Raw genomic sequence first — 57,281 nt, forward strand, 5'->3', positions numbered from 1 at the left:
GGGGCCGACATCGAGGATCATCTCGTCGGCTTCCACCTCGTGCACGTTCACGGTGCGCGTCGGCGGGTTGGCGCGGAATTCCTTGGCCACCACGACGTCGTAGGGCAGGTGGACGGTGCAGTTGGCCTTGTCGGCCGCGTCCATGATTGCGTTGGCGGTGCCGGTGAGATCATGCTCGCAGAGCGACTTGCCCACGTCCACGCCGCGTGTCGCCAAGAAGGTGTTGGCCATGCCGCCGCCGATGATCAGGTGATCGACCTTGGTGACGAGGTGCTTGAGCACGTCGAGCTTGGTCGAGACCTTCGCACCGCCGACCACCGCCGCGACGGGATGCTCGGGATTGCCCAGCGCCTTCTCCAGCGCCTTGAGCTCCGCTTCCATCGAGCGGCCGGCATAGGCCGGCAGCTTGTGGGCGAGGCCCTCGGTCGAGGCATGGGCGCGGTGGGCGGCGGAAAAGGCGTCGTTGACGTAGAGGTCGCCGAGGCCGGCGAAGCGATCGACCACGTCGGACTCGTTCTTCTCCTCGCCGCCGAAGAAGCGGGTATTCTCCAGCACCGCGATGTCGCCCGGCTGGAGGGCGGCGACGGCCTCCTTGTCGTCCTCCCAATCGACGAACTTCACGTCGCGGCCGAGCACGTCGGCGAAGGACTTCACAACCTTCTTCAGGGAGAATTCCTCGGACGGCTGGCCCTTGGGGCGCCCGAAATGGGCTAGGACCAGCACGATCGCGCCCTTGTCGGACAGCTCGGCGACGGTCGGCGCGGCGGCGCGCAGGCGGGTGTCGTCGGTGACGGTGTCGCCGTCCATCGGCACGTTCAGATCCTCGCGGACGAGGACGCGCTTGCCCCGGATGTCACCGATATCGTCGAGCGTCTTGAAAGCCGTCATGAGCGGTTCCTTATCAGTCCGGCTCCCACCCAACCGTTCGTGCTGAGGAGCCGCTGAGCGCAGTCGAAGCGGCGTCTCGAAGCACCTGCGCATGCCCTTCGAGACGGGCCTTCGCCTTCGCTCAGGCCCTCCTCAGGGCGAACGGGGGGAGGCCAAATACATTTGCGGCGGGGTTCGAGGCCCCGCCGCTTGTCAGTTCAGAGCGTCTTGCCGATCGCGCCGGCCGTGTCGACCATGCGGTTCGAGAAGCCCCATTCGTTGTCGTACCAGCTCAGCACGCGGACCAGCTTGCCTTCAAGCACTGCCGTCTCGAGGCTGTCGACGGTCGACGACGCGGCCGCGCCGTTGAGATCGATCGAAACCAGAGGCTCGTCGGTGTAATCGAGCACGCCCTTCAGCGCGCCTTCGGCGGCCGCCTTCAGGATGGCGTTCACCTCCTCCTTCGTGGTGTCGCGCTTCGGCGTGAAGGTCAGGTCGATCATCGAGACGTTGGGGGTCGGCACGCGGATCGCCGAACCGTCCAGCTTGCCCTTCAGCTCGGGCAGCACCTCGCCTACCGCGCGGGCGGCGCCGGTGGTGGTCGGGATCATCGACATGCCGGCGGCACGCGCACGGCGCGGATCCGAATGGACCTGGTCGAGGATCTTCTGGTCGTTGGTGTAGGCGTGGACGGTGGTCATCAGGCCGCGCTCGATGCCGACCGCATCGTTCAGCACCTTGGCGACCGGCGCCAGGCAGTTGGTGGTGCACGACGCGTTCGAGATGATCGTCATGTCGCCGGTGATCTTGTCGTGGTTCACGCCGAACACGACGGTCAGGTCCACGCCCTTGGCGGGCGCCGAGATCAGCACCTTCTTGGCGCCGGCGGCGATATGCTTCTGCGCGCTCTCGCGATCGGTGAAGAAACCGGTGCACTCCAGCGCGATGTCGACGCCGTTGGCGGCGTGCGGCAGGTTCGCCGGATCGCGCTCGGCCGAGACGTGGATGCGCTTGCCGTCGATGATCAGATCGTTGCCGTCGACTTCCACTGTGCCCTTCCAGGTGCCGTGGACCGAATCGCGCTTGAACAGGCGGGCATTGTCGGCGGGCTTGCCGAGATCGTTGATCGAGACGAGCTCCAGCCCGCAATCGGGGCGCTCCAGGATCGCGCGCGCGACCAACCGGCCGATCCGGCCGAAGCCGTTGATCGCAACTTTCACCGCCATTCTCGTATCTCCCTCGGGCAAATCATCGGACACGCCGGATACGCAGGATCGACCGCCGGCGGCCCCTTAAGGAACGGGTCGGGCGGCGCGAGTCCGCCCGGTCGCGGCCCATCTGGCGTGCGGCCGGGCGAACGTCAACCGCGCCCGGCCGCCGTTGCGTCGTTGCGGGACCGTGCTATGCCGGGGCATGAGCATGGAAAGCGAGCATTTCCAACGGGCCTTGGGCCGTCTTGAAGCCGCCGTCGAGCGCGTGGAGCGCGCTACCGGCAATGTCTCCACCGGATCGGACGACGCCAGACTGGCAGCGTTGGAAAGCCGGCACCGCAAGCTGCGAGACGGAGCGACCGAGGCGCTGGCCCGGCTCGATAGGCTGATCGGGGGGCAGAACTGATGGCGCAGGTCGAGATCGAGATCAGCGGTCGAAAGTACGAACTGGCCTGCCGCGACGGCGAGGAGGAGCGGCTGCGCCTGCTCGGCCGGCTGGTCGATGCCAAGGCGGCGGACGTCGCGCGAGCGATCGGCAAGGCGAGCGAGGCACGCGAACTGTTGCTCACCGCTTTGCTGCTCGCCGACGAGCTGGACGAAGCGCGTGGCGCCGCCGCCCGCGCCCGCATCGACGACGCCCAGCGCGTCGCCGCGATGGACCGCTGCGCCGAAAAGCTCGAAAGCCTCGCCGCGCGTCTTGAGAAGCCGGGCGCGAGCGCCTAGATTGGCTGATGGTGGGCACTGCCCGATACGAGCTTTTGCGAACATCCCTGAGGCGATTCACATCCTAAGGGGGTCGTCCCTGGTCTGGCTCCGGCCTGTGCTACATGGCTCCCACCTGACGTAAAAGGCGTCAGAGGATATTCCAGCAAACGGTCATGGCGGTCCCACCACCCCTCCCTGACAAAGCGGTGCTACGGCGCGAGCTGCGCGCGAAACGGTTGGCGTTCGCAGGCGAGCCGCAAGCGATCGACCGGCTGCTGGCGCCGCTGCTGGCGCGTGAGGGGCCGATCGCCGGCTATATGGCGCATCGCGGCGAGCCGGACGTGCTGCCCTTCCTGTTGCGCGCCTTCCATCTCCGGCACACCGTCGCGCTACCCCGCCCGGGCAGCGAGACGTTGGACTTCATCCGCTGGCATCCCGACATCGTGATGCGACCCGGCCTCGCGGGGATTTCCGAGCCGGTCGGCGGCGAGCCGATCGTGCCGAGGATCGTGCTGGCGCCGCTGGTCGGCTTCGATCGCGCCGGCCGCCGGCTCGGCCAGGGGGGCGGCTATTATGACCGCTGGTTCGCCGGCCACCCGGACGCTATGCGGATCGGCATCGCCTGGAGCGTTCAGGAGGTCGCGGCGCTCGCGCCCGAAGCCTGGGACATGCCGCTCCACGCCATCGTGACCGAGAAGGAGTGGATCGCCCCGTGACGCCCCCGCCCGAGCACTTCCAGCCGAACTGGCGCCGCACCGCTGGCGCCTTCCTGATCCTCGCCCTGATCCTCGTCTGGGCGAGCCTCGTCGTTCAGCTGGCGGGGCCGGTCGGGCGGCTTCCGGCGCTGGTGCAGGCGGTCTTCTACATCGTCGCCGGCATCGGCTGGATCTGGATCCTGCCGATGCGCCGCATCCTGCTGTGGAGCGAGACCGGCCGCTGGCGCCGCTGAGCTTCAACCGCGGTAGCCACCACCGTCATGATGATGGTGGTGATCGCTCGGATAGCCCGGATGATCGTGGCCGCCGCGATGATCCCAGCAGCCGGACACGCCGACGCCGGTGGCGATCAGCACAAAAGCAAGCAACGCTCTACGCATGGAAACACACTCCTTCGCTGGCGGCCCAACGGGCCAGGCGAAGGAAGTGTCCCTTGCGGATCGGAATGGCCCCCATCGGGACCATGGCGCGAGTGACGGGACTTGAACCCGCGACCTCCGGCGTGACAGGCCGGCGCTCTAACCAACTGAGCTACACCCGCGTATTTGGTGCCCCGCGCGGCCTCGGCCGCCGCGGTGGAGGGGCCTCTAAGGGGCTGTCACAACCCTGTCAAGCGAGCGGAGGCGGCTCGCCCGAATCTTTTCGCGCGTCCCCGCCCAGCGTGCCGCGCTCGAACAGGAAACCGGCGATATCCGGCCGCCCGGCGGTATCCAGCACGGTGTGGACGATGATCAGCAGCGGCGTCGCCAGCACCGCGCCCACCGTACCCCACACCCATGCCCAGAAGCTGAGCGAGACGAGGATCAGCAGCGGGGAGAGCGTCAGCTTGCGCCCCACGATCATCGGCGTGACGACGTTCGCCTCCACCAGATGCAGCCCGAGGAAGATCAGCGGCGGTGCCGCGGCATACCAGGGATCGGCGAAGGTCATGAGGCCGCCCAGCGCCAGCAGCAGGACGCAGCCGACCGGCCCGACATAGGGGACGTAGTTGAGCAGGGCGACGAGCCCGCCCCACATCAGCGGCGTCGGCAGGCCGACATAATAGACCGCCGCCGCGACGATGCAGCCGAGGATCACGTTGATGGTGGTGATCGTGGCGATGTAGCTGGAGGTGCGATCCACCACCTCCTGGATCACGCGCGCCAGCGTCATCGCGCTGTCGAAGGTGGAGCGGCTGGTGATCGTGTGGCGCCGTGCCCGCGTCCAGCCCGAGAGGAAGAAGAAGATCACCAGCATCGCGAAGAAGAACTGCACGATCACGAACGGCGCCGAGGTGGTGAGCAGCGACAGCAGCGAATTGGGCGTGTCCAGCGTCACCGTGCGCGTATGCGACTTCGAGATCATGATCGTGTTGGCGAGCTCGCCGACCGACTTGTTGAGCTGCGCATAGACATCGACCAGCGGGCGCACGGTGGTGCGGATCATGCCGATCCGCTTGGGCAGGATCGCCGCCCAGTTGGACGCCGGCACTACCACCGAGGCGATCGCCATGTTGGCGACGCCGATGAAGAACAATACGCACAGGAAGGCGGCCGCCGCCGAGGGCAGGCCGCGCCGCTCCAGCCACTCCAGCAGCGGCACCAGCGCGATCGCGACGACCAGCGCGGCGGTGAGCGGCAGGAAGAACTCGGCGCCGGCTCTCAGCGCGAACGGCAGGGCCAGCACCAGCCCGATGCCGAGGATCAGCGCGGTCGCGGCCAGCAGCCGGTCGCGATGGTAGCCGCCGGTGACGACGGCCGCCCATTGCGATTCGGTGTGCCGCTCCACCGCGCTGCCGATCTTCTCGGCCGCCTCGTCCATCACCGTGTCGTCGGATCGCTGCGTCATCTGCCCTCCGCAGGAAAGCTTAGCAGCAACAGCCTCAGGCGGGGAAGACGACCGTGGTCGCGCCGTTCAGCAGCACGCGATCCTCGCAGAAGGCGCGCACCGCGCGGGCCAGCACCCGCCGCTCGATGTCGCGGCCCTTGCGGACGAGGTCGTCGGGCGTGTCGCGATGGCTGACGCGCTCGACGTCCTGCTCGATGATCGGCCCTTCGTCGAGATCGGCGGTGACGTAGTGCGCGGTCGCACCGATCACCTTCACCCCACGCGCATGCGCCTGGTGATAGGGCTTGGCGCCCTTGAAGCCTGGCAGGAAGCTGTGGTGGATGTTGATGCATCGGCCAGCGAGCCAGCCCGCGAACCCATCCGACAGGATCTGCATATAGCGCGCGAGGACGACGAGATCGGCGCCCGTTGCCTCCACGATCGCGCGGATCCGCGCTTCCTGCCGCTCCTTCTCGCCTGGGTCGGTCGGCAGATGGTGGAACGGGATTTCGCCGAAATCGAGATGCGCATAGGTTGCGCGGGGGTGGTTGGAGACGATACCGACCGGATCGATCGCCAGTTCGTCCGTCCGCCAGCGATAGAGCAGGTCGGCAAGGCAGTGATCGAATTTGGAAACGAGCAGCAGCACGCGCTTCCGCTCGTTCGTCGGCCGCAGCGCCCAATCCAGCCCATGCGCGCGCGCGGTCGCCTCGAAGCCGGCGCGCAGCGCGTCGATCCCCTGCCCGCCGACCAGCGCGAATTCCACGCGCATGAAGAAGCGGCCGGTCAGCACGTCGTCGAACTGCTGGGCTTCCAGGATGTTGGCGCCGTGGCTGGCGAGCGCGCTCGCCACCCCGGCGACGATGCCCGGATGATCCTCGCACGAAAGCGTCAGAATATGGCTGTCGGTCAAATTCGCCTCCCCGGAACCGCGCCGATAGCGTGAAGCGGCCGATCCGGAAAGCGCCTCGCCTCGCCCCGTCGATCAGTGTCAGCAAGGATAGCGATTAGACATGGCCGTCACGGGCGCGCAATCAACCAAGGCGACAATACTCCAAACCAAAGCAGCAGGAGAGATGTGATGAACGTCGAAGCCAAATGCCCGGTCGGCAACCACATGGGCGGCAATGCCGTCCTGTTCGAGATGACCAACCGGATCTGGTGGCCGAACCAGCTCGATATCTCCGTGCTGCACCTCAATCCGCCGGCCGGCGACCCGATGGAGCCGAATTACGATTACGCCGCTGAGTTCAAGACGCTCGACCTCGCGGCGGTGAAGGCGGACCTCACCGCGCTGATGACCGACTCGCAGGAATGGTGGCCCGCCGATTTCGGCCACTACGGCCCGCTCTTCATCCGCATGGCGTGGCACGCAGCGGGCACCTACCGCATCGGCGACGGGCGCGGCGGCGCGGGTTCGGGTCAGCAGCGCTTCGCCCCGCTCAATTCCTGGCCGGACAACGCCAATCTCGACAAGGCCCGCCACCTGCTGTGGCCGATCAAGCAGAAATACGGACGCAAGCTGAGCTGGGCGGACCTGCTGGTGCTTGCCGGCAACGTCGCGCTGGAATCGATGGGCTTCAAGACGGCCGGCTTCGGCGGCGGCCGCGTCGACGTGTGGGAGCCCGAGCGCGACACCGACTGGGGCCGCGAGCGCGAATGGCTGGGCGACGAGCGCTACACCGGCGAGCGCGACCTCGCCCACCCGCTGGCCGCCGTCCAGATGGGCCTGATCTACGTTAATCCGGAAGGGCCGAACGGCAATCCCGATCCGCTCAAGGCAGCGCACGACATCCGCGAGACCTTCGCGCGCATGGCGATGAACGACGAGGAGACGGTCGCGCTGATCGCCGGCGGCCACACCTTCGGCAAGACCCATGGCGCCGCCGACCCGAACGAGCATGTCGGCCCGGAGCCGGAGGGTGCGGGCATCGAGGAGCAGGGCCTCGGCTGGCGCAACAGCTACGGCAGCGGCAATGCCGGCGACACGATCACCTCGGGCCTCGAAGTCACCTGGACGCAGGAGCCGACCAAGTGGGGCAACCTCTTCTTCAAGAACCTGTTCGAGCATGAGTGGGAATTGACCAAGAGCCCGGCCGGCGCAAACCAGTGGGTGGCGAAAGATAGCCAGGCGGACATCCCAGACGCGCACGATGCCTCCAAGAAGCATCGTCCTACGATGCTCACCACCGATCTCGCGCTGCGCTTCGATCCGGAATATGAGAAGATTTCGCGCCGTTTCCATGAAGATAACGACGCTTTTGCCCACGCCTTCGCGGAAGCCTGGTACAAGCTGACGCACCGCGACAGCGGCAACCATGCCCGCCTGCTCGGCCCGGAAGTGCCGGCCGAGCCGCGCATCTGGCAAGACCCGCTGCCGGCCGCCGGCGCGCCGCTCTCCGATGCGGACGCACAGGCGCTCAAGACGAAGATCCTCGAGTCCGGCCTCACCGTCCCGCAACTGGTGAAGACGGCGTGGGCCTCGGCCTCGACATGGCGCCAGACCGACAAGCGCGGCGGCGCCAACGGCGCGCGCATCGCGCTCGCCCCGCAGAAGGACTGGGCGGTCAACGAGCCTGCCGAGCTCGCCACCGTGCTGGCGAAGCTGAACGAACTGCGCGGTTCGGTCAGCCTTGCCGACGCGATCGTGCTGGGCGGCAACGCCGCGGTCGAGGCGGCAGCGAAGAAGGCCGGCCATGACGTGACGGTGCCCTTCACGCCGGGCCGCGTCGACGCCACCGCCGAGCAGACCGACGCGGACTCGTTCGAGCCGCTGGAGCCCAAGATCGACGGTTTCCGCAACTATGCCGGCGAGGCATCTCCTTACTCTCCGGAGGAACTGCTGGTCGATCGCGCGCATCTGCTCGGCCTCTCGGCTCCGGAGATGACGGTGCTGCTCGGCGGCCTGCGCGTGCTGGGTGCCAACCACGGCGACAGCCAGCTCGGTGTCTTCACCGACAGGAAGGGCACGCTTTCCAACGACTTCTTCAAGAATCTTCTGAAGTCGGGTTTCGAGGGCAAATGGGAGCCTTCGGACGAGGACGGCGTCTTCGTGGCGAAGAACCGCAAGACCGGCGCGGCGGGGCTGACCGGCACCCGCGTCGACCTGATCTTCGGATCGAACTCGCAGCTGCGCGCGCTGTCCGAGGCCTATGCGACCGAGGATGCGGGCCAAGCCTTCGCCAGCGCCTTCGCCAAGGCGTGGGGCAAGGTGATGGAAGCGGATCGGTTCTGATAGTCTTCTGATCGACGTCCGATGCGGGCCTCCGGCGCGATGTGCGTCGGAGGCCCGTTTCGTTTCAGGCCTTCCCGAAACCGCCGCCGCCGGGCGTGTCGATCACGAAGACGTCGCCCACGCCCATCTCCACGCTCTGCGTCGATCCGATCTCCTCGATCGATCCGTCGGCACGCCGGACGCTGTTGCGACCCAATCGTCCGGCCTCTCCCCCCTGCAACCCGAATGGCGGCACGCGGCGGCGGTTGGAGAGGATCGTCGCGGTCATCGGCTCTCGGAAGCGGATGCGGCGGTGGACGCCGTCTCCGCCACGATGCCGCCCCGCCCCGCCCGATCCGCGCCGCACCTCGAACGCCTCCAGCAGCACCGGATAGCGCCATTCCAGCACCTCCGGATCGGTGATGCGGCTGTTGGTCATGTGGGTGTGCACCGCCGAGGTGCCGTCGAAGCCCGGCCCGGCGCCCGCGCCGCCGCAGATCGTCTCGTAATATTGGTGGCGATCGTTGCCGAAGGTGAAGTTGTTCATTGTCCCCTGCGCGGCGGCGAGCATTCCGGTCGCGCCGTAGAGAGCGTCCGTAATCACCTGACTCGTCTCGACATTGCCGGCGACCACCGCCGAGGGATAAGCGGGCCGCAGCATCGATCCTTCCGGAATGACGAGGTCGATCGGCTCCAGGCAGCCGTCGTTCATCGGGATCGCCTCGTCGACCAGGGTGCGCATCACGTAGAGCGCAGCGGCGCGGCAGATCGAGGGCGGCGCGTTGAAGTTCGTCGGCTGCGCCGCGCTGCTGCCGGTGAAGTCGATGCGGGCACGCCGCGCGGCACGGTCGATCGCGATCGCCACCTCGACATGCGATCCGTCGTCCAGCTCGTAGCGGAAACGGCCGTCGTCCAGCCTGTCGAGCACCCGGCGCACCGCCTCGGCCGCATTGTCCTGCACATGACGCATATAGGCCTTCACCACATCGAGCCCGAAATACGCGACCATCCTGCCGATCTCGCCGGCGCCGCGCGCGCAGGCGGCGATCTGGGCGCGGATATCTCCGACGTTGCGATCCGGGTTGCGCGCCGGATATGGGCCGGCGGCCAGCGCGGCGCGGAACTCAGCCTCGCGGAAGCGGCCCTCCTCGACGATCAGGAAGCCGTCGAACAGCACCCCCTCTTCGTCGAGCGAGCGGCTGTCCGGCGGCATCGATCCCGGTGTGCGTCCGCCGATATCGGCATGGTGCCCACGCGCCGCGACGAAGAAGCTGCAGGCTCCGCCTTCGTCGAACACCGGCATCACCAGCGTCAGGTCGGGCAGGTGCGTGCCGCCATTATAGGGGTTGTTGATGACGTAGGCGTCACCCGGCCGCAGCCCCCGCCCGGAGGCCAAGGCGGCATCTCGCGCCGCCCGCACGCTGTCGCCCATCGATCCCAGATGCACCGGCATGTGCGGCGCATTGGCGACGAGCGCGCCGCCGCCGTCGAACAGCGCGCAGGAGAAATCGAGCCGTTCCTTGATATTGACCGAAAAAGCGGTGTTCTGGAGCGCCTGCCCCATCTGTTCGGCGATCGCCATGAACAGGTTGTTGAATATCTCCAGCCGCACCGGATCGAGCGCGGTGCGTCCGTCCGCCTCGCCCTGCCGTTTTTCGACGCGCGTCAGCACGATGTCGCCATTGGCGCGTCGCGTGCCCTGCCAGCCCGGCTCGATCACGGTTGTGGCGGTGCTGTCGTGGATGATGGCTGGGCCGGCGAGCGGCGCATCGACGGCGAGTGCGCGCCGTTCGAGGATATGAGTTTCACGCGGTTCACCGCCCATGAAGGTGCTCACCGCGCGCGGTGCGGCGCCTGAAACCTCCGTCCCGAAGCTGGCGGACGAGCGGATCGCCGGAATCACCAGCTCGACCGAAACGGATTCGACCACCAGCGGCACGTCGGGCGTGACGAAGGTGAAGCGCTGGCGATAGAGCGCCTCGAATTGGGCGCGCACGGCACGCGCATCGGCCTCCGCGACCTCGATCGCGGTGTCGCTGCCGCGATAGCGCACGGACAGGCGCCGTTCGAAATGCACCCGTTCGACGTCGAAGCCGTCCACCTCGACATCGGCACGGCATTCCTCCTGAAGCCGATCCATCTCGGCCGCCGCCGCGGCGAGGGCGTCGGCATCCAGCGCCGCCTCGATCGCGCGATGACGCAGGATGCGCTGGTCGGCGAGACCGATGCCATAGGCCGAGAGCACCCCGGCGAGCGGGTGGGCCATGACGTGTCCGATGCCCAGCGCGTCCGCCACCAGGCAGGCATGCTGCCCCGCCGCGCCGCCGAAGCAGGCCAGCACGTAATCGGTGACGTCATGGCCCTGCGCGACGGATATCTTCTTGATCGCATTGGCCATGTTGTCGATGGCGATGGCGAGGAAGCCCTCGGCCAATACTTCGGGTGTCGTCGCGGGCAGACCGACGGCCTCCACCTCGGCCGCCAGCTCGGCGAATTTCCGTTGTACCACCCCTGCGTCGATCGGCTGGTCGCCGTCCGGCCCGAACAGCGCCGGAAAGCAATCGGGCTGCAGCTTGCCGAGCATCACGTTGCAGTCTGTGATCGTCAGTGGCCCGCCGCGCCGGTAGCAGGCCGGCCCCGGGTCCGCGCCCGCCGATTCCGGGCCGACGCGCAACCGTGTGCCGTCGAAACGGCAGATCGATCCTCCCCCTGCGGCGATCGTATCGATGGCCATCATTGGCACGCGCAACCGCACGCCCGCCACCACCGTTTCCAGCGTCCGTTCGAGCGTGCCGGCATAATGCGAGACGTCGGTGGAGGTGCCGCCCATGTCGAAGCCGACGACCTTGCCGAACCCCGCCGCCCTGGCGGTCTCGACCATGCCGACGATGCCGCCGGCCGGGCCGGAGAGGATCGCGTCGCGCCCGCGGAAATTGCCGGCGCCGATCAGCCCGCCATTGGATTGCATGAAGGCGAGCGGCACGCTCTCCCCCAGCGCGTCCGCCACCCGCGCCACGTAGCGGCCGAGGATCGGCGAGAGATAGGCGTCGACCAGCGTCGTATCGCCCCGGCTCACGACCTTCATCAGCGGGCTCACACGGCCGCTCACGGAGATCTGGGTGAAGCCGATCTCTCCGGCGATGGCGGCGATCGCCTCCTCGTGATCGGGGAAGCGGTAGCCGTGCATCAGCACGATCGCGACGGCGCGACAGCCATCGGCGAAGGCGGCTTCCAGATCGGCGCGCACCCGCTCCGTATCGAGCGGCGTCAGCACCGTGCCCAGCGCGTCCACACGCTCATGCGCCTCGATCACGCAGCGCTCCAGCCGGTCGGGCAGCACGATGTGGCGATCGAACAGGCGCGGGCGGTTCTGGTAGCCGATGCGCAGCAGATCGCGGAAACCCTCGGTCACCACCAGCGCCACCGCCTCACCCCGCCGTTCGAGCAGGGCGTTGGTGGCGACGGTGGTGCCCATCTTCACGCTCGCGATACGATCGCCGGGAATCGCGTCGCCCGGCGCGAGGCCCAGCAGGTCGCGGATACCCTGGATCGCGGCGTCGTCATAACGCTCCGGATGCGCGGAGAGCAGCTTGCGCGTCACCACCCGGCCCCCGGGCGTCAATGCGACGATGTCGGTGAAAGTGCCGCCGCGATCAATCCAGAAATGCCAGCCGCCGCCGTTCGTCGCCATGATGTCCTTCCGCCACACACGCCGAGTTGCCCCCGGACCGGTTCCGGCTATGCTCGCCCGCGAGCCAAGGGACAATCGGATGGGCGCAGAAGCCGGTGGAGACGAGCCTTCGGATGCCGTGAACCACGGGCGGCTCGGCGTCGGCATGTGCATCGCGCTCGTAATCGGCAACATGGTCGGATCGGGTGTGTTCCTGCTGCCCGGCCCGCTCGCCCCGCTGGGCTGGAACTCGGTCTATGGCTGGCTGCTGACCATCGGCGGGAGCCTCTGCGTCGCCTATGTGCTGGCGCGGCTGGCGCGCGACATGGCGGGGGGCTGCGGACCGGTCACCTACGCGCACGCCGCCTTCGGGCCAGCGGCGGGCTTCACGATCGGCTGGAGCTACTGGATCTCGGTGTGGGTCGCCAACGCCACGCTGGCGGTGGGCGCCGTCAGCAACCTCTCGATCCTCTTCCCGCGCCTGGCTTCGGCGCCCGGACTCCCGGCGGTCGCGGCGGTGGTGCCGATCTGGGTGCTCACGCTGATCAACTGCCTGGGCGTGCGGCGCGCCGGCGGCGTCCAGTCGATCACGACGATCCTGAAGCTGGTGCCGCTGGCCGGCGCGATCCTCGTCGGCGCCTGGCTGCTGCTGAGCGGCAGGGCGACCCTGCCGGCGGCGAGCGTGCAACCGGTAACGACGGGCGCGATCGGCATGGCCGCGACGCTCACCCTCTTTCCGCTGCTCGGCTTCGAGAGCGCGCTGGTAGCGGGCGACCGGATCGAAAACCCCAAGCGCACGATCCCGCGCGCCACCCTCTACGGCACGGCGATCACCGGACTGATCTACCTGTTCGCCTGCTCGGCGGTGACATTGCTGCTCCCTGAGAAGGCGGTGACGCAGTCCAATGCGCCGTTCGCGCTGTTCTTCGGCACCTTCGTCCACCCCGCGCTGGCGCCGGTGATCGCGCTGTTCGTGGTGATCGCGGCGCTCGGCGCGCTCAACGGCTATGTGCTGCTGCAGGGCGAGCTGCTGCTGAGCCTCGCCCGCGAGCGCATGCTGCCCGCCTGGTTCGATCGCGAGAACCGCTTCGGCACGCCGCAGCGCGCGCATATCGTCTCCAGCACACTCGCCAGCGCGGTGGTGCTCGCCAATTATACGCGGGGCTTGGCCGACTTGTTCGAGTTCATGGTGCTCGTCACCACATCGGTGTCGATCATCTTCTATCTGGCTGGGATGCTGGCGAGCTTCCGGCTGCTGCGCGTGGGCCGGATCGCGCCCTCGCGCGGATTCGAGGCGATCGCCGTGGTCGGCTTCGTCTATTCGGCCTGGACCTTCTATGGCGCCGGGATCGAGGCGAGCGTCTGGAGCCTCGCGATGACGGCCGCCGGGCTGCCGATCTACCTGTTCATGCGCCTATCGCGAAGCGCGGCCGTGCCGGAATTGCAGCCCGGAGGCTGACCTCAGCGCGCCACGCGCTCCGCCGCGCGCTCGGCGCGGGCGATGCCGAAGCCGATCGAGACCCAGTGCGAAGCGCGCGATCCAGCAGCGGCGCCGCCCGCCAGCTGCCAGTGGGACAAAGCCTCCTCCACGGTGAGGCCGCGCGCCGTGGCGCTGTCGATTGCCTGCCTGATCACGCCGGTGTCCATGGACCGCATCAACGCCATTGCGGCCTAAGGACTCATCACCCGAAATGGTGAAACCGCGCTTCACCAACTGGACATGAGTCTAGAAATGCGGGGAAATCTTCCGCGCCGCGTTCGTTCACCTCCTGCACTGACGGGAGAAAGACGATGGCCGACGAAACCCAACTGAAGCGCGACCTGTGGAAGCGCATGGAAAGCAGCCCTTTCCTGATGGTCGGGCTGACCGAGACGGGCGAGCATAGCGAACCGCTCACCGCCCAGCTCGACAAGGATCAGGTCGACACGCTCTGGTTCTTCGTCGGCAAGGACAACCGGCTGGCCAAGGGCGGCAAGGCGATGGCGCAGTTCGTCTCCAAGGGGCACGATTATTTCGCTTGCCTCTCCGGCACGGCGCGCATCCACAACGATTTCGCGATGATCGACAAGCTCTGGTCCCGCCAGGTGGAAAGCTGGTCTCCGGGCGGCAAGGACGATCCCAACCTCGCGCTGCTGCGCTTCGACATCGACAGCGCCGAGCTGTGGGAAGCCGATATGTCGATCAGCGGCAAGGTGAAGATGCTGTTCGGCGCGAAGATCGACCCCAGCGAGGAAGGTAACCACGCGCGCGTATCGACCACGGCGGGCGGTTAATCCTCCGACGGCGGCGGAATTTCGGCGGGGTCGCGAGTCAGGCCCCGCCAGCTCCACCAGGCCAGTGTGGCCATGCCGTAGAAGGTCAGCATGAAGATCGCCTGGAGAAACAGGCCGAGCACGATGCTTGCCGGCGTCACGACGAGCTCGCCGCCGCTGGCGCTGACATCGCGGTCCGCCACGACGGTGGCCGCCAGGCCGATCACCACCGCAGCGGCGGCCAGCCACGAGGCACCCTTCCAGCGGAAGCGGGGGCCGGCGGCTCCGAGATAGATCGCGATGAAGGCTGCCAGCAGGCCGAGCATGGCCGTTCTATCCCCCGAGATACCCCAACGGCGTCTTAATGCGCTCAACGCGCGCTCCCGCCTTGTGTTGCGCTGCGACACCCAAGAAATCATCCATCTTGGCAATCGCCCGGCCGCGTGTCAGCTTGACCTCATGGGGACGGACGAAAACATCGAGAACGCCGAGCGGGAACCGCATTCGATTCCCGAAAACGCGATCGAGATGATGGTCGCGACGCAGCAGGTGCACGTCCAGCTCAGCCAGATGGCGGACCAGAAGGCCTCGATCCTGATGGCGGCGACGTTCGCGATCTTCACCTTCGCGGTCGGCCAGTCCAACTACGAAAGTCCGTCTTTCTATCCGCTGCTGGTGCTGGGCGGTTTCTCCTTCGCCGCCGCGCTGCTCGCGGCGATCGCGATCCTGCCGGCGATCAGCTCGAAGAGCACGGGGCCGGTCAACCTGCTCTTCTTCGGCTCGTTCAAGCGCTTCACCGAAGAACAGTATATCGATCGCATCATCGAGGTGCTCCAGCATGACGAGAGCATCTACCGGACGATGGCACGCGACATCTATCAAAACGGCACGGTGCTGTTTAAGCGCAAATATTACTGGCTTGGCTATGCCTACCGCGTGTTCCTGGTGGGCCTGACCGCCAGCCTGCTGACCTTTCTGATCCAGGTGATCCGCCACTAGCCGACGCCGCCTCGAACAGGTACAAGCCAGCATATTCCGTCGCTTAACCCGGCTCCCGTTCGCGAGCCTCCCGTCGTTTGGCGTATCCATCCAACACCATCTGGCCGCGCAAACGGGGTTTCGGCGGATATGCGGGGGTTACGGATCGCAGTGATGGCGATGGCGGTTTGCGTGGCCGGCCCGGTGCTGGCCGCGCCGCCGCCCGTGCGGCCGAGCATGGCCGACAGCTTCCGGCTGGGCGTCGGCGGAGGTACGCTCTGTCAGGTCCAGGCCGCACTCGCCGATCCGGCGGCGCCCGGCCTGTTCGATCGCGCCTATGCGATCGTCTGCCGCGACGCCGCCGCGCCGATCGGGCATCTCTACGCGCTGCGCGAAGGATCGCCCGATCCCGCCGCGCGGCTCGACTCGCGCCGCGATCCCGCGCTGAAGTGCGAGGACAAGGGGCAGATCACACTCGCCGATGCCGGCAGCGTCTCCGTGCGCCGCTGCTCGGCGCCGGACGGGCTCGGCTACGATTTTCTCCGCACCGTCCGCGGCCGCACGCTCTATGCCGCCGAAGGCCTAGCCGGCTATCGCTCCGCCTTGGAGCTGGGGCTGCGCACGCTCGCCGCCGATCGGGTGGTGCCCGGCGATATCGACATCTCGATCACCGAGCTCGGCGACCCGACCAGCTTCGCCCGCGCGCAGGCCGGCAGCCTTGATCCGGCGCTCGCCCGCGACGAGGGCTATCGCCGCAACAATGGCGGCAATTACGCCGAGGCCGCCGAATTCTTCGACACCCTGCTACGCCGCACCGCCGAAGCGGGCGCGAACGACCCGGCGTCGGCCAAGGAAGTCGGCGAATATCTCGTCAACCGCGCGCTCCAGCAATCCGATCTCGGCGACATAGATCAGGCCGATGCGCTGTTCGCGCAGGTCGCGCTGATCCCGACCGCCGACCCGGTCGAGCTGCGCCTGCGCCGCAACTATCGGGCGCTCCACCTGCTCAACCAGCAGCGCTTCGACGAGGCGGTGGCGGTACTCGATGCGCCCATCGAGGCGGCATCTCCCACAGCGCCCGCCGCCAGCGAGATCGACGTCGACCTTGCCGTGGCGATGAACGACGGCGGCCCGCTCACCCGCCAGCTCGGCGTCACCTCGATGGCACTGCTGACCCCGGCCGAGAAGATGGCGATCCTCGACGCGCAGGCGGTGGCGGTACGCGGCACCATCCTCCGGCTGGAGGGGAATCCGGACAAGGCGGCTGCCGCCTTCGTGCAGGCGCTGGCAGCACTCGATCAGGTGCGCGGCGGCCGCGTCACCTCGGTCGCCCGGCTGCGCGCGCAGGTGATGACCGACCAGTCGATGCTCGCCGAGGCGAAAGGCGACATGATCCAGGCCGAGACGCTGCTCCGGAAGGCAGGCCAGACGGTCGCGATCGAATATCCCGATTCGGTGGTGCTGAACGCGGCGCAGGCCCGGCTCGCCGGCTTCTACGCTCGCCACGGGCGAACCGACGACGCCTTGAAGCTCTATCGCGCGGTCGTCGCCTCGCTGGGCGCATCGGGCGGCACGACGGGCGCGATGTCCAATCTGCTGGAGCCCTATTTCACGCTGCTGGTCGCGAAGGCACCCGCTCAGCCCGCGCTGTACGACGACCTGTTCCTCGCCTCGCAGGTACTGCTGCGGCCTGGGGTGGCCGATACGCAGGCGACGTTGGCACGCGAGCTGTCGGCCGGCACCGGCGAGGCGGGACGCATCTTCCGCCAGTCGCTGAACGAGGCGCGGCAAGCGAGCGCGCTGCGCGTCGAGCTGGCGCGGCTCGCGGCCCTCGACAACCCTTCCACCGAGGATCGCGCCACCATCGCCGCCGATCGCCTGCAAATCAGCCAGATCGAAAGCGAGCAAAGCGCCACCCAGGCCAAGCTCGCCCGATATCCCGCCTATCGAGCGATCGCGACGCAGGCGCTGACGCTGGCCGATCTGCGCGCGACGCTCCATCCGGGCGAGGCCTATTGGAAGCTCACCGTCGCCGGCGACTCGGTCTTCGCGCTGCTGGTGACGCCGGCCGACGCGCAGGCCTGGGCGCTGCCCTACGGCCCGGCCGAGCTCGGCAAGCGGGTGGATGCGATCCGCTCCACCGTCTCCTTCGTGGAGAATGGCCGGCCGGTCACCTACCCCTTCGATGCGGCGGCGGCGCGCCAGCTCTATGTCGATCTCGCCGGTCCGGCGGCGGCCTCGCTGCTGCAGGCGCGCCACCTGATCTTCGAGCCGGACGGCGCGATGCAGCGCCTGCCGATCTCGCTGCTGATCGCGAGCCAGCCCGGCCTCGATCGCTATGAGGCGCGGATCAAGGATGCCAGGGCCGATCCCTTCGACATGACCGGGATCGACTGGCTCGGCGGGCGGGTGGACATCTCCACCGCGCTTTCCGCCCGCGCCTTCCGCGACGTGCGCGCGACGCCGGCATCGACCGCCGCGAAGACCTATCTCGGCTTCGGCCACAATGCGCCGATCTCGCCCTTCCTGCGGCTCACCGCCTATCAGCCGCCGGCTACCGCGATCGACTGCCGCTGGCCGATGACGACCTGGAACCATCCGATCTCGCCCGCCGAACTCCGGACGGCGCAAAGGCTGATCGGCGCGGGACGGGCCGATGTCGTGACCGACGCGCCGTTCAGCGACACCGCGATTGACGCCGACGCCGATCTCTCGGCCTACCGCATCGTCCATTTCGCCACCCACGGCCTCGTCACCGCACCGCGCCCCGAATGTCCGGCGACGCCCGCGCTGCTGACCAGCTTCGGGCCGGGCAAGTCGGACGGACTGCTGAGCTTCGACGAGATATACGGCCTGCATCTCGACGCCGATCTCGTGCTGCTCTCGGCTTGCGACACCGCCGGCACCGCCGACGTCGCCGCGACGCGGGCGGCGGGCATCACCAGCGGCGGCGGCAATGCGCTCGACGGGCTGGTGCGCGCCTTCATCGGCGCGGGCGGGCGGGCTGTGCTGGCCAGTCACTGGCCGGCGCCGGACGATTATCAAGCGACCCAGCGGCTGATCGCGAGCCTGTTCACCGCCCCACCCGGCACGTCGATCGCCGAGGCGCTGCGCGTCGGCCAGCGCCGCCTGATGATGACGCCGGCGACCTCCCACCCCTTCTACTGGGCGGGCTTCGCGCTGATCGGCGACGGCGCCAAGCCCGTGCTGCGCGCGAACTGAGGATGTGGGCCGACACCGTCAAGGCGATCGGCCGCATCGGCTGGGGACGATTCGCGGTCACGCTGGCGCTGCTCGTTGCGGCGATCCTGATCGCACGCCTTTCCTGGCACGTCGCGCTTTCGCAACAGGCCGAGCGCTGGATGTACGACGCCCGGGCCGTCATCACCGCGCCCGTCGCGCCTCAGGATCCCCGGCTGGTCCAGATCGTCTACGATGACGACACGCTCGAGCATACGGGCCGCCGTTCCCCGCTCGATCGGGGACTGCTTGCCCGTGCGCTCGCGCATATCGACACGATGGGCGCGAGGGCGATCGGCATCGACATGCTGATCGACGAGCCGCAGCCCGAGGATGCGCAACTGCTTGCCGCCCTCAAGGCGATGCACACCCCCACTTATCTCGGTTTCACCACCAACGCCGCCGTGGGCGACGAGATGAAGGGCTGGCAGGAGACATTCGAGCGCCGCCTGTTCGCCCGGCTCGACGGCAGCAACGTCCATCCCGCCAGCATCAAGCTCGAGGCCGATCCGGAAGACCAGTTCGTCCGCAGCTGGCCTAAGGCCGACCCGACACTACCGCCCACGTTGGTGAGCAGCCTGCTGGGCGGCGCCGGCACCTACGCGGACTATTATGGCAGCATCGCCTTTCATCGCCCTCAGGGTGACGATCCGCTATTCACCTACATCCCCATCGAATTTCTCGATAATGCAGCGACAACGCCGTTTCTCGCGCCGCAGATCGCCGGGCGATATGTCCTGATCGGCGGCCGGATCAGCGACATCGATCAGTTCGACACGCCGCTCACCCGACTCCTGGGCAAAAGGGCTAACGATCCCGATCCGCGCATCAGCGGCCTCGATATCCACGCCATGATGCTTGCGCAGCGGCTCGACGGCATCCGCTTCACGCCGCTTTCCCCCGCCTTGCTATGGGCGTTGGCTTTTGTGGTGGTACTGGCTGGTGCGGCACTGGGTTCGCTCGATATCGGCGGATGGCGGATCGCCGCATTGCTTGGCCTCAGCGTTCTCGTCATCGTGCTGCTGCCGGTCGGCCTCCAGAATTGGAGCTTCGACACCCAGGGCCTGCCCGCCTTCGGCTGGCTGGTCGGCTGGACGCTCGCGTACATCGCCGCCGCATCGGCCGCGCGGGGCGTCGGGTCCGAGCAGAGGCGGTTCGCGCAAGGCGCTCTCGGCCGCTACCTGCCGCGCGACGTCGCCGCGACGATCCTGAAGAATCCCGACCAGCTCAAGCTGCACGGCGAGCGCACCACCATCTACGCGCTGTTCAGCGACATGGAGGGCTTCACCAAGCTCACCCACGCGATCGATCCGGAGCAGCTCTCCGATCTGCTCAACCGCTATCTCGACGTGCTGAGCAACGTCGTGCTCGCGCATGGCGGGACGATCGACAAGTTCGTCGGCGACGCGGTGGTGGCATTCTGGGGCGCGCCGATCGCACGGCCAGACGACGGCGATCGCGCACTCGCCGCGGCGATCGCGATGGCGGAGGCCGGCGAGGCATTCCGCACGTCCGCCCCCGCCGGCCTGCCGCCGATCGGTCGCACCCGCGTCGGACTGCACCGGGGCGAGGCGGTGGTCGGCAATTTCGGCGGCGAGGGGCGCATCCAATATACCGCGCTCGGCGACGCGATGAATGCCGCCTCGCGGATGGAGGGTGCCAACAAGACGCTCGGCACGCGCGCGCTGGTCAGCGCCGAGGCGGCGGCGGGGATGACCGAACCGCGCCTCCGACCGATGGGCCGCATCACGGTGCGCGGGCGATCGACCCCGATCACGGTGTTCGAGCCTGCGACAGAGGCGGAATATGCACAATCCGACACGCTCGTCGACATTCTTGCGCGTTTCGACGGAGCGGATTTGACCGCGCTCGACGATCTCGCGCGCTATGCGGCCACACAGCCGAGCGACATCGCGCTGGCCAAGCTGCTCGATCGACTACGGAAAATCGGCCCCGGAGGCACCTATGCGCTGGACTGACGCCCTTCGCCCAACCCTGATGCTGGGCCTCGTACTGCCCCTCGCGGCGGGGAGCGCCGCCGCGGACGTGATGATCCTGCGCGCGACCGGCCCCTCCTCGCCGCGCTTCACGGCGGGCAGGATGCTGCCCGACAATGCCAAGATCGCGCTCGTTGCCAACGATCAGCTGGTGCTGCTCGATGCGCACGGTACGCGCACGCTGACCGGCCCCGGTGGCTTCGTCGCGGGCGCGGTGACCAGCGGCGGCACGACCAGCCTCGCCTCGCTCGCCGGCGCGCGGACCGAGCGGCGCGCGCGCATCGGGGCGGTGCGCGGCGAGCCGGGATCGGGGCCGGCTTTCCAGCCCAACATCTGGTTCGTCGATGCGGGGAAGAGCGGCACCGCCTGCGTCACCAGCGCGACGGGCGTGACGCTGTGGCGCGCGGATTCGGAAACCGAAGGCGACATGACCGTCGCCGGCCCTTCGGCCAAGCCCGCTACGCTCCACTGGATCAAGGGGCAGACGACGAAGGCATGGCCGCAATCGGTGCCGGTCGCGGCAGGCGGCGCCTATCGCCTCACCGGCGCGGGCGTGCCGGCGGGCGGATCGAACATCAGCTTCGCGATCGTGCCACCGGTGGCGGACGGCGACATGCAGGCGCTCGCCAACACCATGGCGGCGCACGGCTGCAAGGCGCAGGTCGACGTGTTCATCGCGGCGACGTCGCAACAGTAAGGCGCGGGGGCGCGTCCGGGGGAAGAGTATGAGGGGGCGAAGAGCGGGCTGGACTTGGGCGGGGGCGATCGCGCTGGCGGCGGCGTGGCCGGCGACGGCGCAGGTCGCGCCGCAGCCCGGCACCGGCGTCGCCCCGCCGACCCGCGAGGAGCTGAACCGCGTCCCCACCGCGACGCAGGCGACCCCGAAATCCCGCCTCACCGTCTCCGGCGATATCGAGCATGGCCCCTGCCCGCTCGCCGATCCGCGCTTCGCCTCGATCACCGTGCCCTTGAAGGACGTTCAGTTCGACGGGCTGGACGGGATCGATCCGGCGACTTTGCGCCCGGCCTTCGCCGCCCATCTCGGCCAGACGGTCCCGATCGCCACCGTCTGCGAGGTCCGCGACGAGGCCGCCGCGATCCTGCGCCGGCAGGGCTGGCTCGCCGCCGTGCAGGTGCCCCCGCAGCGCATCGCCGACGGTGTCGTCCATCTGCAGGTGGTGCTCGCCAGGCTGGTCGCGGTGCACGTGCGGGGCGACACCGGCCATGCCGAGAGCCTGATCGCCGCCTATCTCAACACCTTGAAGGACGGCGAGCCCTTCAACCAGAAGATCGCCGAGCGCCGGCTTCTGCTCGCCGACGATCTGCCTGGCTACGACATCCGCCTGACGCTGCGCCCCGCGGGCACCGCGCCGGGCGAGGTGGTGGGCGACGTCATCGTATCGCGCATTCCCTTCGCCGTGACGGTGAACGTGCAGAATTACGGATCGCATCAGGTCGGTCGCTGGTCGGGGCTGGTGACGGCCGAGATCAACGACATCATCGGCATGGGCGATCGCGCGGTGGTCGGCTTCTTCAACACCGCCGACGTCCACGAGCAGAGCGTCGCCCAGGGTTCATACGAGATAAGGCCGGGCAGCAGCGGGCTAACGCTCTCGGGCCGCTTCACCTACGCCTGGACGCGGCCGGATCTCGGCAAGGTCGATCCCATCAAGGCGCGCACTCTGATCGGATCGGTCGAGGCGAGTTACCCCCTGATCCGCCGCCAGGCCGAGACGCTGCGCGTCGCGGGCGGGCTCGACATCGTCAACCAGAAGCTCAGCTTCGGCGGCCTGCCCTTCACCGAAGACAAATTGCGCGTGCTCTACGGGCGGCTGGATTATGTGACGCTCGATCCTTCGAGCCTCGGCGCCACCAACGGCTACACCGCCAACGAGCCGCGCTGGCGGCTGATCGGATCGCTGGAGGTGCGCAAGGGGCTGGACGCGCTGGGCGCGAGCCACGATTGCGGCCCCTATCCCTATCTGCGCTGCTTCTCGCTGCCGTCGCTGAGCCGGCTCGATGCCGATCCGCAGGGCGGGCTGATCCGCATCGGCGGCACGATCGAGCTACGACCGGACCCGAAATTCACCATCGCGATGAGCCCTCGCGCGCAATATGCGTTCGATCCGCTGCTCAGCTACGAGCAATTCTCGGCGGGCAACTACACGGTCGGGCGTGGCTACGATCCGGGCGCGCTGATAGGCGACAGCGGCTACGGCGTGCAGACCGAACTGCGCTTCGGCAAGCTGACGCCGTCCGGCCCGAAGAAGCTGGCGGTGCAGCCCTTCGTGTTCTTCGACGCGGCCTGGACATGGACGCGCGGGCGGCTGGCGGCGACCGACGATCCGCAGCATCTCTATTCGGTCGGCGGCGGCGTGCGCACCGCGTTCGGCGACAAGGCGCGGCTCGACCTGATGCTGGCCGCCCCGCTGACCCGCACCGCCTTCGAAAGCCAGCGCGGCGACGTGCGCGTCCTCGTCAACTTCACGACGCGGTTCGTGCCATGAGCCGCGAGCGGACAGCCCTGTTCTTTTCGGATTGCGCCCGCTATTCAATCGATTGGCGACGATCCGCGGGGCGGAGCGTCGAGTCTGGTAGCGCCGGCTTTCATTCGATCATCGATGCGGTTGTCCGCATCGACGGGGGGACGCGCATGCGCGGGGCGGCATGACCGGACGAAGGATACAGCGCGGGCCGCTGCGGCACCGTCTCAAAGCGGGCTGCGCCGCGACCGTGGCGCTGGCCGTGATGGGGGCGCCGGTCAGCGCACAGACGTCCGCCAATTTCGGCGCCTTTCAGGGCCGGCCCGTGGTGGTCGCCGGACAGGCGGACATCAACCGCACCCCCGATCAGGACATGATCACCGTGCGCACCGGCAGCGCGGTCATCAACTGGACACCCTATGATGTCGACGGCACCGGCGCGATCGATTTCCTGCCCTCCGGCAAGACGGGCACGTTCAACAGCCTCGATTCGATCGGCGGCAATTACGTCGTGCTCAACCGGGTCATCCCGAACGACACCACCCGCCCGATCTCGTTCAGCGGCCTGGTCGAGAGCTTCGCCGGGCAGGGCACGACGGCGGGCGGTGCGGTGTGGTTCTACAGCCCCGGCGGCATCATCGCGACGGGCAGCGCGGTGTTCAACGTCGGCAGCCTGCTCCTGACCGCGAGCCCCGTCTCGGTCGACGCCAACAGCGGCAGCTTCATCGATTCGAGCGGCAGGTTCACGCTCACCTCCGCGCCGAACGCCAATGCCGGCATCACGATCATGCCGGATGCAGAGATCAACGCGCTGCAGCCGGGCAGCTACGTCGCCCTGGTCGGCCCGACGATCAACCAGGGCGGTTCGATCTACGTCAACGGATCGGCCGCGCTCGTCGCCGCCGAGGCCGCGACGATCAGATACAATGCCGGCCTGTTCGACATCCAGGTGACGAGCGGATCGAACGCCAATGGCCCGATCCTCCAGCACACCGGCGCCACCATCGGCCCCGCCGCGACCAGCGCGGCCAGCCCGCACCGCATCTATCTGGACGCCGTCTCGCGCGCCGGGGCGATCGACATGCTGGTGCAGGGCCAGCTCGGCTTCGATACCGCGACCTCGGCCAGCGTCGAGAATGGCGAGGTGATCCTTTCCGCCGGCCGCGACATCTCCGGCGGCGATCCGTCGCCCACGCCAGGCAATCTCGGCTCTACCGGCCAGATCGAGGTGCAGGGCGCGACGATCACCTCGCCGCTCAACATCTTCTCCTCGTCCACCGTCACGATCTCCGGCTCGGGCGTGGTGCCGCTCAAGCAGATCGACGCGCCGGGCGCGGTCACGATCAAGACCGACGGCACCACCGGCACCGGCGACATCCGCAGCGACGATTCGATCTCGATCGGCGGCGGCACCGACTTCTCGCTGGGCAATCTCAGCGCGAGCCACGACGTGACGATCGACGCGGGCGGCGCGGTGACGCTGACCAGCGCGACGGCGGGCGACGACGTCGACATCACCGCCGGCAGCACCGACATCCAGCAGCTCACGACCACCAACAGTGGCGGCATCGACAACGAGAGCGACGGATCCAACATCAGCGTCACCACCACCGGCCTGCTGGGGCTGGCGAACGCGCACGCCGTCAGGAACATCACGTTGTCGAGCCAGGGCGGCATCGACGCCGGCACGCTCATCGCCGACTCGGGAAACCTCAGCGCGACCGGCACCGGTGGTTTCACCATCCAGAACATCAACGTCGCCGGGGATGCCACGATCAACGCCGGCAGTTCGGAGGTCGGCGGCACCGCTTTCACGGCGGGCGGAACGGTCAGCGTCTCGGGCAGCGGGTTGACGCTCGGCGACATCACCGCCGGCAACATCAGCCTGGCCCCGGCCACCTTCATCTCGGCGGATACGCTGTCGGCCAATCACGACGTCACCATCACCGCGGGCCAGGAAGTCAACCTGACCAGCGCGACGGCAGGCGACGACATCCGCATCTCGGGCCGGGGCGTGACGCTGGGCACCCTGCTCACCACCAACAGCGGCGGCATCGACAGCGAGAGCGACGGCTCCAACATCGTGGTGAGCGCCGGTGGCGACCTTTCGCTGGGCAGCGCGCACGCCGTCGCCAATCTCGCGCTCACCGGCCAGGGCGGCATCACCGCCGATGCACTCCAGACCGACGGCGGGGGGATCAGCGTCACCGCGCCCGGATCGATCGCGCTCAAGACGATCAACTCCGCGCGCTCGCTGCTGGTCCAGTCGACGGGCGGCAATGTCGGCGCGACCGGGATCACGGCCGGCGGCGACGTCGAGGTCGACGGCGCCCAGCTGACCATGGGCGACATCACGTCGGACGGCAGCATCACCGCCAACGGCACGCTGACCGGCGACACCTTCCAGGCCAACCACGACATCACCATCACCGGCGGCGACGTCGATCTCACCAGCGCGACCGCCGGCGACGACATCCGCATCACCGGGCGCATCCTCGCGCTCCAGTCGCTCACCACCACCAACAGCGGCGGCATCGATTCCGAGAGCGACGGATCGAACATCGCGCTCAGCGCGACCGACAGCCTCGATCTCACCAACGTGCACGCGGTCACCAGCATCGACATGACGAGCCAGGGCACGCTCACGGCGACCTCGCTCATCGCCGACAGCGGCCACATCACGGCCGAGGCACCGGGGTTGATCAAGCTCCAGACGATAAAGGCGGGCAGCGACGTCGGCATCACCGGCGACAATGGCGGCCCGGTGCAGGCGAACAGCATCACGGCGGGCGGATCGGTCACCGTCAATGCCGGCCAGATCGACATGGGCGACATCAGCGCCGGCAACATCGATCTGGAAGGCTCCGGGCCGGTCAGCGGCGACGGTTTCACCGCCTCGCACGACGTCACGATCCATTCGGATGCCGGCGTGACCCTCACCAGCGCCACCGCAGGCGACGACATCCGCGTCAGCGGGGCCACGCTCGACCTGCAGACGCTGAAAACCACCAACAGCGGCGGCATCGACAGCGAAAGCGACGGATCGGTCATCACCGCCACGTCGACGGGCACGATGACGATCACCGATGCGCATGCCGTATCCGGCATCACGCTCTCGGCATCGAACGGCACGATCACCGCACAATCGCTGACGTCCGATTCGGGCGGCATTTCCGCCCTCACCCAGAATTCCAACCTGCTGACCGCCACCACCGTGCAGGCGGCGGGCGACATCAGCCTGACCGCCGACGGCGGCGGATCGATCAGCGCGGGCAACATCACCTCGAACGGTGGCGGTGTGACCCTGGCCGGCACCAACCTGTCGGTGGGGAACATCAACGCGGGTACCATCAGCTTCACCGCCGCCGGCACCGTGATTGGCAGCGACCTCACCGCCGTTCACGACATCACCGTGGAGGACACGCCCGGCGCGGTGACACTCGCCAACCTCACGGCCGGCGACGACATCGAGATCAGCGCCACCAGCATCGCCACCCAGAAGCTCGCGGCCACCAACACCGGCGGCATCGACAGCGAGAGCGACGGATCGAACATCCGCCTCAACGCCTCCACCGGCGACATCAGCCTCACGTCCGCCGAGGCCGTCAGCAATATCGCGCTCAACAGCGATAGCGGCGCGATCACCGCGGACAGCCTGCTCACCCATGCCGGCGGGATCAGCGCCACCACGTCCGGGCCGCAGCTGATCAAGCTCACCAGCATCGAGGCGGCGGGCGACGTGGCGCTCGATGCCGAAAGCGGCGGCATCGTCGATTCCTCGGGCGTGACCGCGCACAACGGCAACGTCACCGTGAAAGCCGCGACCGTGAACCTCGGCGCCGTCTCGGGCCTGAGCCTCGATCTCGCCTCCTCGGGCAACCTGACCGCCGACAATCTGACGGCTGTCCACGACATCACGATCCAAGCCAGCAACGGCCTCGCCAGCCTGACCACCGCGACCGCAGGCGACGACATCGTCATCCATTCCGACACGCTTACCGCCAAGACGCTGACCACCACCAACACCGGCGGCATCGACACCGAGAGCGACGGATCCAACATCTTCGTGATCACGCAGGGCGACATGAATTTCTCGGGCGGCAGCGCCGTCACCGGAATCTCGCTCACCAGCGTCAGCGGAAGCATCACGGCCGACACGCTCTCCACCAGCTCCGGCGGCGTGCAGATCGGCACGTCGGGCGGCGCGATCTCGCTGTCCGCGATCACTTCCAACGGCGACGTGACGATCGACGGCGAGAAGAATGCGCTCGTCACCGTCGATGGTCTGAAATCGGCGTCCGGCAACATCTTCATCGACGGCGGCACGCTCAAGCTCGGCGATCTCTCCGCCGGTTCCAGCATCACGCTGGCCGCGACGCTCGACAATATCGACGCGGACACGGTGACCGCCGTTCACGACATCTCGATCACCGCCAATTCGGGCGTGCTGACGCTCGCCAACGCGACTGCCGGCGACGATATCGTGCTGAGCGCGAACAGCGCCAAGCTCACCTCGCTCACCACCACCAGCACCGGCGGCATCGACAGCGAGAGCGACGGATCGAACATCAGCGTCTCGACCACCAACGACCTGACGTTCAGCACCGCCAACGCCGCCACCAATATCACGCTCGCATCGGGTCAGGGCAACATCACCGCCGACACGCTGACCGCCGGCCGGACCATCCAGGCGACCACGTCGGCCAGCGGCGCGACGCTCGGCATCACGACGATCACCGCCGGCAGCGACGTGCTGCTCACGGCCACCGGGGGGACGGTGAATGCGACGGGCGTGACCTCCAACGGCGGCAACATCACGATCAACGGCCAGACGCTGACGCTCGGCGACGTGAACGCCGGATCGAGCATCTCGCTCGGCGCCGCCGGCGACATCACCGCCTCCAACCTCACCGCCGTGCACGATATCGGCATCGGATCGAGCAATGGGCTGGTGACGCTCGACACCGCGACGGCGGGCGACGACATCCGCATCTCGGCGGCGAGCACCGACCTCAAGACGCTCAAGACCACCAATACCGGCGGCATCGACAGCGAAAGCGACGGTTCCAACATCGTCATCCAGACGACCGGCAACATCGCTCTGTCCAGCGCCAGCGCGGTGCAGGGGATCAGCCTCACCTCCACCACCGGCACGATCACCGGCGACACGCTGCACACCGACAGCGGCAGCATCGTCGCCGGCACATCGGGCGGCCAGGCGATCGCGCTCGACCAGATCGATGCCGGCGGCGACGTACAGCTCACCGCGACCAGCGGCGGGGCAATCTCCGGCACAGGTATCGCCTCGCGGGGCGGCAATGTCAGCGTCAACGGCGGCGACTTCACGGTGAAGAACGTTTCCGGCCTCGGCATCACCCTCGCGTCCACCGGGGCGATCGACGCGACCAACCTGACGGCGGTCCACGATATCGGCATCTCCGCCAAGCAGGGCCTCGTCACGCTCGACACAGCGACGGCCGGCGACGATATCGAGATCACCGCCGACAGCGCCAACCTTACGACCCTCAAGACCACCAACAGCGGCGGCATCGACAGTGAGAGCGACGGTTCCAACATCCGCGTCGCCACCACAGGCGACCTGCTGCTGAGCAGCGGCTCGGCGGTTTCCGGCATCTACCTGACCTCGGCGGGCGTCCTGAAGGCGGACACGCTGTCCACCCAGTCCGGCGTGGTCAGCGCGATCGCCACGGGCGACGGCACGCTGACGCTCGACACCGTCGATGCGGTTGGCGACGTGACGCTGGAATCGACCCAGAATGCCGCGATCAGCGGCAACGACATCCGCTCGCGCGGCGGATCGATCACGGTGACGGGCGGCAACATCGACATCGTCAATGGCAATGCCGGATCGAGCATCGTCATGACGTCGACGGGCAATCTCACCGCCCAGACGCTTTCGGCCGTGCACGACATCACGCTGGGCGCGAACCAGGGCAACGCCTCGGTGCAGGTCGCGACCGCCGGCGACGACATCGTGATCGGCAGCCAGACCGCCAACCTCGGCTCGCTCACCGTCACCAACAGCGGCGGCATCGATAACGAGAGCGACGGATCGAACATCCGCCTCACCACCGTGGGCGATCTCTCGATCGACGGGATCAGCGCGCCGACCGCGCTCAATCTCACCTCACAGACCGGTGACGTCACCGCGCTGGGCATCGAATCCCCCTCGCCGGTGACGGCGTCGGGCGTGAATGTCGAGCTCGGCAGCTCGGGCACCCTGAACATCGCCTCGGTCACTGCGACCGGGTCGCTCGGCATCAGCTCGGTCGGCGATCTGGTGGTCGACAACGCGCTGGCGGGCACGTCTGCCGGCTTCACCAGTTCCGGCGGCGACGTCACGCTTTCGTCGATCAGCGTGCCGCAGAGCCTCGCGATCGGTGCTGCGGGCACCGCGCACCTGCTCGGCACGCTGCGCGGCGGCAGTGTCGGCATCGTCGCGGGCGACATCGCGATCGATCCCGCCGCCGCTATCTACGGACAGACGGTCACGATCGGCAGCACCAACGACAACGGGATGTTCATTGGCGGGGACGACAGCGGCGGCGGCTTCGTCCTCTCCAATGCCGAATTTGCGCGCATCCATGGCGGCGTGATCGCGCTGGGCGGCGCCGACACCAACGCCTCGACCGACATCACCGTCCGCGATCTCGACGTCGTCGGCTCGGGCGCCGGGACCGGTCCGAACGGCGATCCGATCGGCAACCTCTCCGGCACCGCCGGGCAGCTCACCATCGCCACCGACGGCGCGCTGAACGTGGTCGGCAACCTGATCGTCCACAACGCGCTGGCAAGCAACACGCTGACGCTCGGCGCGGGCAAGGACCTCGTGCTGTCGACGCCGACCGGATCGGTGCAGGTGCTGGACGCCAACGCCAACCCCACCGGCCTGCTGACGATGCTCGGCGACCGCGTGATCGCGGCGAGCAGCGCGACCCAGACCGCGCTCGACAACGCCACCACGATCGAGGCGCGCAACGCCATCCTCGATCAGAATGACGGCGCGATGGACCCGGCAGGCTATATCCAGGCCGGCACCATCCAGTTCGCGATCAACACCGGCGTCTACGTGCAGAATAGCGGCGGGGCGGCGCATGACGACCGCGCCGGCTTCACCGCCGGTACTGGCGGCGTCACCATCGTCTCGACCAACGACAATCCCATCGAAGTGGTGATCAACGGCCGCATCGCGCGGCCCACGGGCGGCTTCGACACCGGCGGTGCGGTCGGCCCGCGTCTGCTGCTGGTCGGCAGCAACGGCCAGGGCGCGGCGACGCTCAAGCCCAATTCGACCGCCAACGGCTGCGTGATCGGCGCGACAGCGCCGTGCCAGGAGGTGACGACGCCTACTCCGACCCCGACGCCCACCCCGACGCCGACGCCCACTCCGACGCCGACGCCCACCCCGACCCCGACGCCCACTCCGACCCCGACGCCCACCCCGACGCCGACGCCCACCCCGACGCCGACGCCCACTCCGACCCCGACGCCCACCCCGACGCCGACGCCCACTCCGACTCCGACGCCGACGCCCACCCCGACGCCGACGCCCACTCCGACGCCGACGCCCACCCCGCCCCCGACGCCCACTCCGACCCCGACGCCGACGCCCACTCCGACCCCGACGCCCACCCCGACGCCGACGCCCACTCCGACTCCGACGCCGACGCCCACCCCGACCCCGACGCCCACTCCGACCCCGACGCCCACCCCGACGCCGACGCCCACTCCGCCCCCGACGCCCACTCCGACCCCGACGCCCACCCCGACGCCGACGCCCACCCCGACCCCGACGCCCACCCCGACGCCGACGCCCACTCCGACCCCGACGCCCACTCCGACGCCGACGCCCACTCCGACGCCGACGCCCACTCCGACGCCGACGCCCACTCCGACCCCGACGCCCACTCCGACGCCGACGCCCACTCCGACCACACCACCGGTCGAACAGCATCAGGGTCAGGTGCAGGATACGCAGGGCGGCGTGCAGGACACTGTGCGCGACGATCTCGATCGCCGCCGCAACCGGCTCGCCATCTTCCCGACACGGATCTACGATCCGCCGGTGCGCCTGAAGGTGCAGGTCAGCACCGACGGCACGATCGACGAGCCGGTCGTCGGCTTCGGGAACGACATCAATGCCGGCACCTCGCCCGTCACCATCCCGCCGAAATAAAACCGGCAACCGCCAAGGTCATGAGCCTGTTGGGGAATCGCGCCCGCTGATGCTATGTCGCATCGCAGCGTAAGGGGGCGCCATGACGACGGCCAAAGCATCGGTCCGGGCCAGAATATCTGCCGTCCTGCATGTCGTGATCGGCATGCTCTTCTCGGGCTTCGCGTTGAAGGGCTTCCTGATCCCCAATCATTTCTTCGACGGCGGCGTCACCGGCGTCTCGCTGCTGACCCACGAATTCTACGAGATTCCGATCGCCTACATCATCGTGGGCTTTAACCTGCCGTTCGTGGCGCTCGGCGCGCGGCTGGTCAGCCGCAATTTCGCGCTCCGCAGCTTCGCCGCCATCGCCGGATTCGGCCTGTGCCTGCTGGTCATCCCCTATCCGCAGGTGACGCACGACCGGCTGCTGGTTGCAGTGTTCGGCGGCGTGTTCATGGGATTGGGCGTCGGCCTCGCAATGCGCGGCGGCGCAGCGCTCGATGGTATCGAAGTGCTCGCCGTCTATACCCGCCGCCATGTCAGCTTCACGGTCAGCGAGATCGTGCTGGCCATCAACATCCTGATCTTCCTGGTCGCCGCGATCCATCTTGGCTTCGAGACCGCGCTCTATTCGATGCTGACCTATTACGCCGCGTCGCGCACCACCAACTTCGTGGTGGAGGGCGTGGAGGAATATACCAGCGTCACCATCGTCTCGGCCGAGGCAGACGAGATCAAGGCGCGGCTGGTCAAGGATTTCGGCCGCGGTATCACCGTCTATAAAGGCGAGCGTGGCTTCCTGCGCGACAGCTTCGAGGTGAGCCACCCCTGCGACATCATCCACACGGTGGTGACGCGCCTGGAGGTGCCGCGCCTCAAGCACATGATCCACCGCATCGATCCCAAGGCCTTCGTGGTGACGGCACAGGCCAAGGAAGCGTCCGGCGGCGTGCTGAGCCGCGTATCGCAGCACTGAATTTGAAAACCGTTCGGGCTGAGCCTGTCGAAGCCCTGCCCTTTCTTTCCACAGCGCACAAAGAAGGACAGCCCTTCGACAAGCTCAGGGCGAACGGGGTTGCGGTCAATCCGAAGGCGTCAGCCGCGTCAGATCGCGGATCATGCGCTGGTGGCGTCTGTCGAAGCGGACGATCGTCATCGGCTCGTCGACCAGATCGAAATGGGTGGCGATGCCGGTCGCGGTCCAGCGATGCCAGGCGAGGCCGGGCAGCTCGTCGACGATCAGCGCGCGCTCGTCCGGCGCCTCGGGATCGATCGCGCGCAGATCAAGCGCCACCTGCGGCGCGGTCGAGCTGGTGACGGTCAGCACGCGTCCCGCCCAGGCCATCGCGATCGGCCGATGGACATGCCCGGCGATCAGATGGACCACCTGCGGCGCCTCCCGGATCACCGCCGCGAGGCGGCCCGTCCAGGCGTCGTCCGGATGGATGTCCATCCAGCCGATGCCGGTCAGTGCGGGCGGATGGTGCAGCACGATCAGCGTCTCCGCCTCGGGCCGCTCGGCCAGCGTCGCGCGCAGCCATGCCGCGCGGCCCTCGCAGAAGGCGCCGCCGTCGCTCCCCTCCTCCAGCGTGTCGAGCACGACGATGCGGCGCTCGCCCAGATCGAGGGCATATTGGACGAAGCCGCCGTTGATCTGCGTCTCGGGGAACACCGACAGGAAAGTCGCGCGCCGATCGTGATTGCCGACGGCCAGCAAAATCGGGCAATCGATCGGCGCGATGATCTCGCGCAACCGCTCGTAGGATTCGGGCAGGCCGTCCTCGGTCATGTCGCCACTGATGATCAGCATGTCCGGCCGGAACGGCACCTTGCGCAGGTAGCGCACGACATGCTGCAACCGACCGCTATTCTCGTCCCCCGCCGCATCCGCCTGGATGTGGAGATCGCTGATCTGCGCGATGAGCATCTGGCCTGGCACTCCCCTTGCCCATGCATAGGGCCACCGTACGCCCGCGCAAAGCATGGTTGTGCGGCCTTTGCCTCAGGATCGCATGAGCATATGCCAAAGACCGGGGCGCGATTTGAGACGCTCAGGGCCAGGTCGGCAGCCACATCCATTGATGGAAGGCCTGGGAATCGGGCAGAGCGGAGGCCGAGATGATCGGGTAGAAATAGAGGAACAGCAGCGCCGACACCGTGACGAACAGCGTGTCGGCGCGCCAGAAGCCTTTCCTGCGGCTCCGCCGGCCGGACAGTTCGGTCGCGATCACGCCACACAGAAAGACCGAGGCCGGGAAGTAATAATGGATGAACCCCAGGGACTTGGGAATGAGCGCGAAGGGCAGGAACGCGCCCGCCCACAAGGCGACCGGCAGCAAGGCCTTCGCCGGCCCGCCCATCCCCCAGCGCCACAGCGCGACGCCCACGCAGACGAGCCCACCCCACCAGATCGCCGGATTGCCGATCATCAGCACGCCGCGCCATGCGCCGCCGTCCGAGGCCTCGTAGAGATACCAGATCGGCCGGATGTCGAGCGGCCAGCTCCACCAGGAGGATTGGTAGGGATGCGGCGCCAGCACCTGCGTCTGCTCGGCATACATCCGCCCCTGAAAGGACAGCAACGAGGCGAAGGTGAGCGGCTGATCGGCATAGAAGAAAGCCGGCAGGAAAGTGGCGAGATAGACGCCGACGCTCACCGCCAGCAGCCAGGGCAGCGCGGATGCGGCCGGCAATCCGGGCCAATACGGCCCCTCCGCCATGTCGAACAGCGCGACCGGAGGCCGGCCCGCCCGCCTCGCTTCGCGCCAGCGCACGAACAGGATCGCGGCGATCGCATAAGCGAGGAACGGCACCGCCGCCCATTTCGCGCCCATCGCCAGCCCGAGCAACGCCGCCGCGAGAACCCAACGGCGCAGCACCTTCTCGGGCGGCGCCGTCATCGACCAGAGGAAGGCCGCGATCGCCGACGTCAGGAATGCCGCCTCGAACACGTCGAGCATCGCGATCCGCGCCTGGATGAACAGCGAGAAATTGAGCAGCGCCAGCACTGCGCCGATCACCGCGACGCGCATCCGGCCGGTCAGCAGCATCAGGATCGCGAACAGCCCGAGTACCGTGGCCGTCCCCGCAACGCTGGCGAAGAGGCGCCAGCCCAGGGAGTTGTCGCCGAAGATCAGCATCCCCAGCGCGATCAGCTCCTTGCCGACCAGCGGATGCTCGATGTTGACCGGATGCGACAGCGCCAGCAGCGCACGCGCCGCCGGCACATAATGCGTCTCGTCGAACACCGGCTTGTGCGGCGTGGTCAGGCCGATCGAAAAGAGCAGCTGCGCGACGGACCCGATCAGGCAGGCGGCGCCCCATGGCCGCGACAACCATGCGCCTATCGATCCGCGTTCCGTCGTGCTGCCCCCCGGCATCGCCCCTCGCCTGCTCGCGCGGGGACTATTCGCGATTTACAGGGGCTTGTCCATCAGCCCGATGTCAGTCGAACAGGCTCTTCAGCGAATCGAGCAGCCCCAGCGGCTTGCCAGTGCCGTATTTCTCCGGATCGCAGCGGCGCAGCCGGGTGATCTCCCTCAGCGTCAACCTGTAGCGATAGCGATCGGCGTCCGTCACCAACTCCCGGTTGAGCTTGGCGCGCATCACCTCTTCAGCCTCGTCGCCATGATCGCGGATCATCCAGCGCGCCTGATCGCGCGCACGGCTCTCCACGTGGATATCGACTCCCCTGGGCCTGAACATCTTCCCTTTATCCGTACGCAACACACCTGGACGCTTCACATAACCATCACGAACCGGCGAAGAAAAGGCCCCATCTGGTCGAATGCGACCAATTCCCCGGGCGCCGGTCAATCGATAGCGGCTTAACGGTATGGAAAGCTTCCACACATACCAGAATGGACCCAAATAGCGCGGTGACCCAGGATGCTCTACGCCCCGGCCAGGAAGTCCAAGAAACGCAGCCTCGTCCAGGGGAATGAGGGGGCGCCGCTCGTCGAGGAGACGATGGCGCCGCACGCGCAGCTGCGTGCCATCCGGATCGAGGCGCTGGCGCAGTTCGCGTCGCTGCTTGCCGGTGCCGTGGTATTAAGCTGTTTCGTGCTGGCCGCGATCCTTTTCGGCCGGATCGAGACCTCCCACGTCGTCGCCTGGTCGCTGCTGGTGATCGCGAGCAGCTGGATCATGGTGCGCCGGCTCGAGAACAACGCGCTGCTCTACGTCCGGCGCGAGCCTCCGAAACGCACCGTGATCGAGGCGGCCGTGCTGATCGGCCTCGTCGCCGGCGCCTGGGCTGCGATCCCCGTCGCCGTCTATCGCGGCCAGCCCGAGGATATCCAGACCGTGCTGGTCGGCGCGATCTGCGCGATGATGTGCGGCGCGCTCGCGATCGCGGCGGTGCCGGAGGCGGCGATCATCTGGGCCGGCATCTTGGCGGGCGGGCTCGGCATCGCGCTGCACCTGGACGGCGACAAATTCTCGCTGCCGCTGAGCCTGCTGGTTCTGTTCCATTTCGGATTCATCTTCGCGGTGATCCGCCGCAACGCGACTTTGCTGCTCGACCGCGCCGAGCGCGAGGCGCGACAGCAGGTCGATGTCGAGGCAGCGGCGCGGCTGATGCGGGAATATGAGGAGCGCGGCACCAGCTGTCTGTGGCAGACCGACGCCTCGCACATCCTCACCTACGCCACCCCCAGCATCGCCGCCTTGCTCGGCCGCCCGCTCAACCGGCTGGTCGGCTCCGCCCTGCCCGCGCTGATCGGCGGCAGCGGCGCGCTCGGGCAGGCGATGCTCGGACGCGCCGCGTTCGGCGGCATCGAGGTGGAGTTCGGCGAGGGCCGCAACCGCCGCTCGGTCGCCTTCTCCGGCACGCCGATCGTCGATTCGGCCGGCGGCTTCCTCGGCTTCCGCGGCAGCTGCTCGGACGTCACCGAGACGCGCAGCTCGGAGCGACGTCTGCGCCAGCTTGCCAGCCTCGACGTGCTGACCGAGCTGCCCAATCGCATGCGTATGCGCGAGCTGCTGGGCGAGGCGCTGCTGTCGGCCCGCGCCTCGGGCCGGCCCTGCGGGATGCTGCTGCTCGATCTCGACGGCTTCAAGCCGGTCAACGACACGTTCGGCCATCCCAAGGGCGATGCCGTGCTCAAGACGGTCGCGCAGCGGCTGAGCGCACAGATCGGCAATCACGGCATCGTCGGACGCCTCGGCGGCGACGAGTTCGGGATCGTTCTGCACGATGCGCAGAACCGCAAGGCGGTGAACGAGCTGGCCGACACGCTGATCGCGCAGATCTCCGAGCCCTATGTACTGGACGGCGTGTCGGTACGCATCGGCGTCTCGATCGGCGGTGCCTTCGGGCCGGTGGACGGCGATACGGTCGACGATCTGGTCAAGAAGGCCGATCTCGCGCTCTACGAGGCGAAGGCGGCGGGTCGCGGCACTTATCGCCAGTTCGAGCGCAGCATGCAGACCGAAGCCGAGAACCGGCTGCGGCTGGAGCATGACCTGCGCCTCGCGCTGCAGCTCAACCAGTTCCGCCTCTATTACCAGCCGCTGATCGACGCCCAGACCCAGGAGGTGAAGGGCTTCGAGGCGCTGATCCGCTGGCAGCACCCGGTGCGCGGCTTCGTCAGCCCGGCCGAGTTCGTGCCGCTGGCCGAGGAGATCGGCCTGATCCACGAAATGGGCGAATGGGTGGCGCGCACCGCGATCCGCGACTGCGCCCAATGGCCCTCGCCCATCAGCGTCGCGGTCAACCTCTCGCCGATCCAGCTCGGTTCGCCGGGCCTGCCCGCGATGATCTCCGACGCGCTGACTCGCGCCAAGCTGCCCGCCAACCGGCTGGAGCTGGAGGTCACCGAAAGCGTGTTCCTGCAGGATACCGAAGGCTCGCTCGACGTGCTGCGCCGCCTGCGCGCGCTCGGCGTGCGGATCGCACTGGACGATTTCGGCACCGGCTATTCATCGCTCGGCTATCTCAACCGCACCATCTTCAACAAGCTGAAGATCGACGGCAGCTTCGTGCGCGGCGCGGCGACGCGATCCGAGACGGTGTCGATCATCCAGGCGATCGTGACGCTCGCCAACTGCTTCGGCATGACGATCACCGCCGAGGGCGTCGAGACGCAGGACGACTGGCGCCGCATGGCCGAGCTCGGCTGCCATCAGATGCAGGGCTATCTGTTCGGTCGCCCGGTTCCGTTCGAGCGTGCCACCGAGCTGGTCGGCACGCACTGGAGCGAGGCTCGCCGACTCGCCTCCGCCTGATACAAGGGTTGCGGCCCAGTCCCGCCCGGGGCTAGGCAAGTAACAATTGATATCGGTTGGGAGAGTCCATGAAACTCGCATCGCTGAAGGGTGGCCGCGACGGCCGCCTCGTCGTCGTGTCGGACGATCTCCACTTCTGCGCGGACGCGACTCACATCGCGCCGACGCTGCAGGCCGCGCTCGACGACTGGGAGCATGCCGAGCCCGAGCTGCGCAACCTCGCGACCGATCTGCAGCACGAGGTCATCCCGATGCTGCGTTTCCGCGAGCACAATGCTGCGTCTCCCCTGCCCCGTGCCTTCCAGTGGGCGGACGGATCGGCCTATGTGAACCATGTCGAGCTGGTCCGCCGCGCGCGCGGTGCCGAGCTGCCGGAAAGCTTCTGGACCGATCCGCTAATGTACCAAGGCGGCTCCGACGGCTTCCTCAGCCCTCGCGATCCGATCCCGCTGGCCGACGAAGCCTGGGGCTGCGACATGGAGGGCGAGGTCGCGGTGATCGTCGGCGACGTACCGCAAGGCGCGAGCCGCGACGAGGCGCTGGCGGCGATCCGGCTGGTCTGCCTCGTCAACGACGTATCGCTGCGCAACCTGATCCCGGGCGAACTCGCAAAGGGATTCGGCTTCTTCCAGTCCAAGCCTGCTTCCGCGCTGTCGCCGGTAGCGGTGACGCCTGATGCGCTGGGCGAGGCTTGGAAGGACGGCAAGCTCCATTTGCCGCTCCTGGTCAGCCTCAACGGCGCGGATTTCGGCAAGGCCGATGCGGGCGTCGACATGACCTTCGATTTCGGCACGCTGGTGGCGCATGCCGCGAAGACCCGCGCACTATCCGCCGGTACTATCATCGGATCGGGCACCGTCTCGAACCGCGACGCGGACGGCGGGCCCGGCAAGCCGGTAAAGGACGGCGGGCTCGGCTACAGCTGCATCGCCGAGGTGCGGATGATCGAGACGATCCGCGACGGCCAGCCCTCGACGCCGTTCATGAAGGGGGGCGACGTGGTGCGGATCGAGATGAAGGACGCGCACGGCCACTCGATCTTCGGCGCCATCGAGCAGGAGGTGGGCTCGCAGGAGGCGGGCGGCGCCTAGAACGCCGCCTGCAGCCGCTCCATCAGCCCCTGCGCGGGGCTGAACGGGCGCATCGGCCGCGCCATCTCGCGATCGAGCCGCTCGACGCGGCTGTAGAGATCGCTGGCTGCGGCGACGATCTGGCGCGCTGTCTCGGGAAGCGCCGCGACGATCTCCGGATCGTGGCCCTGCGAACGGCCCAGCCGGCGCTCGGGCGCGGCGGCCTGCTTCTCGCTGATCTCGCCGGCATCGACCGCGCGGCGGGTGAGCAGCCAGGCGATGATGTGCATCAGCCGCGTCGTCACACGCAGAGACTCGCAGGAGAAGCCGATGCGGTGGAGCGCCGGCAGCGCATCGCGCTCCTCGCGCCCGTTGACGTCGAAATAGCTGCGCGCCTCGTCGGCGAGGATCATCGCCTCGATATAGAGCGCGTCGACCAGCTTGCGGTTCAGGGCGAGGGGTGCGGTCATCATGCGGAGGACGCTGCCACGCCCGGCTGCCGGGCTGAACGGCCTCGTGCGCGCCACCGTCCCATCCCTGCACAGCCCTTGAAAGCCGATCGGCGTCCACCATCTCATGCGCGTCGAAGCGTCGCCCGGACGGGGGCGCGGGAGACAGGCCCGGCGGGTTGCTCGCGGGCTTCACATCAACGGTCGTTCGCTTTGAAAGGAAAGACCCATGCGTACCCTCGATTTCGCGCCTCTGCTGCGCTCTTCCATCGGCTTCGAGAATCTCAACCGGCTCGTCGATTTCGCCACCCGTGGCGAGGGCGACGCCTATCCGCCCTACAATATCGAGAAGCTCGCCGAGGACGCCTATCGCATCTCCATGGCCGTCGCCGGCTTCGGCCGTGACGAACTCGAGCTCACCGTGCAGGACAATGTCCTGATCGTGATCGGCAAGGCCGAGCCGAAGGCCGAGGATGCCGAGCGTCAGTTCCTCCATCGTGGCATCGCCAAGCGCGCCTTCGAGCGCCGCTTCCAGCTGGCCGACACGATCAAGGTTACGGGCGCCGGCTATGCTGACGGCCTGCTCAACATCGAGCTGAAGCGCGAGGTGCCCGAGCACAAGAAGCCGCGCCGCATCGCGATCGACGATGTTGCCGTCGAAGGCGAGGCGCAGGTGCTCGCCGCGGCGTAACAAGGCACGACTGCAAGGCAGTCGGGAGGCCGGTCCGGTTCGCCGGGCCGGCCTTTTCCTTTCTCCCTGAAAGGGAGGGGGAGCGCGTTACGCGATGATGTCCGGAATAAGCTGGTCCCCGAGCTGCATGATCTCGTCCTTGATCGCAAGCTTGCGGCGCTTGAGCCGGGCGATCTGGAACTCGTCGCGCTGGGGCATGGAGGCGAGCGCGACGATCGCCGCGTCGAGATCGCGGTGCTCGGTGCGCAGATGCGCGAGCCTGCGGCCGATATCATCGGCGTCCATGCCAGCCTGTTCCCTGTCCGTCGCGGGCCGGACAGCCCGCAGGTTCGGTAAAGCGATGCCTGTTGCGCCGTCCCCGCGCAAGCCCGGATTCGGGCCTGCCTTCGGACTGTCAACGGACTGTCGCATTTCATGGGGCGGCACATCGATTTCGCGCTTTGTTCACGCGACACGACTGGCGAATCGTGATCTACTGGAATGTGCTGACCAAACCAAGGAGGACCTATCCTATGGACAATCATTCCAGCGCTTTGGTTACTCGTCACGCGGGCCTCGATGCCCGCATCGCGGACGAATCGCGCCGGCCCTCGCCGGATGCCATCGTCATCGCCAGCCTCAAGAAACAGAAGCTGAAGATCAAGGAAGCCCTGGCGAGGCTTTAAACCCTATCGCGGTCCGCTCGCGCCAACGGTGCGGCGGGCCGCCATTACCCTAAAGCGAGATCAGCCGCGCGTTTCGGGCTTCAGGCCTGGGCGACGATATTTCTGGGTGACCGGGCGGAACAGCTCGTCGGGCTTGCCGGACTTGGTCTTGCGCGCGCGCGCCTTGTCGATCGGATGATCGAAGGCGACGCCGATGCGTCCCGCCTCGGCCCAGGCGACCGAGCCGGCAACCTCGCCGACATTCTCGATCGCGACCTCGATCCGCATGCCGGGGCGATAATCGTCCGGCGCATCGGCCATCAGGCCGCCCGAGGACACGTTGCGCACCCGGACGGAGACACCTTCGCCCGGCTGGCCTTCCAGCTTGATCCGGGCAAGCACGAACAGACTGTCGCGCTGGTCGCGACGCTGCGATTCCGCGTTGCCTTCCGGCGTATGGCTACCGATCGGAGTCTCTTCCACCTTAGTCCAGTCCCACGATGTCGAGGGCTCAAGCCCGACGCCTTTCCAGAAAGCTCATTCTAACCGGCCAACAGTCGCCAAAGCCTTAATCGTCGCGCGAGATCTTCTCGTTGCGCTCGTGCCGTTCCTGCGCTTCTACCGTCATCGTCGCGATCGGTCGCGCCTCGAGCCGGGCGAGCGAGATCGGCTCGCCGGTCACCTCACAATAGCCGTACTCGCCCTCGTCGATGCGACGCAGCGCGGCATCGATCTTGGAGATCAGCTTGCGCTGGCGATCGCGGGTGCGCAGCTCGATCGACCAATCGGTCTCGCTCGATGCGCGATCGGTGATGTCGGGCTCGCGCAGCGAATCCGTCTGGAGCTGGGCGAGGGTCCCCTTGGCCTCTTCCAGGATCGAATCCTTCCACTGCAGCAGCTTGCGACGGAAATAAGCCTGCTGACGCGGCCCCATGAAGGGCTCGTCGGCCGTAGGTCGATAATCGTCGGGAAGCGAAGGCAAACCCGTCGCCCGCTCCCCACCCAGCGTGTCCACCGCCGTCGCCATGCAACTCTCCGCTCCGTAAAGGAGCCGCGATCAGGCCGCCGGACGCCTGCACCACGATGCTCCTGTCCCCGGAGCGGGCCTATACTCGGCGGATTCCCCGTGCACAAGCGGCCCCGATGCCGCTATGTGCCTTTGCAGAACGGGAATGTCGGCCGGTGCGGCAGCGGCGCCACGCCGCCCGGAGCGCATCTCTGGCACAAAACGGGACATATACGGGCCAAAGCCGCGAAACCTTCTCTTTTCAACGGCGTCCGGACAGGCGAGAGAGACTGCCTGGGTTTGCGATTAACGGTTTCGCATTGCTTAGCGGTTAGTCGAAACGTGTTGCATATTCGGGTGTGGCAACAGGCAGGGTGCGGCCAACGCGTCCGTTGATGAGGGGCAGAGACAGAGCGATGTCGGTACGGATGGCCATCGCCAAATTGTGCGCCTGCGCTTGCGGCGGCGCCGTCATCGGCGGCGGCGCGGTGCATTACGCCGAGCGTCCCCCAGTCAACCGGGTGCTGATGAAGAAGAAGGCGGTAGCGGTCCGCAAGCCGGTCTACCGACAGGTCGCGGTCCGTCAGGCCAAGCGCACCGTCACCACCACGACCACTTGCACCCCCGGCACGGTTACCTTGGCCCAGGCGGCGCCCGCGGCTCCGTTCGAGGCACCGTCCTATGGCGGCGGCGCGGTGGCTCCGGCGGTCCTCGGCGGCGGCGGCTTCGGCGGGGGCGGCTTCTTCGGCGGCGGCTTCTGGGGCGGCGGCGGCGGCGGCTCGGGCGGCTGGTTCATTTCCTCGACATCGTCGTCGTCGAGCTCGACGAGCGGCAGCGTGACATCCACCACGGGCGGTCAGGTCACCACGACCGGTAGTGTCACCTCCACCGGCAGCGTGACATCGACGGGCAGTGTTACATCGACGGGCAGCGTCACCACCACGGGCAGCGTGACGACCACCGGCAGCGTCACCTCGACCGGAAGCGTGACGACCACGGGCAGCGTCACAACCACCGGCAGTGTGACCACCACCGGCAGCGTCACGACGACGGGTAGCGTCACCACCACTGGCGGCATCACGACCACCGGCGGCCATACGACCACGGGCGGTCACGACGTCCCGGCTCCGCCGATGCTGCTGCTGTTCGGCGGCGCGGCGGCGGCGCTGATCGCGCGGCGCAAGCTCGCGAAGCCCGCAACCGCAAGCTGAGCGGATCGGTCAGGCAGGAGAAAAAGGCCCGCGACGCGATGTGCGTCGCGGGCCTTTCCGTTTTTAGGCCAATCTGTTCAGGCCGGGCCGGCGTTACTTGCCCGCGCCGCCCGCGCCGCTGGCCGGCTTGCTGGCACCGGCCGCCGCACCGAGCTGCTGCGCGGTCATGGCGATCTTCAGGCCGCCATTGTCACCCGCCGCGAAGGCGGTGACGGGAAGACGCACCTTGGTACCGCTGGCGAGCTGCACGGTCGCGAACTGGCCATCGACAGCCGCCACGGTGCCGACCGAGCCACCCTGCATGTCAGCCACCGCCGCGCCCTGCGCGACGGTCGGCTTCGCCGGGGTTGCCGCGGTGGTCGCAGCCGCCGTCTGCGCCGGAGCAGCGGCCTGCGCCGCCGCCGCGTCGATCTGCGCTGCCGTCATCGCGATCACCGGGCCGTTCGGGCCCATCGCGAAGCTGGTCTTGGGCAGGCGGACCTTGCTCTTGCTCGTCGCCAGCACGGCATAGTCGCCGTCGATGCTGTCGATCGTGCCGACCGAGCCGCCCGACGTGTCGAGCACCTTGGCGCCTGCGGCGAGCGTACCGGAGGCCGCCGGTGTGGGCGTCGCGGCGCCGGCCGGGCCGGCGGCGGGAGTGGCGGAGGAGGCAGGCCCCGCAGGCGGGGTCGCCGCAGGTGTCGCCTGTGCCAGCGCCATCGCCGGAATCATCGCGCTCGCCCCCACGAACAGCCCCGTCTTGATCAACTTCATGTGGAACCCTCCAAATACAATGGTACGCTTGAACACGACCGAGCAACGCACGGGAAACCGAAAAGAGCGAAGCCCGGATAGACGAACCGAACCGTTAGGGCGGTGAAACGATCCGACCGCTCAATCGAGGTTCGCCAGCAGCTTCTCGATTTCACCAACTGGGTGCCCGGTGACATCCTTGGCGACCTCTCGCAGAGTCTTCTTCTGCACCTCCTGGTGCAGCGTCTTGCGCAGCTGGCCCAGCGTCTTGGGCGGCGCGACGAGGATCAGGGCCTCGAACTCTCCGGCAAGCGCCGCGCGGCTCAGCTCGTGCGCGGTTTCGGCGGCGAAGCGCTGCTCCTCCACCTCATGCGCATCGGCGGACGGAATCGCGCCGCCGCCGGAAGCACGTCCCTGCGAATCGGTGACCTGCTCGCCGGTCTTGGGATTGTTCTGCTCCACCGCCGAGACGACGACGAGGTTCGGCGCCATCGCATCGCCCTCGTTGCGGAAGAAGAGCCGCTTGCGCCCGTCCGTCACCAGAACCATCGAATTGCGGGGGACACGCATACGCTTCTCCTTCGGTTGTTCGATCGACCAACGCGAGGGCGGCGAGACGGTTGCGAAAGCCTCGCCCGCCCGCCATAGCCTGCCCGCCATGCACGATATCCGCCTCATCCGGGACGATCCCGCCGCCTTCGACACCGGTCTCGCCAGGCGCGGCGTCGCGCCGGTCTCGGCGGAACTGCTCGCGCTCGACGAGCGGCGACGCAAGCTGCTGACCGACCTGCAGGTGGCGCAGGCAAGCGCCAACGCAGCCGCCAAGGCGATCGGCGCGCTGATCGGCCAGGGCAAGAAAGACGAGGCCGAGGCGAAGAAGGCCGAGGTCGCGGCCATCAAGGCATCGATGCCGAAGATCGAGACCGAGGCAGCGGAGGTGGAGGCCGAGCTGGACGGCCGGCTCGCCGAGATCCCCAACCTTCCCTACCCCGACGTCCCCGAGGGCGCGGACGAGGACGGCAACGTCATCGTCAAACATTGGGGCGAGCCGGCAAAGTTCGATTTCACACCCAAGGAGCATGACGAGCTCGGCAAGGCGCTCGGCATGGATTTCGACGCGGCGGGAACCGTCTCGGGCGCGCGCTTCGTCTATCTGAAGGGCAACCTCGCCCGGCTCAACCGGGCGCTCGGCCAGTTCATGCTCGACACACAAACCGGCACCCACGGCTATACCGAGGTCGTGCCACCAGTGCTGGTGCGCGATGCCGCGATGTTCGGCACCGGCCAGTTGCCCAAGTTCGCCGATGATCTATTCCAGACCACCGACGGCCGCTGGCTGATCCCCACCGCCGAGGTGAGCCTGACCAACTACGTGCAGGGCCAGATCGTCTCCGAGGTGGAGCTGCCGATCCGCTTCACCGCACTCACCAACTGCTTCCGCGCCGAGGCGGGTGCGGCGGGGCGCGACACGCGCGGCATCATCCGCCAGCACCAGTTCGAGAAGGTCGAGCTCGTCTCGATCGTCACGCCCGAGCAATCCGAAGAAGAGCATGAGCGCATGACGCTCGCCGCCGAGAGCGTGCTGGAGGCGCTCGGCCTGCCCTATCGCCGCATGCTGCTCTGCACCGGAGATATGGGCTTCACGGCGAAGCGCACCTTCGATCTGGAGGTGTGGTTGCCCGGCCAGCAGCGTTATCGCGAGATCAGCAGCTGCTCGACCTGCGGCGATTTCCAGGCGCGGCGGATGAATGCGCGCTACCGGCCGGCCGGAGAAACCAAGGGCACGCGCTTCGTCCACACGCTCAACGGTTCGGGCCTTGCGGTCGGCCGCACGCTTGTCGCGGTGATGGAAAATTACCAGACCGCCAGCGGCGCGGTCCGCGTGCCCGACGCATTGCGGCCGTACATGGGCGGTGTGGAGGCGATCGAGCCGCTTTGACATTGGATATCTCAACCCCGTTCGTGCTGAGGAGCCACTGAGCGAAGTCGAAGTGGCGTCTCGAAGCACAGTCGCAGCGCATACCCTTCGAGACGGGAATTCGACTATGCCAGTCCCTTCTCAGGGCGAACATAACCCAACGACAGAAAGTCAGATTGGCATGCGCATTCTGGTTACCAACGACGACGGCATCCACGCGCGCGGACTCAAGGTGGCCGAGGCGATCGCTCGGACGCTGAGCGACGACGTCTGGGTGGTGGCGCCGATGGACGAGCAGTCCGGCGCAGGCCATTCGCTCACCCTCACCCGCCCGCTGCGCCTGCGCCGCCACGACGATCGCCGCTTCTCGGTCTCCGGCACGCCCACCGACACGGTGATGATGGCGCTGCTGGAAGTGATGGACGGCAAGCCGGACCTGATCCTCTCGGGCGTCAATCGCGGCGCCAATCTCGGCGAGGACGCCACCTATTCGGGCACCATCTCCGCCGCGATGGAAGGCGCGCTGGCCGGCGTCCGGTCGATCGCTCTCAGTCAGGCCTATCGCCGCGAGGGCGCCGGCGACGACGTGACCTTCGATGCCGCCGAGAGCTGGGGCGAACGCGCCGTGCGCCCGCTGCTCAACGCCGCGTTCGCGCCGGGCATGCTAATCAGCATCAACTTCCCGCCGATACCCGGCTCAGACGTGCAGGGTATTCGCGTCGCCGAACAGGGGATGCGCGACTATGGTCGAGCCAAGATGATCAAACAGATCGATCCTCGCGGTTTTCCTTATTACTGGCTCTCCTTCAATGGCGTCGCCGACATCAAGGGGCAGGATACGGACTTCGACGCGGTACGGGCCGGCTACATTTCGGTGACTCCGCTTCATCTCGACCTCACCTATCGTGATGCACTGGCGCAACTGGCCGCAAGCTATTGATCGCGGGCCGCTTTGGCGCTTGGCAGGCCGTTTCGTCATGGTTAATGCACACTTTGGGGATTGAGCGGGGACGGGCATGACGTCGCGTATCGGGCGTGGGATGGCTGTTGCGGCATGCGTCGGCCTCGCCGGCTGCATTCCACATGGCTCGCCGCCGAGCGGCTACGGCCAGCCTCCCTCGCCCGCGCCGTCCTACGGCACGACCGGGACGCCCTACCCGGCCGACAATGTGATCCGCACCACCGACATCCCGAGCTCGGTCAAGCAGCCGACCCCGTCTTGGGTCGCCAGACCGGTCGAGGCCGATGCCGTCACCATCGCCGATTCCACCTACGTGGTGAAGGACGGCGAGACGATCCGCTCGATCGGCAACAAGACCGGCGCCGGTTCCGAGGCGATCGCCAGGGCGAACAATATTCCCGCGCCCTTCATGGTGCGCACCGGCCAGCGGCTGAAGATTCCCGGCGGTCGCTACCACCTCGTCCGCTCGGGCCAGAGCGGCATCGCCATTGCGCGCGCTTATGGCGTGTCGTGGTCGACCATCGCCGATCTCAACGACATCCAGCCGCCCTACGTGCTGCGGAACGGCCAGCGCCTGCTGCTGCCGAGCGCGCAGGCGGCCGCGCAGATGAGCCCCGAGGAACGCGCGCAAGCCTTCAGCCTCGATATCGACGATCTCGCCACCGGCTCCGAGCCGGCGCTGGCCTCCAACGCCGCGCCAAAGCCGCCGACCGCGACGCCGAAGAAGCCGCTGCCCAAGGACGAGCCGGTCGCCGAGCCGAGTAATTTCGCCGGCCGCTTCCAGTGGCCGCTTTCGGGCGCGATCATCGGCAAGTTCGGCCCGGCGGGCGACGGCCGCCGCAACGACGGCATCAATATCGCCGCAGAGCGCGGCGAGGAGATCCACGCAGCGGCGGACGGCGTCGTCGCCTATGCGGGATCAGCGATCGCGGTCTATGGCGGCCTGATCCTGATCAAGCACGGCGACGGCTGGATCACCGCCTACGGCCATGCCGAGCAGATCCTCGTCACCCGCGGCCAGACCGTCCATCGCGGCGACGTGATCGCGCGCGCGGGCGCCACCGGATCGGTCAACAAGCCGCAGCTCCATTTCGAGATCCGCAACAAGCGCACGCCGGTCGATCCGCTGCGCTACCTGCCGCCATCGCAGAATTAGCCGGCGGGTATGGGGGCGGCAGCGATGGACCTTTCGCGGATTCGGGTGACGTCATGACGTCGCTGACGATCATCTCCTTCACCCTGCTCGCGGTCAGCCTAATCATGGCCGGCGCGATGGCGGTCGCCTGGGCGAGCTTCGGGCGCCCGCGCCATGCGCTCAGCTGGTCGATCGCCTACATCCTCTATTCGGGGCAGGTGCTGTGCTCGTCGATCGGCATCCTGCTGCCGGCGACGCAGCCGGTGGTCTGGCGGCTGGAACTGCTGTTCATCGTCGTGCCCGCAGTGCTGGTCGCGGCCGGCGCCCGGCAACGCGCCGGCCTGCCGAGCCTGTTGCGGCCGCTCGGGATCATCGCCGGTCTCGTCTTCGTGGTCGTCGAGGCGATCGATCTGCTGCCCGGCGATACCCGCATCCTGGCCTCGGCCGGCAGCCTGTTCACCGCCTGCATGCTGATCCTGACGATCGGCGCGATCCGGCCGCGCGGCCGGGCGGCGGACCCCGCCGAATGGGCGATGCTCGGCGTGCTCGCCGTCTTCACCCTGTTCGAGATGCTGCTCGTGGCTACCCAGCTCGCCTCGCTCCGCGATCCGGAGATGAAGGTGGTGTGGAACGGCCTCTATCTGATCGGCATCATGCCGGTCTTCATCGCCACGGGCGTGGCGGCGATCACGCTGCTCGCCTCGGATCTCGCCGCGCAGCTGCGCACACTCGCGGCCAACGATCCGCTGACCGGCGTGCTCAACCGGCGCGGCTTCCACGAGGCGGCGCTGCGGGCCGTCGCCAACGGCCGCCGCCAGCGCCAGTCCATCTCGGTCGCCATCGCCGACATCGATCATTTCAAGAGCATCAACGATCGCCACGGCCACACCGTCGGCGATCGGACGCTGGGCTTCGTGTGCGGGCGCCTGACCAAAGGCGTACGCGGCGGCGATCTCGTCGGCCGGATCGGCGGCGAGGAATTCGCGCTGCTCCTCATCAACAGCTCGGCCGAGCAGGCGGCCGAGGCGATGGAGCGCATCCGCGCCGACATCGCCGTCGGCTATTCGGAGGACGGCGCGCCGGCGCCCGTCACGTCCAGCTTCGGCGTCGCGTCGGTGCTGTTGGGCGGTTCGTCCCCGGAGCAGATGCTGGCGGAGGCAATGGATCGCGCGGACAAGGCGCTCTATCGCTCCAAGATCGAAGGCCGGAACCGCACCACGCTGGCCGACTGAACACCCACTGGAAAAACGCCGCGTCTTCCCCTATGTGCGCGCGTCTCCATGGCAACACAGCTCCCCTCTCCGCCCAAGGTCGGCATGGTTTCGCTCGGCTGTCCGAAGAACCTCGTCGACTCCGAACGCATCCTCACCAAGCTCCGCTCGGACGGTTATGCCATGTCCGCCGATTATGCCGGCGCCGACATCGTGCTGGTCAACACCTGCGGCTTCCTCGATTCCGCCAAGGAAGAGAGCCTGGAGGCGATCGGCGAGGCGATCGCGGAGAATGGCCGCGTCATCGTCACCGGCTGCATGGGCAAGGAAGCCGAGTTGATCCGCGAGCGCTTCCCGGACGTGCTCGCCGTCACCGGCGCGCACCAGTACGAGCAGGTGGTGGGCGCGGTGCACGATGCGGCACCGGTCACGCCGTCCGCCTATCTCGATCTCGTTCCCGAGCGTGACCTCAAGCTCACGCCGCGCCACTACAGCTATCTGAAGATTTCGGAGGGCTGCAACCACCGCTGCTCCTTCTGCATCATCCCGAGCCTGCGCGGCGATCTCGTCAGCCGTCGGCCGGATGCGATCCTGCGCGAGGCCGAGAAGCTGGTTGCGGCGGGGACGAAGGAATTGCTGGTCATCAGCCAGGACACCTCGGCCTACGGCGTGGATCTGCGCCACGCTTCCTATCCGCTGAAGGGCGGCGGGGAGGTTCGCGCCCACATGACCGACCTGTCGCGCGAGCTCGGCAAGCTCGGCGCGTGGGTGCGGCTGCATTACGTCTATCCCTATCCGCATGTGGACCAGGTGATCCCGCTGATGGCGGAGGGGCTGGTACTCCCCTATCTCGACATCCCCTTCCAGCACGCATCGCCGGCCGTGCTGAAGCGGATGAAGCGTCCCGCCAACGAGGCGAAGGTGCTGGAACGGATCAAGGGTTGGCGCGCGATCGCGCCCGACATCGCGATCCGTTCGACCTTCGTGGTCGGCTTCCCCGGCGAGACGGAAGAGGATTTCCAGTATCTGCTCGACTGGCTGGACGAGGCACAGCTCGATCGCGTCGGCGCCTTCCGGTTCGAGCCGGTAGAGGGCGCGGCGGCCAATGCGCTGTCTAATCCGGTGCACGAAGAGGTGAAGGAAGAGCGCTACCAGCGTATCATGGAGAAGACCGCCGCGATCTCGGCGGCCAAACTCCAGGCGAAGGTAGGCAAGACGCTCGACGTGATCATCGATCTGGTCGATGGCGACGGCGCGACCGGCCGTTCCAAGGCCGACGCGCCGGAGATCGACGGCGAGGTGCATCTGCGCGATGCCGGGCATCTGCAGCCGGGCGATATCGTGCAAGTGGCGATCGAAGATGCCGATGACCACGACTTGTTCGGCGTGGCCCTGTCTTCATCGAACGACGCCTGATCGCATTCCGGCGGCCGATTGCGCGACGGTCAATCGCTTGTGCGATTGCGAAGTAATCAACAGTCGCAATCATTACCAATTGAACATTTGACACTTTTTATTTCGCACCTGCACATTAACCATGTTCTTTAACGCTATTCTGCGCCTTGTTGGAGGTTCGGGAAATGGCGGCAGTCGATTTATGGTTGTGCCGGTTGATGAAGCATGCCGAGCCTCGCGGGGCGGTATGGAATCACGGCTATTATTTCGGTCATTGCCCGCGCTGCGGCGATCATCTGATCCGCCGCCGGAAGCATGGACGCTGGCAACCCGTGCCAAGGGGGTACAGGATCGTCTGGCGTCGCATGACCGTCGAGGAGCGGGAGTTCCGCGAGAAGATGGGCCTTTCGCGCCAGGCCGCGCCGAGGGGCGCCGTCACCATACCGCATGTGGAGCATCCCATTCCGGCGGACACGCACGCTTATCCATCGGCTGGCCGCCGAGCCACGCAGCGCGGCGGCCGGCTCGGGCTGATCTGGCGCGGTCAGGATATCCATATCAAGGCGGTGATGAGCCATGCCGGGCTTTCCCGAATGCGGGACAGGCTCGACGCCATCGATGCCCTGATCAAGGACGACTGACGGCGGAGTTTCGCCAACTAACGGGTGACGAACCGCGGAGCGATGCGTTAACCCTCTCGTCATGACCGATTTCGCTTCCTTGCTCGTCCCCGATCGCGGCCAGCCGGGCCACGTCATCCACGTCGTCCGCGCTGATGGTTTCGACGATTGGCTCTCCGCCCAGCCCGAGCGGGTGCGCGCCGGCGTCGCGGCCGCGCAGTTCAAGGCCAAGCCCGGCGAGTTCGCGCTGATCCCCGGCAACAAGGCCGACGAATGGTCCTCGGTCCTCGGTGTCGGCGACGCGCAAGGCCCATGGGACCTCGCCGCCGCCGCGGCGAAGCTTCCGGAAGGCTATTTCCGCCTCACCGACGGACAGCCCGGCCCCGGCGCGCTCGGCTGGCTGCTCGCCCAGCATCGCTTCGATCGCTATAAAAAGGGCGATCCCCTAGGCCAGCGCGTGCTGCTCACCAACGATCCCGCCCGCATCGACGAGACGATCGCGCTCGCCCGCGCCGTCGCCCTGGTGCGCGATCTGGTCGACACGCCCGCCAACGACATGGGGCCGGCGGAATTGCAGGGCGCGATCGAGGATGTCGCAAACCGCCACGGTGCCTCCACCAAAACGACGCGCGGGGACGGGCTGGAGCAGGGGTTCCCGATGGTGGCGGCGGTCGGCCGCGCCGCCGTGCCGGCCCGTGCGCCGCGCCTCGTGGAACTCGAATGGGGCGATGCCTCGCACCCCCGCATCGCCATCGTCGGCAAGGGCGTCTGCTTCGATTCGGGGGGACTCGACATCAAGCCCGGCTCCGGCATGCGGCTGATGAAGAAAGATATGGGCGGCGCCGCACACGCGCTGGCGCTGGCCGACCTGATCATGGCCTCGAAGCTGCCGGTGCGCCTGCACATGCTGATCCCGGCGGTGGAGAATGCGATCGCGGGCGACGCGATGCGCCCTGGCGACATCCTGCCGTCGCGCAAGGGCCTCACCGTCGAGATCGCCAATACCGATGCGGAAGGGCGACTGATCCTCGGCGACGCTCTCACCCTGGCATCCGAGGGCAAGCCCGAGATCATCATCGACTTCGCCACCCTCACCGGCGCCGCGCGCGTTGCGCTGGGGCCGGACCTGCCCGCGCTGATGGCCAACGACGAGGCTCTCGCCTCCGATCTGCTCGCTTCCGGCGAAGAAGCGGGCGATCCACTCTGGCGCCTGCCGCTCTGGCCCGGCTATCGCGACATGCTGAAATCCGATGTCGCCGATCTCAACAATGCGCCGGACGGTGGCTTCGCCGGCACGATCACCGCCGGCCTCTTCCTCGAGAAATTCATCGCCGAGGATCAGCGCTGGGCGCATCTCGATACTTTCGCCTGGAATCCCGCAGCCAAGCCCGGCCGCCCGAAAGGTGGCGAGGCGCTGGGCCTGCGCGCCGTCTGGGCGATGCTCCGCAAGCGTTACGGGACAAGCTGACGCCGCTCATTTGAACGGCAAGGAAACGATCGGCCTCCTCGCGTGTTTTCCTACAGGTCCAGTGACAATAGTCGCGGCGCTATTCGTAGGATGTCTCGCGTGAAGAACGATACGCTCAGCACCTGGATGGAAGCTCTCGTGGCATACGTCCGCTCGGGCCAACCGGATCTCACCAACCGGCAGATGGCGCTGCTGTTGCTGGTCTATCGAACCAACGGCCCGCATACCGTGCGCGGACTCGCCGGCATTCTCGGGGTGTCGAAGCCGGTGGTCACACGCGCCTTGAATACGCTGGGTCGCCTCGGCTATCTGCGCCGCGAACGGGACGAGCGGGATCGCCGCAACATCTTCGTGACGCGCACCAGCCGGGGAGCAGAATTCCTTGAAGGCTTCCGAAGCCTCATCGCCGGCAAGGAGCGGCGTCGACCCCAGGTCGTCCCCCAGCAGGCCGCGCACGCCTGATCGCTTCCGGCTCGCCGGAGCTTCGGCGAACCTTGATCCCCGTACACATGCCGTCCGGAAGGACGTAGCCGACATCGCGCTCGCGGATCGCGTTTTCGCCCCGCATTATGCGAAGCCATTGCTGCACGGCTGCCTCGGCGTGGCAGTGGCGATGCGCGCGGCGCCGTCGCATGCGGCGACTGCCGTGTCGGAACTGCTGCGCGGCGAAGGCTTCGCGGTGGTCGATTCGAGCGGCGAATGGGCATGGGGCTATTCCATCCATGACGGCTATGTCGGTTACGTGCCGGTCGACAACATCGGCGCCTATGTCCAGCCGACGCATATCGTCAGCACGCCCGCAGCGCTCATATTCGCGAGCGCGAGCATCAAGGCGCCCGTGATCGAGCGCCTGCCGATGGGCGCGCGGTTGGCGGTGACAGCAAGCGAAAACGCTTTCCACCGGGTCGAGGGCGGCTTCGTCCACGATCGCCATCTCTCACCGATCGATCGAACCACGACCGATTATGTCGCCGTCGCCGCGCGGCTGACCGGCGTACCCTATCGCTGGGGCGGCCGTTCAGGCGACGGGATCGATTGTTCCGGCCTTGTCCAGATCGCCCTTGCTTTCGCGGGCATCCCCTCCCCACGCGACAGCGACCAGCAGCAGGCGCTCGGCCGCGCCGTTGCCGAGGGCGAGCCGCTCCGACGCGGCGACCTCGTCTTCCTGCCCGGCCATGTGGGAATGATGGCCGACGAGACCCATTTGCTGCATGCCAACGCCTTCTGGATGCAGGTCGTGACCGAGCCGCTCGCGGACGTGGTCGCGCGCCAGCCTGAGGAGCAGGGCATCACCGCGCTGCGGAGATTGTCATGACCGTCAAAGTCTTCGTCGACGGCGGCGCCGGAACCACTGGCATCGAGATCGTCGATCGCTTGTCCGATCGCGCTGACGTGGCGCTTGCCCTGCTGCCCGACGAGCGCCGCAAGGATACGGCCGCGCGCGCCGATGCGCTGGCGGCGGCGGACATTGCCATCCTATGCCTGCCCGACGCCGCCGCGAAGGAGGCAGTGGCGCTTGCCGGGAACCTGCCCACCCGCTTCATCGACGCCTCCACTGCGCATCGCACGGCCCAGGGCTGGGCCTACGGCTTCGCCGAGATCGAACCCGACCGCCGCGCCGAGCTGGCATCGGCGCGCTATGTGTCCAATCCTGGCTGCTACCCGACCGGCTTTCTCGCCCTCGTCCGCCCGCTGGTGCGCGAGGGGCTGCTGCCGGCCACCACGCCGCTCGTCACCAACGCCACATCGGGCTATTCGGGCGGCGGCAAGGCGATGGTCGCCGAGTTCGAGGATGGTGAGGCGCCCACCGCCTTCCGCGGCTACGGCCTGACACTCGAGCACAAGCACGTGCCCGAGATGATGGCGCATGCCGGCCTTGCGGTGCCGCCGATCTTCGCGCCGGCGGTGGCGAACACCTATCGCGGGATGCTGGTGGAGGTGCCGCTGCACCTCTCGCAGCTGCCCGGTCGCGCCGTCGAGCATGTCCAAGCCGCGCTGGCCGACGCCTATGCCGGCTCGCCGCTGGTCGAGGTGGCTTCGCTCGCCGAGAGCGCCGGCCTCAAGGCGCTGACCATCGAGGACGTCGCCGGCACCGATCGCCTCAAGCTCTACGTCTTCGCCAACGCGACGACCGGCCACCTCCGCCTCGCCGCCACGCTCGACAATCTCGGCAAGGGCGCGAGCGGAGCTGCGGTACAGAACCTCAACCTCATGGCCGGCCTGCCGGAGACGGAAGGCCTGCGCCTCTAGCCCTTTTCGTTCGCCCTGAGCTTGTCGAAGGGCTGTCCTTCCTCTTGAACGGTTGAAGAAGAAGGACAGGGCTTCGACAAGCTCAGCCCGAACGGAAGAGGAGCTGCGTCCTTCGTCAGGCCTCAATAGCAGCGGCGATCGCGCACGTAGTGGTCGTAATAGGGATCCCACCGGTCGACCACCCGGCAGCGCTGCACATATTCGTAGGAGTAAGCCGGCGGCGGGGGCGGCGGCGCATAATAGACCGGCGCGGGCGGCGGAGGCGGCGGCGCGTAATAGCCGTCGTTGTAATAGCGGTGCGGATGGTCCGACGTGATCGCAGCGCCGACGCCCAACCCGAGAATACCGGCCACGACCGCAGTGCCGGTGCTGACCCGCGCTTCGGCCGGAGCGGCCATGCCGATCGTGCCGGCAACGAGCGTCGCAGCGGTAACGACCGCCAATATGGGTTTGCGCATGACGTCCCTCCTCTGCATTCCCGGCCCCAACCGGGTGTGTGTGGAGGGTATCGGCGATTCGTCCTTAATGGCCGGCGAATGGCCCATGCAGCCGCCGTTCAGAGTGGTTAACCCTTCCCGAGCCGGTCGGCCTCGCTACATTTCGCCCCGAGCATGCCGGATCGCGTACCACTTCTTCACGTTGGCATCGTGCTCGGCGAGCGTGTCGGCGAAGATGTGCCCGCCCTGCCCGTTCGCCACGAAATAGAGCGCGCGCGTCACTGCCGGGTGCAGCACCGCATTGATCGAGGCGCGGCCGGGATTGCAGATCGGCCCCTTGGGAAGCCCGGCCTCGGCGTAAGTGTTGTAGCCGTTCTTCGCGTGCAGCTCCGATTCGAGGATGCGGCGGCCGAGCGGACGCCCCTGCGTGATCGGGTAGATCACCGTCGGATCGGCCTGCAGCGGCATGCCGAGCTTCAGCCGGTTGGAATAGACCCCCGCCACCATCGCGCGTTCGGACGCGACGCCCGTTTCCTTCTCGACGATCGCGGCGAGGATCAGCGCCTGCTGCGGCGTGGTGACGGCGAGGCTGGGCCCACGCGCCGCCCATTCGTCGGCCAGCGCCTTGTCCATCGCCTTCTGCATGCGCCGGACTACGGTGAGCCGGCTCTCGCCCGCCTGATAGGCATAGCTGTCCGGAAGCACGCTGCCTTCCGGCGGCACCGGCACCTGACCGGTTAGCGCGGTGGTCGCCATCAATTTGTCGTGGACGATCACCGAGGGCAGCCCCTCCGCGATCGTCACCAGCTTCAGCGCGGGCCGACCGTGCTGGAGCGTATCGAGGATCGTCGCCGCGCTGGCGCGCGCCGGAATGCGGAACTCACCCGCCCGTATCGGATCGCGCGAGCCGAGCTTCCCAGCGAGGCCACGGAACCACGTCGCGCTGCGGATCGCATCGGCGTCGGCCAGCACCTTGGCGGCGCTGGCGATGGTCGCGCCCTCGGGGATGCGGACGACCGTCGCCTTGGGCAGCGGGCCTGGGCCGCGCCACATCCACATCGGCACGCCGATCGCCAGCGCGGCGAGCGCCAGCACCAATAGGAGGAGCCGGCGCACGCCGTCGGCCTCAGATCTTGCGCATCACGAGGCTGGCGTTGGTGCCGCCGAAGCCGAACGAATTGTTCAGCACCGCGCGCACCTCGCGCTTCTTCGCCTTGAGCGGCACGAGATCGACGCCCTCGGCACCCTCGTCCGGATTCTCGAGGTTGAGCGTCGGCGGCACGATCTGGTCGCGCATGGCGAGGATGCAGAAGATGCTCTCCACCGCGCCCGCGCCGCCGAGCAGATGCCCGATCGCCGACTTGGTGGAGCTCATCGAGGCGCCGCCCAGATCTTTGCCGAACAGCCGCTGGGTCGCGCCCAGCTCGATCATGTCCGCCATGGTCGAAGTGCCGTGGGCGTTGATGTAGTCGATATCCTCCGGCTTCAGGCCGGACTTGCGGATCGCCATCTCCATCGAGCGATAGGCGCCGTCGCCGTCCGGGTGCGGGGCGGTGACGTGATAGGCGTCGCCCGACAGGCCATAACCGATCACCTCGGCATAGATCTTCGCGCCGCGCGCCTTGGCGTGCTCATATTCCTCGAGCACGAGGACACCCGCGCCCTCGCCCATCACGAAGCCGTCTCGATCCTTGTCATAGGGGCGCGAGGCCTGCTCGGGCCGGTCATTGAACTCGGTCGCGAGCGCGCGCGCCTGCGCGAAGCCGGCGATGCCGAGCGGGCAGATCGCGCCCTCGGCGCCGCCCGCCAGCATGATGTCGGCATCGTCCGCCGCGATCATCCGCGCGGCGTCGCCGATCGCGTGCGCGCCGGTCGAGCAGGCGGTGACGACCGCGTGGTTCGGACCGCGCAGCCCGTATTTGATCGAGACCTGGCCCGAGATCAGGTTGATCAGGCGCCCGTGGACGAAGTGCGGCGAGACGCGGCCGGGGCCCTTGTTCTCACACACCAGCGATTCGCTGGCGATACCCGGCAGGCCGCCGATGCCCGATCCGATCGAGCAACCGATGCGGGTCGACTGCTCGTAGGTCAGCTCGCCGATGCCGGCGTCTTCCAGCGCCTGGCCGGCGGCGTCGATGCCGTAGATGATGAAGGGATCGACCTGGCGCTGCACCTTGTGATCGACGCGCTTGTTCGGATCGAAGCCATATTCGTGATCGGCGGGCTTCACCTCGCAGGCGATCGTGCACTTCTGATCTTTAGTGTCGAAGCGGGTGATCTGCCCGGCGCCGGACTTGCCGGCGATCAGGTTGGCCCAGCTCGTCTCGACGTCCCCTCCGAGGGGGGTGACGAGACCCAGACCGGTGACGACTACACGGCGCATCGGCGCCTCCTTCCTCTCATCTCGGCGCTTCGTTCAACGCGCCTCATAACGAAACGGCCCCCCGGCCCCGATGATCCGGGTCGGAGGGCCGTCAATCTCGTCAGCCCCCGAAGGAGGCCTGACGCGAAGCCTCTCGTCAGCCCTTGTGGCTGT

General features: G+C 67.7%; 50 protein-coding genes and 1 tRNA gene (2 of these 51 only partly in view). 29 read left to right on the plus strand and 22 right to left on the minus strand.

Annotated features, from left to right (window positions below):
- Together HZF05_RS03975 and gap are read right to left on the minus strand one after the other, a co-directional pair.
- Window positions 1-888: the 5' portion of a phosphoglycerate kinase gene (locus HZF05_RS03975; RefSeq protein WP_160366387.1), read on the minus strand. Its footprint begins 300 nt before the window's first position; the window shows 888 of its 1,188 coding nt (coding positions 1-888); the start codon lies at window positions 886-888; its stop codon lies off the left edge, out of view.
- Window positions 889-1,085: 197 nt separating this feature from the next.
- Complete coding sequence (gap, locus tag HZF05_RS03980; RefSeq protein WP_160366388.1) at window positions 1,086-2,093, minus strand: type I glyceraldehyde-3-phosphate dehydrogenase; 1,008 nt, start codon at window positions 2,091-2,093, stop codon at window positions 1,086-1,088.
- A gap of 187 nt (window positions 2,094-2,280) precedes the next feature.
- Between gap and HZF05_RS03985 the strand changes: the two genes are divergently transcribed.
- The 4 genes from HZF05_RS03985 to HZF05_RS22085 all read left to right on the plus strand — a co-directional run bounded on the left by HZF05_RS03985 (window position 2,281) and on the right by HZF05_RS22085 (window position 3,732).
- Window positions 2,281-2,484, plus strand: coding sequence for a hypothetical protein (locus tag HZF05_RS03985; RefSeq protein WP_160366389.1), 204 nt, complete (start codon window positions 2,281-2,283; stop codon window positions 2,482-2,484).
- Window positions 2,484-2,801 carry a cell division protein ZapA gene (locus tag HZF05_RS03990; RefSeq protein ID WP_160366390.1) on the plus strand — a complete coding sequence of 106 codons (318 nt, stop codon included), beginning with the start codon at window positions 2,484-2,486 and terminating at the stop codon, window positions 2,799-2,801. The genes HZF05_RS03985 and HZF05_RS03990 overlap by 1 nt, the downstream gene beginning before the upstream one ends.
- Before the next feature lie 155 nt (window positions 2,802-2,956).
- Window positions 2,957-3,499: a 5-formyltetrahydrofolate cyclo-ligase gene (locus tag HZF05_RS03995; protein WP_160366391.1), complete on the plus strand. Its 543-nt coding sequence runs from the start codon at window positions 2,957-2,959 to the stop codon at window positions 3,497-3,499.
- The gene (locus tag HZF05_RS22085) at window positions 3,496-3,732 is read left to right on the plus strand and encodes a DUF2842 domain-containing protein (RefSeq protein ID WP_160366392.1); all 237 of its coding nucleotides are present in this window, start codon (window positions 3,496-3,498) and stop codon (window positions 3,730-3,732) included. Before HZF05_RS03995 ends, HZF05_RS22085 begins: the two co-directional genes overlap by 4 nt.
- 3 nt (window positions 3,733-3,735) lie before the next feature.
- Here HZF05_RS22085 and HZF05_RS04005 read toward each other — a convergent pair whose 3' ends face one another.
- From HZF05_RS04005 to purU, 4 genes are all read right to left on the minus strand, one after another.
- Window positions 3,736-3,879: a hypothetical protein gene (locus HZF05_RS04005; protein WP_160366393.1), complete on the minus strand. Its 144-nt coding sequence runs from the start codon at window positions 3,877-3,879 to the stop codon at window positions 3,736-3,738.
- An 84-nt stretch (window positions 3,880-3,963) separates the two neighbouring features.
- A tRNA-Asp gene (locus HZF05_RS04010) sits at window positions 3,964-4,040 on the minus strand.
- A gap of 68 nt (window positions 4,041-4,108) precedes the next feature.
- A complete protein-coding gene (locus tag HZF05_RS04015; protein WP_246331553.1) occupies window positions 4,109-5,326 on the minus strand; it encodes an AI-2E family transporter in 1,218 nt (405 codons plus the stop codon).
- A gap of 34 nt (window positions 5,327-5,360) precedes the next feature.
- Window positions 5,361-6,218 (minus strand): formyltetrahydrofolate deformylase, encoded by an 858-nt coding sequence (gene purU, locus HZF05_RS04020; RefSeq protein ID WP_160366394.1) that lies wholly within the window; start codon window positions 6,216-6,218, stop codon window positions 5,361-5,363.
- 168 nt (window positions 6,219-6,386) lie between these two features.
- Here purU and katG point away from each other — a divergent pair, with 168 nt between their 5' ends.
- Entirely contained in the window at window positions 6,387-8,540 is a 2,154-nt protein-coding gene (gene katG / locus HZF05_RS04025) for a catalase/peroxidase HPI (RefSeq protein WP_160366395.1), read from the plus strand.
- A gap of 64 nt (window positions 8,541-8,604) precedes the next feature.
- Here katG and HZF05_RS04030 read toward each other — a convergent pair whose 3' ends face one another.
- Entirely contained in the window at window positions 8,605-12,210 is a 3,606-nt protein-coding gene (locus HZF05_RS04030; RefSeq protein WP_160366396.1) for a hydantoinase B/oxoprolinase family protein, read from the minus strand.
- 79 nt (window positions 12,211-12,289) lie between these two features.
- Between HZF05_RS04030 and HZF05_RS04035 the strand changes: the two genes are divergently transcribed.
- Window positions 12,290-13,648 (plus strand): APC family permease, encoded by a 1,359-nt coding sequence (locus HZF05_RS04035; protein ID WP_160366397.1) that lies wholly within the window; start codon window positions 12,290-12,292, stop codon window positions 13,646-13,648.
- A gap of 2 nt (window positions 13,649-13,650) precedes the next feature.
- On the opposite strand, the gene HZF05_RS04040 is transcribed toward HZF05_RS04035, so the two are convergent.
- Window positions 13,651-13,824, minus strand: coding sequence for a hypothetical protein (locus HZF05_RS04040; protein ID WP_160366398.1), 174 nt, complete (start codon window positions 13,822-13,824; stop codon window positions 13,651-13,653).
- Window positions 13,825-13,980: 156 nt separating this feature from the next.
- Between HZF05_RS04040 and HZF05_RS04045 the strand changes: the two genes are divergently transcribed.
- Complete coding sequence (locus HZF05_RS04045) at window positions 13,981-14,463, plus strand: pyridoxamine 5'-phosphate oxidase family protein (protein ID WP_160366399.1); 483 nt, start codon at window positions 13,981-13,983, stop codon at window positions 14,461-14,463.
- On the opposite strand, the gene HZF05_RS04050 is transcribed toward HZF05_RS04045, so the two are convergent.
- Entirely contained in the window at window positions 14,460-14,768 is a 309-nt protein-coding gene (locus HZF05_RS04050; protein WP_160366400.1) for a hypothetical protein, read from the minus strand. The two genes, HZF05_RS04045 and HZF05_RS04050, sit on opposite strands and share 4 nt — an antisense overlap.
- A 133-nt stretch (window positions 14,769-14,901) precedes the next feature.
- Between HZF05_RS04050 and HZF05_RS04055 the strand changes: the two genes are divergently transcribed.
- The 7 genes from HZF05_RS04055 to HZF05_RS04085 all read left to right on the plus strand — a co-directional run bounded on the left by HZF05_RS04055 (window position 14,902) and on the right by HZF05_RS04085 (window position 32,295).
- Complete coding sequence (locus HZF05_RS04055) at window positions 14,902-15,441, plus strand: Pycsar system effector family protein (protein WP_246331555.1); 540 nt, start codon at window positions 14,902-14,904, stop codon at window positions 15,439-15,441.
- A gap of 153 nt (window positions 15,442-15,594) precedes the next feature.
- Window positions 15,595-18,642, plus strand: coding sequence for a CHAT domain-containing protein (locus tag HZF05_RS04060; RefSeq protein ID WP_246331557.1), 3,048 nt, complete (start codon window positions 15,595-15,597; stop codon window positions 18,640-18,642).
- Between the two features lie 2 nt (window positions 18,643-18,644).
- Window positions 18,645-20,639: an adenylate/guanylate cyclase domain-containing protein gene (locus HZF05_RS04065; RefSeq protein WP_160366401.1), complete on the plus strand. Its 1,995-nt coding sequence runs from the start codon at window positions 18,645-18,647 to the stop codon at window positions 20,637-20,639.
- The gene (locus tag HZF05_RS04070; protein ID WP_160366402.1) at window positions 20,626-21,354 is read left to right on the plus strand and encodes a hypothetical protein; all 729 of its coding nucleotides are present in this window, start codon (window positions 20,626-20,628) and stop codon (window positions 21,352-21,354) included. The genes HZF05_RS04065 and HZF05_RS04070 overlap by 14 nt, the downstream gene beginning before the upstream one ends.
- Window positions 21,355-21,382: 28 nt before the next feature.
- Window positions 21,383-23,164, plus strand: coding sequence for a ShlB/FhaC/HecB family hemolysin secretion/activation protein (locus HZF05_RS04075; RefSeq protein ID WP_160366403.1), 1,782 nt, complete (start codon window positions 21,383-21,385; stop codon window positions 23,162-23,164).
- A gap of 160 nt (window positions 23,165-23,324) precedes the next feature.
- Window positions 23,325-31,337, plus strand: coding sequence for an S-layer family protein (locus HZF05_RS04080; protein ID WP_160366404.1), 8,013 nt, complete (start codon window positions 23,325-23,327; stop codon window positions 31,335-31,337).
- A gap of 82 nt (window positions 31,338-31,419) precedes the next feature.
- Window positions 31,420-32,295 carry a YitT family protein gene (locus HZF05_RS04085; RefSeq protein ID WP_160366405.1) on the plus strand — a complete coding sequence of 292 codons (876 nt, stop codon included), beginning with the start codon at window positions 31,420-31,422 and terminating at the stop codon, window positions 32,293-32,295.
- A gap of 105 nt (window positions 32,296-32,400) precedes the next feature.
- Here the strand turns inward: HZF05_RS04085 and HZF05_RS04090 are convergent, their stop codons facing one another.
- The 3 genes from HZF05_RS04090 to HZF05_RS04100 all read right to left on the minus strand — a co-directional run bounded on the left by HZF05_RS04090 (window position 32,401) and on the right by HZF05_RS04100 (window position 34,994).
- Complete coding sequence (locus HZF05_RS04090) at window positions 32,401-33,246, minus strand: phosphodiesterase (RefSeq protein WP_160366406.1); 846 nt, start codon at window positions 33,244-33,246, stop codon at window positions 32,401-32,403.
- A 124-nt stretch (window positions 33,247-33,370) separates the two neighbouring features.
- Entirely contained in the window at window positions 33,371-34,654 is a 1,284-nt protein-coding gene (locus HZF05_RS04095) for a phospholipid carrier-dependent glycosyltransferase (RefSeq protein ID WP_246331559.1), read from the minus strand.
- Between the two features lie 109 nt (window positions 34,655-34,763).
- On the minus strand, window positions 34,764-34,994 hold the full coding sequence (locus HZF05_RS04100) for a hypothetical protein (RefSeq protein ID WP_160366408.1): 231 nt from the start codon (window positions 34,992-34,994) through the stop codon (window positions 34,764-34,766).
- 213 nt (window positions 34,995-35,207) lie between these two features.
- On the opposite strand from HZF05_RS04100, the gene HZF05_RS04105 reads away from it, so the two are divergent.
- Window positions 35,208-37,547: a putative bifunctional diguanylate cyclase/phosphodiesterase gene (locus tag HZF05_RS04105; protein WP_160366409.1), complete on the plus strand. Its 2,340-nt coding sequence runs from the start codon at window positions 35,208-35,210 to the stop codon at window positions 37,545-37,547.
- A gap of 68 nt (window positions 37,548-37,615) precedes the next feature.
- Window positions 37,616-38,638 carry a fumarylacetoacetate hydrolase family protein gene (locus tag HZF05_RS04110; protein WP_160366410.1) on the plus strand — a complete coding sequence of 341 codons (1,023 nt, stop codon included), beginning with the start codon at window positions 37,616-37,618 and terminating at the stop codon, window positions 38,636-38,638.
- Here the strand turns inward: HZF05_RS04110 and HZF05_RS04115 are convergent.
- The gene (locus tag HZF05_RS04115) at window positions 38,635-39,144 is read right to left on the minus strand and encodes a DUF1465 family protein (protein WP_343046828.1); all 510 of its coding nucleotides are present in this window, start codon (window positions 39,142-39,144) and stop codon (window positions 38,635-38,637) included. The two genes, HZF05_RS04110 and HZF05_RS04115, sit on opposite strands and share 4 nt — an antisense overlap.
- Window positions 39,145-39,295: 151 nt before the next feature.
- Between HZF05_RS04115 and HZF05_RS04120 the strand changes: the two genes are divergently transcribed.
- A complete protein-coding gene (locus HZF05_RS04120; protein WP_160366411.1) occupies window positions 39,296-39,757 on the plus strand; it encodes an Hsp20 family protein in 462 nt (153 codons plus the stop codon).
- An 87-nt stretch (window positions 39,758-39,844) separates the two neighbouring features.
- Here HZF05_RS04120 and HZF05_RS04125 read toward each other — a convergent pair whose 3' ends face one another.
- Window positions 39,845-40,042 (minus strand): YdcH family protein, encoded by a 198-nt coding sequence (locus HZF05_RS04125; RefSeq protein WP_160366412.1) that lies wholly within the window; start codon window positions 40,040-40,042, stop codon window positions 39,845-39,847.
- A gap of 227 nt (window positions 40,043-40,269) precedes the next feature.
- Here HZF05_RS04125 and HZF05_RS04130 point away from each other — a divergent pair, with 227 nt between their 5' ends.
- Window positions 40,270-40,422: a YdcH family protein gene (locus tag HZF05_RS04130; RefSeq protein ID WP_160366451.1), complete on the plus strand. Its 153-nt coding sequence runs from the start codon at window positions 40,270-40,272 to the stop codon at window positions 40,420-40,422.
- Between the two features lie 60 nt (window positions 40,423-40,482).
- On the opposite strand, the gene HZF05_RS04135 is transcribed toward HZF05_RS04130, so the two are convergent.
- Window positions 40,483-40,884, minus strand: coding sequence for a PilZ domain-containing protein (locus tag HZF05_RS04135; protein WP_160366413.1), 402 nt, complete (start codon window positions 40,882-40,884; stop codon window positions 40,483-40,485).
- An 85-nt stretch (window positions 40,885-40,969) separates the two neighbouring features.
- Complete coding sequence (gene dksA / locus HZF05_RS04140) at window positions 40,970-41,428, minus strand: RNA polymerase-binding protein DksA (RefSeq protein ID WP_160366414.1); 459 nt, start codon at window positions 41,426-41,428, stop codon at window positions 40,970-40,972.
- Between the two features lie 395 nt (window positions 41,429-41,823).
- On the opposite strand from dksA, the gene HZF05_RS04145 reads away from it, so the two are divergent.
- On the plus strand, window positions 41,824-42,618 hold the full coding sequence (locus tag HZF05_RS04145) for a PEP-CTERM sorting domain-containing protein (protein WP_181638791.1): 795 nt from the start codon (window positions 41,824-41,826) through the stop codon (window positions 42,616-42,618).
- 93 nt (window positions 42,619-42,711) lie between these two features.
- On the opposite strand, the gene HZF05_RS04150 is transcribed toward HZF05_RS04145, so the two are convergent.
- Together HZF05_RS04150 and HZF05_RS04155 are read right to left on the minus strand one after the other, a co-directional pair.
- Complete coding sequence (locus HZF05_RS04150) at window positions 42,712-43,371, minus strand: hypothetical protein (protein ID WP_181638792.1); 660 nt, start codon at window positions 43,369-43,371, stop codon at window positions 42,712-42,714.
- A gap of 120 nt (window positions 43,372-43,491) precedes the next feature.
- Window positions 43,492-43,920 (minus strand): host attachment family protein, encoded by a 429-nt coding sequence (locus tag HZF05_RS04155; RefSeq protein WP_160366416.1) that lies wholly within the window; start codon window positions 43,918-43,920, stop codon window positions 43,492-43,494.
- Window positions 43,921-44,008: 88 nt separating this feature from the next.
- Here HZF05_RS04155 and serS point away from each other — a divergent pair, with 88 nt between their 5' ends.
- From serS to argC, 10 genes are all read left to right on the plus strand, one after another.
- Window positions 44,009-45,289: a serine--tRNA ligase gene (gene serS, locus HZF05_RS04160; RefSeq protein WP_160366417.1), complete on the plus strand. Its 1,281-nt coding sequence runs from the start codon at window positions 44,009-44,011 to the stop codon at window positions 45,287-45,289.
- A 160-nt stretch (window positions 45,290-45,449) separates the two neighbouring features.
- The gene (gene surE / locus HZF05_RS04165; protein ID WP_160366418.1) at window positions 45,450-46,208 is read left to right on the plus strand and encodes a 5'/3'-nucleotidase SurE; all 759 of its coding nucleotides are present in this window, start codon (window positions 45,450-45,452) and stop codon (window positions 46,206-46,208) included.
- Window positions 46,209-46,284: 76 nt separating this feature from the next.
- Window positions 46,285-47,385, plus strand: a complete 1,101-nt coding sequence (locus tag HZF05_RS04170; RefSeq protein WP_246331562.1) for a LysM peptidoglycan-binding domain-containing M23 family metallopeptidase — start codon at window positions 46,285-46,287, stop codon at window positions 47,383-47,385.
- Window positions 47,386-47,438: 53 nt separating this feature from the next.
- Complete coding sequence (locus HZF05_RS04175; RefSeq protein WP_160366419.1) at window positions 47,439-48,596, plus strand: GGDEF domain-containing protein; 1,158 nt, start codon at window positions 47,439-47,441, stop codon at window positions 48,594-48,596.
- Between the two features lie 48 nt (window positions 48,597-48,644).
- Window positions 48,645-49,991 (plus strand): 30S ribosomal protein S12 methylthiotransferase RimO, encoded by a 1,347-nt coding sequence (gene rimO / locus HZF05_RS04180; protein ID WP_160366420.1) that lies wholly within the window; start codon window positions 48,645-48,647, stop codon window positions 49,989-49,991.
- A gap of 344 nt (window positions 49,992-50,335) precedes the next feature.
- Window positions 50,336-50,611 (plus strand): hypothetical protein, encoded by a 276-nt coding sequence (locus HZF05_RS04185; RefSeq protein ID WP_160366421.1) that lies wholly within the window; start codon window positions 50,336-50,338, stop codon window positions 50,609-50,611.
- 61 nt (window positions 50,612-50,672) lie between these two features.
- Window positions 50,673-52,058 carry a leucyl aminopeptidase family protein gene (locus HZF05_RS04190; RefSeq protein ID WP_160366422.1) on the plus strand — a complete coding sequence of 462 codons (1,386 nt, stop codon included), beginning with the start codon at window positions 50,673-50,675 and terminating at the stop codon, window positions 52,056-52,058.
- A gap of 126 nt (window positions 52,059-52,184) precedes the next feature.
- Window positions 52,185-52,520 carry a MarR family transcriptional regulator gene (locus HZF05_RS04195; protein ID WP_160366453.1) on the plus strand — a complete coding sequence of 112 codons (336 nt, stop codon included), beginning with the start codon at window positions 52,185-52,187 and terminating at the stop codon, window positions 52,518-52,520.
- A 139-nt stretch (window positions 52,521-52,659) separates the two neighbouring features.
- A complete protein-coding gene (locus HZF05_RS04200; protein WP_343046829.1) occupies window positions 52,660-53,373 on the plus strand; it encodes a C40 family peptidase in 714 nt (237 codons plus the stop codon).
- Window positions 53,370-54,308, plus strand: coding sequence for an N-acetyl-gamma-glutamyl-phosphate reductase (gene argC, locus HZF05_RS04205; RefSeq protein ID WP_160366424.1), 939 nt, complete (start codon window positions 53,370-53,372; stop codon window positions 54,306-54,308). Before HZF05_RS04200 ends, argC begins: the two co-directional genes overlap by 4 nt.
- 122 nt (window positions 54,309-54,430) lie before the next feature.
- Here the strand turns inward: argC and HZF05_RS04210 are convergent, their stop codons facing one another.
- The 4 genes from HZF05_RS04210 to HZF05_RS04225 form a co-directional block, all read right to left on the minus strand.
- Window positions 54,431-54,766, minus strand: coding sequence for a hypothetical protein (locus tag HZF05_RS04210; RefSeq protein ID WP_160366425.1), 336 nt, complete (start codon window positions 54,764-54,766; stop codon window positions 54,431-54,433).
- Window positions 54,767-54,901: 135 nt separating this feature from the next.
- On the minus strand, window positions 54,902-55,861 hold the full coding sequence (mltG, locus tag HZF05_RS04215; RefSeq protein ID WP_343046830.1) for an endolytic transglycosylase MltG: 960 nt from the start codon (window positions 55,859-55,861) through the stop codon (window positions 54,902-54,904).
- Window positions 55,862-55,871: 10 nt separating this feature from the next.
- The gene (gene fabF, locus HZF05_RS04220; RefSeq protein ID WP_160366426.1) at window positions 55,872-57,128 is read right to left on the minus strand and encodes a beta-ketoacyl-ACP synthase II; all 1,257 of its coding nucleotides are present in this window, start codon (window positions 57,126-57,128) and stop codon (window positions 55,872-55,874) included.
- Between the two features lie 136 nt (window positions 57,129-57,264).
- A protein-coding gene (locus HZF05_RS04225) for an acyl carrier protein (RefSeq protein ID WP_110155156.1) crosses the window boundary here: on the minus strand, window positions 57,265-57,281 show its end. The gene runs 220 nt beyond the window's last position; only the last 17 of its 237 coding nucleotides appear in the window; the start codon falls outside the window, past its right edge; the stop codon is at window positions 57,265-57,267.

Source organism: Sphingomonas chungangi (assembly GCF_013778325.1).
Taxonomy (GTDB): domain Bacteria; phylum Pseudomonadota; class Alphaproteobacteria; order Sphingomonadales; family Sphingomonadaceae; genus Solisphingomonas; species Solisphingomonas chungangi.

What these genes read in the sequence shown, in the direction of transcription:
- gap (WP_160366388.1), bottom strand. Translation starts at nt 2,093, where the DNA reads ATGGCGGTGAAAGTTGCGATCAACGGCTTCGGCCGGATCGGCCGGTTG.
- HZF05_RS03985 (WP_160366389.1), top strand. Translation starts at nt 2,281, where the DNA reads ATGAGCATGGAAAGCGAGCATTTCCAACGGGCCTTGGGCCGTCTTGAA.
- HZF05_RS03990 (WP_160366390.1), top strand. Translation starts at nt 2,484, where the DNA reads ATGGCGCAGGTCGAGATCGAGATCAGCGGTCGAAAGTACGAACTGGCC.
- HZF05_RS03995 (WP_160366391.1), top strand. Translation starts at nt 2,957, where the DNA reads ATGGCGGTCCCACCACCCCTCCCTGACAAAGCGGTGCTACGGCGCGAG.
- HZF05_RS04005 (WP_160366393.1), bottom strand. Translation starts at nt 3,879, where the DNA reads ATGCGTAGAGCGTTGCTTGCTTTTGTGCTGATCGCCACCGGCGTCGGC.
- HZF05_RS04015 (WP_246331553.1), bottom strand. Translation starts at nt 5,326, where the DNA reads ATGACGCAGCGATCCGACGACACGGTGATGGACGAGGCGGCCGAGAAG.
- katG (WP_160366395.1), top strand. Translation starts at nt 6,387, where the DNA reads ATGAACGTCGAAGCCAAATGCCCGGTCGGCAACCACATGGGCGGCAAT.
- HZF05_RS04030 (WP_160366396.1), bottom strand. Translation starts at nt 12,210, where the DNA reads ATGGCGACGAACGGCGGCGGCTGGCATTTCTGGATTGATCGCGGCGGC.
- HZF05_RS04035 (WP_160366397.1), top strand. Translation starts at nt 12,290, where the DNA reads ATGGGCGCAGAAGCCGGTGGAGACGAGCCTTCGGATGCCGTGAACCAC.
- HZF05_RS04045 (WP_160366399.1), top strand. Translation starts at nt 13,981, where the DNA reads ATGGCCGACGAAACCCAACTGAAGCGCGACCTGTGGAAGCGCATGGAA.
- HZF05_RS04050 (WP_160366400.1), bottom strand. Translation starts at nt 14,768, where the DNA reads ATGCTCGGCCTGCTGGCAGCCTTCATCGCGATCTATCTCGGAGCCGCC.
- HZF05_RS04055 (WP_246331555.1), top strand. Translation starts at nt 14,902, where the DNA reads ATGGGGACGGACGAAAACATCGAGAACGCCGAGCGGGAACCGCATTCG.
- HZF05_RS04060 (WP_246331557.1), top strand. Translation starts at nt 15,595, where the DNA reads ATGGCGATGGCGGTTTGCGTGGCCGGCCCGGTGCTGGCCGCGCCGCCG.
- HZF05_RS04065 (WP_160366401.1), top strand. Translation starts at nt 18,645, where the DNA reads ATGTGGGCCGACACCGTCAAGGCGATCGGCCGCATCGGCTGGGGACGA.
- HZF05_RS04070 (WP_160366402.1), top strand. Translation starts at nt 20,626, where the DNA reads ATGCGCTGGACTGACGCCCTTCGCCCAACCCTGATGCTGGGCCTCGTA.
- HZF05_RS04075 (WP_160366403.1), top strand. Translation starts at nt 21,383, where the DNA reads ATGAGGGGGCGAAGAGCGGGCTGGACTTGGGCGGGGGCGATCGCGCTG.
- HZF05_RS04080 (WP_160366404.1), top strand. Translation starts at nt 23,325, where the DNA reads ATGACCGGACGAAGGATACAGCGCGGGCCGCTGCGGCACCGTCTCAAA.
- HZF05_RS04085 (WP_160366405.1), top strand. Translation starts at nt 31,420, where the DNA reads ATGACGACGGCCAAAGCATCGGTCCGGGCCAGAATATCTGCCGTCCTG.
- HZF05_RS04090 (WP_160366406.1), bottom strand. Translation starts at nt 33,246, where the DNA reads ATGCTCATCGCGCAGATCAGCGATCTCCACATCCAGGCGGATGCGGCG.
- HZF05_RS04105 (WP_160366409.1), top strand. Translation starts at nt 35,208, where the DNA reads ATGCTCTACGCCCCGGCCAGGAAGTCCAAGAAACGCAGCCTCGTCCAG.
- HZF05_RS04110 (WP_160366410.1), top strand. Translation starts at nt 37,616, where the DNA reads ATGAAACTCGCATCGCTGAAGGGTGGCCGCGACGGCCGCCTCGTCGTC.
- HZF05_RS04120 (WP_160366411.1), top strand. Translation starts at nt 39,296, where the DNA reads ATGCGTACCCTCGATTTCGCGCCTCTGCTGCGCTCTTCCATCGGCTTC.
- HZF05_RS04125 (WP_160366412.1), bottom strand. Translation starts at nt 40,042, where the DNA reads ATGGACGCCGATGATATCGGCCGCAGGCTCGCGCATCTGCGCACCGAG.
- HZF05_RS04130 (WP_160366451.1), top strand. Translation starts at nt 40,270, where the DNA reads ATGGACAATCATTCCAGCGCTTTGGTTACTCGTCACGCGGGCCTCGAT.
- dksA (WP_160366414.1), bottom strand. Translation starts at nt 41,428, where the DNA reads ATGGCGACGGCGGTGGACACGCTGGGTGGGGAGCGGGCGACGGGTTTG.
- HZF05_RS04145 (WP_181638791.1), top strand. Translation starts at nt 41,824, where the DNA reads ATGTCGGTACGGATGGCCATCGCCAAATTGTGCGCCTGCGCTTGCGGC.
- HZF05_RS04150 (WP_181638792.1), bottom strand. Translation starts at nt 43,371, where the DNA reads ATGAAGTTGATCAAGACGGGGCTGTTCGTGGGGGCGAGCGCGATGATT.
- HZF05_RS04155 (WP_160366416.1), bottom strand. Translation starts at nt 43,920, where the DNA reads ATGCGTGTCCCCCGCAATTCGATGGTTCTGGTGACGGACGGGCGCAAG.
- serS (WP_160366417.1), top strand. Translation starts at nt 44,009, where the DNA reads ATGCACGATATCCGCCTCATCCGGGACGATCCCGCCGCCTTCGACACC.
- surE (WP_160366418.1), top strand. Translation starts at nt 45,450, where the DNA reads ATGCGCATTCTGGTTACCAACGACGACGGCATCCACGCGCGCGGACTC.
- HZF05_RS04170 (WP_246331562.1), top strand. Translation starts at nt 46,285, where the DNA reads ATGACGTCGCGTATCGGGCGTGGGATGGCTGTTGCGGCATGCGTCGGC.
- HZF05_RS04175 (WP_160366419.1), top strand. Translation starts at nt 47,439, where the DNA reads ATGACGTCGCTGACGATCATCTCCTTCACCCTGCTCGCGGTCAGCCTA.
- rimO (WP_160366420.1), top strand. Translation starts at nt 48,645, where the DNA reads ATGGCAACACAGCTCCCCTCTCCGCCCAAGGTCGGCATGGTTTCGCTC.
- HZF05_RS04185 (WP_160366421.1), top strand. Translation starts at nt 50,336, where the DNA reads ATGACCGTCGAGGAGCGGGAGTTCCGCGAGAAGATGGGCCTTTCGCGC.
- HZF05_RS04190 (WP_160366422.1), top strand. Translation starts at nt 50,673, where the DNA reads ATGACCGATTTCGCTTCCTTGCTCGTCCCCGATCGCGGCCAGCCGGGC.
- HZF05_RS04195 (WP_160366453.1), top strand. Translation starts at nt 52,185, where the DNA reads ATGGAAGCTCTCGTGGCATACGTCCGCTCGGGCCAACCGGATCTCACC.
- argC (WP_160366424.1), top strand. Translation starts at nt 53,370, where the DNA reads ATGACCGTCAAAGTCTTCGTCGACGGCGGCGCCGGAACCACTGGCATC.
- HZF05_RS04210 (WP_160366425.1), bottom strand. Translation starts at nt 54,766, where the DNA reads ATGCGCAAACCCATATTGGCGGTCGTTACCGCTGCGACGCTCGTTGCC.
- fabF (WP_160366426.1), bottom strand. Translation starts at nt 57,128, where the DNA reads ATGCGCCGTGTAGTCGTCACCGGTCTGGGTCTCGTCACCCCCCTCGGA.